Source organism: Paraburkholderia sp. UCT31, assembly GCF_014397655.1.
Lineage (GTDB): Bacteria > Pseudomonadota > Gammaproteobacteria > Burkholderiales > Burkholderiaceae > Paraburkholderia > Paraburkholderia tuberum.
Map to the genome: position 1 here is coordinate 1 of NZ_VZQP01000003.1, position 57,671 is coordinate 57,671.

At 64.0% G+C, this 57,671-nt stretch carries 44 protein-coding genes and 2 pseudogenes (1 of these 46 running past the window's edge); 30 read left to right on the top strand and 16 right to left on the bottom strand.

The genetic code is table 11. From position 1 onward, the window contains the following. The coding region (locus F6X40_RS02435; protein ID WP_187626705.1) for a phage integrase N-terminal SAM-like domain-containing protein at nt 1-201 on the bottom strand (201 nt) is incomplete at its 3' end. A 311-nt stretch (nt 202-512) separates the two neighbouring features. Continuing rightward, nucleotides 513-956 (bottom strand): globin domain-containing protein, encoded by a 444-nt coding sequence (locus F6X40_RS02440; protein WP_184070017.1) that lies wholly within the window; start codon nt 954-956, stop codon nt 513-515. A gap of 935 nt (nt 957-1,891) precedes the next feature. On the opposite strand from F6X40_RS02440, the gene F6X40_RS02445 reads away from it, so the two are divergent. After that, on the top strand, nt 1,892-2,221 hold the full coding sequence (locus tag F6X40_RS02445) for a hypothetical protein (RefSeq protein WP_187626706.1): 330 nt from the start codon (nt 1,892-1,894) through the stop codon (nt 2,219-2,221). A 266-nt stretch (nt 2,222-2,487) separates the two neighbouring features. Here the strand turns inward: F6X40_RS02445 and F6X40_RS02450 are convergent, their stop codons facing one another. Then, complete coding sequence (locus tag F6X40_RS02450) at nt 2,488-2,814, bottom strand: HdeA/HdeB family chaperone (protein WP_187626707.1); 327 nt, start codon at nt 2,812-2,814, stop codon at nt 2,488-2,490. A 316-nt stretch (nt 2,815-3,130) separates the two neighbouring features. On the opposite strand from F6X40_RS02450, the pseudogene F6X40_RS42090 reads away from it, so the two are divergent. Together F6X40_RS42090 and F6X40_RS02460 are read left to right on the top strand one after the other, a co-directional pair. Further along, nucleotides 3,131-3,776 (top strand): annotated as a pseudogene (locus tag F6X40_RS42090) (hypothetical protein). 536 nt (nt 3,777-4,312) lie between these two features. Further along, nucleotides 4,313-6,571 carry a filamentous hemagglutinin N-terminal domain-containing protein gene (locus tag F6X40_RS02460; protein WP_187626708.1) on the top strand — a complete coding sequence of 753 codons (2,259 nt, stop codon included), beginning with the start codon at nt 4,313-4,315 and terminating at the stop codon, nt 6,569-6,571. A gap of 277 nt (nt 6,572-6,848) precedes the next feature. On the opposite strand, the gene F6X40_RS02465 is transcribed toward F6X40_RS02460, so the two are convergent. Then, nucleotides 6,849-7,049 carry a hypothetical protein gene (locus tag F6X40_RS02465; RefSeq protein ID WP_184044241.1) on the bottom strand — a complete coding sequence of 67 codons (201 nt, stop codon included), beginning with the start codon at nt 7,047-7,049 and terminating at the stop codon, nt 6,849-6,851. Between the two features lie 495 nt (nt 7,050-7,544). Here F6X40_RS02465 and F6X40_RS02470 point away from each other — a divergent pair, with 495 nt between their 5' ends. Beyond that, the gene (locus F6X40_RS02470) at nt 7,545-8,336 is read left to right on the top strand and encodes an SDR family NAD(P)-dependent oxidoreductase (RefSeq protein ID WP_184070003.1); all 792 of its coding nucleotides are present in this window, start codon (nt 7,545-7,547) and stop codon (nt 8,334-8,336) included. Nucleotides 8,337-8,462: 126 nt separating this feature from the next. Here F6X40_RS02470 and F6X40_RS02475 read toward each other — a convergent pair whose 3' ends face one another. Beyond that, nucleotides 8,463-9,458: an LLM class flavin-dependent oxidoreductase gene (locus F6X40_RS02475; protein ID WP_184032906.1), complete on the bottom strand. Its 996-nt coding sequence runs from the start codon at nt 9,456-9,458 to the stop codon at nt 8,463-8,465. A 325-nt stretch (nt 9,459-9,783) separates the two neighbouring features. Between F6X40_RS02475 and F6X40_RS02480 the strand changes: the two genes are divergently transcribed. From F6X40_RS02480 to F6X40_RS02550, 15 genes are all read left to right on the top strand, one after another. Next, nucleotides 9,784-11,385, top strand: a complete 1,602-nt coding sequence (locus F6X40_RS02480; RefSeq protein WP_187626709.1) for a rhodanese-related sulfurtransferase — start codon at nt 9,784-9,786, stop codon at nt 11,383-11,385. Nucleotides 11,386-11,976: 591 nt separating this feature from the next. Beyond that, complete coding sequence (gene bamE / locus F6X40_RS02485; RefSeq protein WP_090803993.1) at nt 11,977-12,528, top strand: outer membrane protein assembly factor BamE; 552 nt, start codon at nt 11,977-11,979, stop codon at nt 12,526-12,528. Between the two features lie 59 nt (nt 12,529-12,587). After that, a complete protein-coding gene (locus F6X40_RS02490; RefSeq protein ID WP_184069999.1) occupies nt 12,588-13,541 on the top strand; it encodes a patatin-like phospholipase family protein in 954 nt (317 codons plus the stop codon). Nucleotides 13,542-13,896: 355 nt separating this feature from the next. After that, complete coding sequence (locus F6X40_RS02495; protein WP_187626833.1) at nt 13,897-14,586, top strand: ABC transporter permease; 690 nt, start codon at nt 13,897-13,899, stop codon at nt 14,584-14,586. 5 nt (nt 14,587-14,591) lie between these two features. After that, nucleotides 14,592-15,305, top strand: coding sequence for an ABC transporter permease (locus F6X40_RS02500; RefSeq protein ID WP_184044231.1), 714 nt, complete (start codon nt 14,592-14,594; stop codon nt 15,303-15,305). Nucleotides 15,306-15,396: 91 nt separating this feature from the next. After that, entirely contained in the window at nt 15,397-16,188 is a 792-nt protein-coding gene (locus F6X40_RS02505) for an ABC transporter ATP-binding protein (RefSeq protein WP_184044229.1), read from the top strand. 28 nt (nt 16,189-16,216) lie between these two features. Continuing rightward, the gene (locus F6X40_RS02510) at nt 16,217-17,260 is read left to right on the top strand and encodes a GlxA family transcriptional regulator (protein WP_187626710.1); all 1,044 of its coding nucleotides are present in this window, start codon (nt 16,217-16,219) and stop codon (nt 17,258-17,260) included. Nucleotides 17,261-17,417: 157 nt separating this feature from the next. Beyond that, complete coding sequence (locus F6X40_RS02515) at nt 17,418-18,653, top strand: aspartate aminotransferase family protein (protein WP_187626711.1); 1,236 nt, start codon at nt 17,418-17,420, stop codon at nt 18,651-18,653. 67 nt (nt 18,654-18,720) lie between these two features. Further along, entirely contained in the window at nt 18,721-19,773 is a 1,053-nt protein-coding gene (aruF, locus tag F6X40_RS02520) for an arginine/ornithine succinyltransferase subunit alpha (RefSeq protein WP_187626834.1), read from the top strand. Beyond that, nucleotides 19,770-20,807 carry an arginine N-succinyltransferase gene (astA, locus tag F6X40_RS02525; protein WP_187626712.1) on the top strand — a complete coding sequence of 346 codons (1,038 nt, stop codon included), beginning with the start codon at nt 19,770-19,772 and terminating at the stop codon, nt 20,805-20,807. Before aruF ends, astA begins: the two co-directional genes overlap by 4 nt. Nucleotides 20,808-20,809: 2 nt before the next feature. Continuing rightward, nucleotides 20,810-22,273 (top strand): succinylglutamate-semialdehyde dehydrogenase, encoded by a 1,464-nt coding sequence (gene astD / locus F6X40_RS02530; RefSeq protein WP_187626713.1) that lies wholly within the window; start codon nt 20,810-20,812, stop codon nt 22,271-22,273. A 12-nt stretch (nt 22,274-22,285) separates the two neighbouring features. Then, the gene (astB, locus tag F6X40_RS02535; RefSeq protein WP_090805678.1) at nt 22,286-23,626 is read left to right on the top strand and encodes an N-succinylarginine dihydrolase; all 1,341 of its coding nucleotides are present in this window, start codon (nt 22,286-22,288) and stop codon (nt 23,624-23,626) included. Continuing rightward, the gene (astE, locus tag F6X40_RS02540) at nt 23,610-24,668 is read left to right on the top strand and encodes a succinylglutamate desuccinylase (RefSeq protein WP_187626714.1); all 1,059 of its coding nucleotides are present in this window, start codon (nt 23,610-23,612) and stop codon (nt 24,666-24,668) included. Before astB ends, astE begins: the two co-directional genes overlap by 17 nt. A 146-nt stretch (nt 24,669-24,814) precedes the next feature. After that, the gene (locus F6X40_RS02545) at nt 24,815-25,609 is read left to right on the top strand and encodes an ABC transporter substrate-binding protein (protein WP_176365738.1); all 795 of its coding nucleotides are present in this window, start codon (nt 24,815-24,817) and stop codon (nt 25,607-25,609) included. 250 nt (nt 25,610-25,859) lie between these two features. Then, a complete protein-coding gene (locus tag F6X40_RS02550) occupies nt 25,860-27,236 on the top strand; it encodes an EAL and HDOD domain-containing protein (RefSeq protein WP_187626715.1) in 1,377 nt (458 codons plus the stop codon). 100 nt (nt 27,237-27,336) lie between these two features. Here the strand turns inward: F6X40_RS02550 and F6X40_RS02555 are convergent, their stop codons facing one another. Both F6X40_RS02555 and F6X40_RS02560 read right to left on the bottom strand, forming a co-directional pair. Next, a complete protein-coding gene (locus tag F6X40_RS02555) occupies nt 27,337-28,794 on the bottom strand; it encodes an HDOD domain-containing protein (RefSeq protein WP_187626716.1) in 1,458 nt (485 codons plus the stop codon). A gap of 95 nt (nt 28,795-28,889) precedes the next feature. Continuing rightward, on the bottom strand, nt 28,890-30,704 hold the full coding sequence (locus F6X40_RS02560; protein WP_187626717.1) for a putative bifunctional diguanylate cyclase/phosphodiesterase: 1,815 nt from the start codon (nt 30,702-30,704) through the stop codon (nt 28,890-28,892). A gap of 353 nt (nt 30,705-31,057) precedes the next feature. Here F6X40_RS02560 and F6X40_RS02565 point away from each other — a divergent pair, with 353 nt between their 5' ends. From F6X40_RS02565 to F6X40_RS02575, 3 genes are all read left to right on the top strand, one after another. Then, on the top strand, nt 31,058-32,359 hold the full coding sequence (locus tag F6X40_RS02565) for an EAL and HDOD domain-containing protein (protein WP_187626718.1): 1,302 nt from the start codon (nt 31,058-31,060) through the stop codon (nt 32,357-32,359). 171 nt (nt 32,360-32,530) lie between these two features. Further along, complete coding sequence (locus F6X40_RS02570; protein ID WP_187626719.1) at nt 32,531-33,094, top strand: peroxiredoxin; 564 nt, start codon at nt 32,531-32,533, stop codon at nt 33,092-33,094. A 77-nt stretch (nt 33,095-33,171) separates the two neighbouring features. Continuing rightward, nucleotides 33,172-33,636, top strand: a complete 465-nt coding sequence (locus F6X40_RS02575; RefSeq protein WP_090804017.1) for a hypothetical protein — start codon at nt 33,172-33,174, stop codon at nt 33,634-33,636. A gap of 17 nt (nt 33,637-33,653) precedes the next feature. Here the strand turns inward: F6X40_RS02575 and F6X40_RS02580 are convergent, their stop codons facing one another. From F6X40_RS02580 to otsA, 9 genes are all read right to left on the bottom strand, one after another. Then, entirely contained in the window at nt 33,654-36,980 is a 3,327-nt protein-coding gene (locus tag F6X40_RS02580; RefSeq protein ID WP_187626720.1) for an efflux RND transporter permease subunit, read from the bottom strand. Nucleotides 36,981-36,983: 3 nt separating this feature from the next. After that, entirely contained in the window at nt 36,984-40,118 is a 3,135-nt protein-coding gene (locus tag F6X40_RS02585; protein WP_187626721.1) for an MdtB/MuxB family multidrug efflux RND transporter permease subunit, read from the bottom strand. A gap of 23 nt (nt 40,119-40,141) precedes the next feature. Then, complete coding sequence (locus F6X40_RS02590; protein ID WP_187626722.1) at nt 40,142-41,521, bottom strand: MdtA/MuxA family multidrug efflux RND transporter periplasmic adaptor subunit; 1,380 nt, start codon at nt 41,519-41,521, stop codon at nt 40,142-40,144. 433 nt (nt 41,522-41,954) lie between these two features. Next, a complete protein-coding gene (locus F6X40_RS02595; RefSeq protein ID WP_184062044.1) occupies nt 41,955-42,800 on the bottom strand; it encodes an IclR family transcriptional regulator in 846 nt (281 codons plus the stop codon). Nucleotides 42,801-43,641: 841 nt separating this feature from the next. Then, complete coding sequence (locus tag F6X40_RS02600; RefSeq protein ID WP_187626723.1) at nt 43,642-43,956, bottom strand: hypothetical protein; 315 nt, start codon at nt 43,954-43,956, stop codon at nt 43,642-43,644. Nucleotides 43,957-44,001: 45 nt separating this feature from the next. Further along, complete coding sequence (locus F6X40_RS02605) at nt 44,002-45,246, bottom strand: cation:proton antiporter (protein WP_187626724.1); 1,245 nt, start codon at nt 45,244-45,246, stop codon at nt 44,002-44,004. A 256-nt stretch (nt 45,247-45,502) separates the two neighbouring features. Continuing rightward, the gene (locus F6X40_RS02610) at nt 45,503-46,627 is read right to left on the bottom strand and encodes a mechanosensitive ion channel family protein (protein WP_187626725.1); all 1,125 of its coding nucleotides are present in this window, start codon (nt 46,625-46,627) and stop codon (nt 45,503-45,505) included. Between the two features lie 335 nt (nt 46,628-46,962). Beyond that, the gene (locus F6X40_RS02615) at nt 46,963-47,184 is read right to left on the bottom strand and encodes a hypothetical protein (RefSeq protein WP_187626726.1); all 222 of its coding nucleotides are present in this window, start codon (nt 47,182-47,184) and stop codon (nt 46,963-46,965) included. A gap of 149 nt (nt 47,185-47,333) precedes the next feature. After that, the gene (gene otsA, locus F6X40_RS02620) at nt 47,334-48,767 is read right to left on the bottom strand and encodes an alpha,alpha-trehalose-phosphate synthase (UDP-forming) (protein WP_187626727.1); all 1,434 of its coding nucleotides are present in this window, start codon (nt 48,765-48,767) and stop codon (nt 47,334-47,336) included. Nucleotides 48,768-49,264: 497 nt separating this feature from the next. Here otsA and F6X40_RS02625 point away from each other — a divergent pair. From F6X40_RS02625 to F6X40_RS02660, 8 genes and pseudogenes are all read left to right on the top strand, one after another. Next, a pseudogene (locus F6X40_RS02625) lies at nt 49,265-49,745 on the top strand (diguanylate cyclase domain-containing protein); the annotation flags it as partial. 625 nt (nt 49,746-50,370) lie between these two features. Beyond that, nucleotides 50,371-51,117, top strand: coding sequence for a GntR family transcriptional regulator (locus F6X40_RS02630; RefSeq protein WP_187626835.1), 747 nt, complete (start codon nt 50,371-50,373; stop codon nt 51,115-51,117). Nucleotides 51,118-51,285: 168 nt separating this feature from the next. Further along, nucleotides 51,286-52,854: a gamma-glutamyltransferase family protein gene (locus tag F6X40_RS02635; RefSeq protein ID WP_316251782.1), complete on the top strand. Its 1,569-nt coding sequence runs from the start codon at nt 51,286-51,288 to the stop codon at nt 52,852-52,854. A gap of 112 nt (nt 52,855-52,966) precedes the next feature. Continuing rightward, nucleotides 52,967-54,277, top strand: coding sequence for an oxalate/formate MFS antiporter (gene oxlT, locus F6X40_RS02640; protein WP_187626729.1), 1,311 nt, complete (start codon nt 52,967-52,969; stop codon nt 54,275-54,277). A gap of 52 nt (nt 54,278-54,329) precedes the next feature. Continuing rightward, nucleotides 54,330-55,106 carry an ABC transporter ATP-binding protein gene (locus tag F6X40_RS02645; protein ID WP_184044181.1) on the top strand — a complete coding sequence of 259 codons (777 nt, stop codon included), beginning with the start codon at nt 54,330-54,332 and terminating at the stop codon, nt 55,104-55,106. Further along, nucleotides 55,103-55,957, top strand: a complete 855-nt coding sequence (locus F6X40_RS02650; protein WP_184039818.1) for an ABC transporter permease — start codon at nt 55,103-55,105, stop codon at nt 55,955-55,957. The genes F6X40_RS02645 and F6X40_RS02650 overlap by 4 nt, the downstream gene beginning before the upstream one ends. Before the next feature lie 41 nt (nt 55,958-55,998). Then, the gene (locus F6X40_RS02655) at nt 55,999-56,979 is read left to right on the top strand and encodes an ABC transporter substrate-binding protein (protein ID WP_187626730.1); all 981 of its coding nucleotides are present in this window, start codon (nt 55,999-56,001) and stop codon (nt 56,977-56,979) included. Nucleotides 56,980-56,999: 20 nt separating this feature from the next. Further along, on the top strand, nt 57,000-57,671 hold the 5' portion of the coding sequence (locus F6X40_RS02660; RefSeq protein ID WP_187626731.1) for an amidase. It continues 681 nt past the right edge of the window; 672 of the gene's 1,353 nt are visible here — the first part of the coding sequence; the start codon lies at nt 57,000-57,002; its stop codon lies beyond the right edge, outside the window.

Here is a 57,671-nt window from a genome sequence, read left to right on the forward strand (position 1 = left end):
CGTGCCATGATCGACCAGATGCAGCTGGTAGGTTCGCAGGTCCTCGACGGTGGCGGTATCAGGCGAGCGCCCGATGTATCGGGCGAACTCGCGTACGATGCGCACATAGTTGGCTTGCGTCTTCGGGGCAAGCTGGCGCATACGCATGTCGTCGATCATGCGCTGGCGCAGCGGGCTGACGGTCGGTTGGGCGGAGGTCATGATTCGGCTCCTGCTGGAGAACGAGGCGGATTGCCTCATTCGCCAACATAAAACCGCGTGACCGGCCTCGCCCTGACCTCCCGCGTCGGACCGGAGCCCTCTACCGCGCGAGCGGTTTCGTTCGTCGGCCAACTCCTGCCGTTCGTCCGAGGGCGCGACGGGACATTCAAATGTCTGCTCCGGCTCGCGAATAGACATGTGCGCGCCGATCCTGTCCGTCGCATCGTTGGCCAACCACTCTGACGTTCACATCTTTTTGTCTCGCGAGACTTTTGCAATCTAGCTGTGGTCGCTGACGAAGCCGAATTGCATCATTCACTATGCGTATAGAGCCTGTTCTCGCGGCTCTTCAAGACTTCTGCCAGAAACCAGTACGCCTCGCCCCAAGCGTTCAGGACGCGCTCCTCCGCGGCGTCGCCGAGCACATCCTTGATGGCGGGAAGCAACGCGTTAGCGACCGCAGGATAGTGCTCAGGCTTAACACGCATCGCTACGTGGCGTGCGGCGATGTGCTCTATCGCCGCTGTCAAAATGTCGAGGTTGTCCGCGTTACTCGCAAACGCGAGTAACGCGGCAGCCAGTCGCTTCGGTTGCTCCCCCGACCTTTGGGCCGCCTCATCGAAAAGCTCTCTCATTTCCGGATCGACGAAAAGTCGCTCGTACATCCGGGTCGTGATCGCCACGCCATACTGTTGTATGACGGGAGCAGTAGATTTAACGATGGCAATCGTTTCTGGCGAAAGAGGAGCGCTCATGCTTTTCTCCGAAAGGAAGCTAATGAAAGAGCGAGAGCAGCCAAGTCTGGCTGGCTCGCCTGTGTCTGACGAATGTACTTACCCGGGCAAGGTGCCTCTGGCCGCCAAAAATCTGCCGAAGCGTGTCAATAGAGTGGTAGAGGTTCCTATTGCGAAGTCAAGCCTCGTTTGCGACACCGTAGAGATGCTTGGTGCGGTGGCCACCACGCCGTTGTCGACAGCCCTCTGTTCGACTGCCGCATAGCCCGCTGCCCCCCTGAACTCCTACCAAAACTACGAATTGCGGGTAAACGGCCAGGCAAGATAACCGCGGCATGAATCGCACAAGAGAGCGCGCCAATGCGCTCCGGAATCGAGCGCACAAGTCAGGCGCGGCATGAGCACCACTTCGACGATTGCTAAGTGCGGGCCTCGTTACATTTCCGGTGATCGCAACGAGAATCTGCCTTGGGCAATCGCTGGTGACCTGCGGGCAGTGCTCGGTAGGGTCAATTCGCGGCCCTCGATAGCCGACATTGCAGATTGCCCGCAACCGAGATGGCGTGAATGGCGGCTGTACCTTGAACGCGGCCGCTTACCCTGCGGAAGACCGAACGACGGCATCGGTCGAACTGGGACGTTCAAAGTTGCTTTGCCCCTTCACGTGGGCGATAGTTCAGAGGGTGGAATGACAAACCCAAGGCCCGCCAGATATAGCCGCTCACTCCAGCTGTTAGCAATTCTGTAGCAAACCAAAATTCACCCCGCGGTACCGCGCCCATAGCCCCCCGCGGCAACAATCGACCGATATCCGAACGTTGCGATATGACAGCGCCTCTTCATCCAAAAAAACCGTCTTATTTTCGCTCGAAATCTGTCACCATTTCATGCGACACCGACCGTGAGCGTAGCGTTGGTCCTGCATTGCGGAAGCGTGTCCTAACGGGAGAGTCCTGATGAGCAAGAAGTCCGAAACGAGCGGTAAGAGCGGCGCGAATGAGTCGACCGCTGCGACGCTGGCCGCGCTGGCGAATTACATCAGTGAGTTCGTCATCAATGGGACGCTCGACACCAGATGCGCCGCGAAACTAGTTAAGCGCCTGAGAAAGGAAGCCGAAACCATTTTGGAAAATGGAAGCGCGACAAAGCTGGCACAAAAGGATCTGAAGAAAGCGTTCGACACGGTTGACGCTGCAGTCCAAGACCACGATGCGAAACTGCTGGTCACAGCTCACGCAGCACTACGTACAGCAGACGAGGGGAAAAAGGCGGAAAGGTCGCACTGAAGACTCGCACGCCTTGACGCTGTAGTAGCTGCGTCCTTCAGATAATGTTTTCAACGGCGAGATACGCCGCAGAATCACCTGTAGAACGGTCAGTACCGCCCAGGAAGCGCCGGTCGCCTGTATCGCCAGGCAGACTTTCGGGTGAGCATTTTGCACCAGCAAGCGGCCGTTCGCGCGCCGACCTCGTCCACGCAACCGCGGGCATCCGCAGTCCGCGCGGCCGCCTCGTCCTCTCACGTGCACTGACATGGACCCGACCGGCCCGCTCAGTGATGGTCGAAGATCGCGAGTTGACCGCTCTTGTACATCTGCCGGACCTTCGTACGAAACGACGCCTTCGGCGACTTCTGGCACTCGGCAATAAGCGCGTCGATTGGTGTCGCAGTATCCGCCACCATCGTGTCAGTTTCCGTTACGCCGAGCTTGTCCACTCCCGCCACGTAGTAGACGACAGCGGGTCGGTAAGCTTCATCTACCGCCACGAAGTCCTCGCATTTCATTTTCAGCGGATTCATTTTTGTCGGGGCTTGCGCCCATGCCGGCATCACGATAACGGCTCCCAGAAGACAGGTGGCAGTCACAAAGCGCTTCATGTAACACTCCCAGACTCATGCGGGGGACGGCAAAAAAGGCCACCCGCTATTGATGACCCTCGGAAAGAACAAGGGAACTGACCGATTCGGCGATTCCGCAAGGTCTGCGTGCAGCGTGCGGAATTTCCTTCAAGCAGTATCGGCGCCGTCGGGAGTGAAGGCAATTGGACTTTGGTATATATCGCGCCAACTTGACTCAGAACCTGGGCGGCGTCGGTTCGGCGTGGCCTCCCCCGAAATTGCCCGCCTCTTGTAACGAACGCGAAGAGCGATAACGCCGCCCACGTCCCAGCAGTCGGCGTCAGACGCGCGCCAAATGTTTCTTTTCCCTGGCCTTGGCAGTTTGGTCTACTTCTTTGTCATTTACTTGCCCACTCTGCGGCAGTCGCGTGGTGCGAGGGCGGCAACGAGGGCCCTCTCGCAGCTTGTCGATCCCAACCGAGCGGTGCGCGAGGCGCGCACGGAATTCGATCGCGCGCCGACCGTCGCGCATCGCATGCGGCTGGGTGCCGCGCTGCTCGATGCCGGAAATGCCGCCGAAGCCCTGGAGCATTTCCGATCGGCGGCCAATGGGCCGTTCTCATCCAATCCGGCTGTACTCCAAGGGCTGGCGCGCGCGCAGTTTGCCAACGGCAATGCTTGGGCCACGCAGACACGCTGGAAAAACCGTTCGCCGTTCATCCCCTCGCCCGCCAGCAACCCGAGCCTGCCTTGCTGTATCCACGGCTTTGGCCACGAATTGCGCACCAGGCACGCGCGCCGCGGTCGAGACGGCGCTCACCAGCGCAAGCGATGCTGCACCCCGTTGCCTGTACGCCGATTGGCTAACGGCGCAGCCCGACGATGCCGACCGCCAGCGTGCGCGCGAACTTTTCGTGCACGATGCCAAGCATTGGCCACGCCACGCCCGTGATCATAATAGCGAGTGGCTGCAACGGGCCCAGGCCGCCCTAAGCCGATAATCCACGGGCGCTCGCGGCAGAGCGGCAGACTTTGAAAGGCGCCAGGCGTCAACGAATGGCGGCTGGACTTTTAGAACGGGACGTTGGGGGCACGAAGACCCGAAGGTCTGCAAGGGGTCGGCATGAGCCAAAACGCATCGGGCAGCAGGCGGCCATCAAGCGTCATTCGCCCCCGTTAGACAGACGTTCAGACGTCGGCTCCGCATTGCAAACGGTCCCTGGCCTTTGGGACACGAGCGCCGGTATCGTCCATCGCCATAGGCTGTCCACAGCACGTGTCACAGGCGACTGGCAGAACCCAGTCGCGTCGTGGCGCAGTTTCGCGTTGATTTCGTAAAAGCATCCGCAGATGCCGGTACACGCCAGGCGGCCACAAGCGCACAGAATAAAAGCGCGAAGAAGGCGCAAAACGCAGAGATATCGGCATGCATCCGCCACTCCAGCGGCTATTCTTCAGACGCTACGACTAACGCGGTTCAGGCCGGCTCTGCGGGTCGTCGTCGGCCATTCCGCGCCCCACGCGGAAAGGGGGGTGTATGTCACGTCCAGAACTACCTCGGCCCGCGCGACGCGCACTGCATCGTCGGCAGCCAGCCGGACGCCGGTGGCTCGTCATCGGCAGCGCACTCACCGGACTGTCCTTTGCCCATGCGACGCTCGCGGCGGGCAAACTTCCACAAGGCGGCACTTACGTGGCCGGCGCCGGCGCGATAGCAAGCCAGGGCAACGGCCTCGTGGTCACGCAACCGGGTTCGACGCGCGGCGTGATCGAGTGGAACAGTTTTTCGATCGGCAGGAACAACAGCGTGACGTTCGACAACGGCTCGGGCGCGACGCTGAACCGTGTGACGGGCGGTTCGCCGTCCGCCATCTTCGGCCGGCTCAGTGCGACGGGCAGCCTGTATGTGATCAATCCGCAAGGCATCGTCGTGGGGCCATCGGGCGTGATCAGCACCGGTGGCCGTTTCGTCGCGTCAACGCTCGATGTCTGCAACGACGCGTTCATGCAGGGCGGTGGTTCCCTCACGTTGTCGGGCGACCCGAACGCAAGCGTGATCAACCTCGGCAAGATCAGTTCGAGCAGCGGCGATGTGTTCCTGATCGCGCGCGGCGCCGTCATCAACGCGGGCACTATCGCAGCGCCCAACGGCACGGCCGAACTGGCTGCAGGCAAACAGGTGTTGCTACAGGACTCGGGCAGCAGCAGACAGGTGTTCGTGCAGATGGGCAGTCAGGGCACCGTGGTCAATAGAGGGCACATAAAGGCCGCGCAGGTCAGCCTGCAAGCCGCCGACGGCAATGTCTACGCGCTCGCTGGCGGCGGCACGCGCATCCGCGCGACGGGCACGGCGAATCGTGATGGCCACGTGTGGCTCGTCGCCGATGGCGGCCGTGTCAGTCAACTCGGCAAGATCGCCGCAAGCAACGCCGACGGCAGCGGCGGAACCGTCGATACGCAAGCGGCACAACTGGCCTTTGGCAAGCATGCAGCCGTTCACGCGGGCCAATGGAACCTTTTGACGCCGGCTTTCACGATCGATGATGCCGCCGCGCGCGCGTTGCAGCGCAGCCTGAACGCGGGCACGTCGATCGATGTCACGACCACAGGCGCGAACGGCGCAACGGGCGACCTGGGCATTGCTTCGAGCCTGAACTGGAGCGGTCCGGCTTCGCTCACGCTTGCCGCGTACCACAACGTCTCCGTGACGACGGGCACGACGATAGCGAACAATGGTGCGGGCAATCTGGCCTTGCGCTCCGACGCTTCGGGCATCGATAACGGCGGCAGCGTCATCAACAATGGCACCATCGACTGGTCGAAAAGTACGGGCATCGTCAGCACGCTCTACGATATGAACGGCAGTTACAGCCCCGGCACGCTTGTCGGCAATGCGGCCTGGAGCGCGCCGCTTTATAGCGGCCTCGTGACGCAGATCACCGGCTATCAACTCGTCAATTCGGTCACGGACCTGCAGAGCATCGAGAACAATCTTGCCGGCAACTACGCACTCGGCAAGGACATTGATGGGAGCAATGTCGCGTTCACAACATTCGCGTTCGATTTCACGGGCCAGTTCGACGGTATGTGGCATACGATTTCCAACGTCTTGCCGAGCGATTTCGCGATTTTTGGTGAGATTGGCGCAACCGGTGTCGTGCGCGACGTGAACGTCAAGTCGAACGTCAGCACAACGGCTAACAATCTTTCCTACGCCGGGATACTCGCCGTTTACAACTACGGAATGATCGCCAACGTCTTTACATCCGGGGCCATTGTTTCAGAGACCAGCGGTTCAACCGACTGGTTCGCCGGACTTGTCTTTGAGAACGACGGGCTGATCGCGCGCTCGGGCAGCAGCGCAACCGTCCGGGCTGGTGTTGCCGGCGGGCTGGTCATCAATAACGGAGGCACGATCACTGAGTCATACACAACCGGATCAGTCACCGCAGATAACGTTTTCGGGTACGCAGGAGGACTCGCGGTGACCAACGCCGACCACGGAACGATCACACAGTCTTTCGCGACGGGTCCCGTGAGTTCGGCCTCGATCTTCGTCGGCGGCATCTGCGGCTACCCCGGCTGCGTTGGCATTGGGAGCGACGTCTACTGGAACGTACAGACAACGGGACAGTCGTCGGGCGGCGGCAACCTGCCAGCGTCGAACGGGCTCACTACCGCCCAGATGAGCGCCCCGGCGAGTTTCGTCGGCTGGGACTTCGGTCCGAGTGGCGCCTGGACGATGCCGCCCGGGGCCACGCACCCCGTCCTGACCTGGCAAGTCACCGGGCAGTGAGCCATACCACCGCACCGACGCTTGCATGAGCGTCAGACGCGTCTCGCGACGCGGCAGACGAGTTTTTCGCGAGTTTCGCCTTGCCAAACACAACGCGAAATAGCCCGATCCTGATATGGTCGCAAGGTCGTGCGGGGTCCCGGGCGTTGGCCTAGGATTGCAGTTAGGGATGTCATGTGCCAAAGCGTGGCTCGATTCGAACTTCCAGGGTGCCGTCACGCACGCACTGGCCACACCGACGGCATCAGGCGCGCAGGGCTGCGCGCCTCCTTTGCTGTCAGCCGTGGTAGAAGCCGTCGGTGACCGAGTTTTGCAGCACGCCGTCGACATAGACGCCGACAGGGTCGCCATCAGCGGACGTGAGGATCGAGCCGATGTGCTGGCCGGGTAGTTTCATCCGGCCACCTTGGATTTTGGTCATCTCCTGGTGATCAAGTTCTGCAGCGTTCTGGATGTCGTCGATGGTCAGCGTATTCATGATGTGTCTCCTTGAACAAGAGGGTTGTAGAAACATTTAAGCGGCCGGCTGCTTGCAGCACACAACGCACACGTCATGCCATCCGGGCGTGATCTGCGCGGAGCGCGCATCCCCAGTGAATCGCGATGATGCGAGTTTGGGCGCCACCATCACTTAGCCAAACGAAGTTGGAAAATCGCTGACATGGCCTTGTTTTCCTTCTCTTACACGTACTTCAGGTCTGCCTGCTTCGCTGTGCGCCCGCCACTCATGTGCGTTCCCCCACACATACACACCGAGGAAGCCGCCGCGCCAAGGTGTTCGTTACGCCCCGGATTACCGTGCACAGGGCATCTGTGCTCGTGCCACTTTTCGCCGCAGACGGGAGACAGAGACGATGCAGACGCGTGAACACTGGCACCAACTCGCGTTTGCCGGCACTGCGGCCTACGCGGCATCCGACGTTCAAGACCCGAAGTCGCCATTTTTAATTCATCCATTGAAAGGAAATCACCCATGGACCTGAACCTGACAGGCAAGCTCGCACTGGTGAGCGGCAGCACAGCCGGCATCGGTCTCGCGATCGCCAGCACGTTGGCGCAGGAGGGCGCTCGTGTGATCGTGAACGGCCGCGCCCAGTCATCTGTGGACGACGTGGTCGCGCAGCTGAAAGCGCAGACGGGCAGCGACGTGCAGGGATTTGCGGGCGATCTCAGTACCGCCGCTTCAGCAGAAGAGCTCGCGCGACGCTATCCGGACGTGGAAATTCTGGTCAACAACCTGGGCATCTTCGAGCCCAAGCCGTTTGAAGAGATTCCCGATGCGGACTGGCAGCGGTTCTTCGACGTCAATGTCTTGAGTGGGGTACGCCTCGCTCGCCTGTTTTTGCCTGCGATGAGGCAGGCCAACTGGGGGCGCATCATTTTCATTTCGAGCGAAAGCGCGGTGCAGATTCCCGCTGAAATGATCCACTACGGGATGACGAAAACCGCGCAGCTGGCGGTCTCGCGGGGGCTCGCCGAAGCCGTTGCCGGCACGGGCATTACAGTCAATAGCGTGCTGCCGGGGCCGACGAAATCGCGGGGAGTCGGTGAATTCGTGGAGACCCTTGCCAAGGCCGACGGCAAATCGTTTGAAGCGTTCGAAACAGAGTTCTTCGAGAAGGTCCGTCCCACCTCGCTCATCAAGCGATTTGGTTCGCCGCAGGAAATCGCGTCGCTCGTGGCCTATATCGCCAGTCCGCTTTCGTCGGCCACGACGGGAGCCGCGTTGCGGGCCGACGGGGGCGTTATAAAAAGCGCCTTCTAGACCCCGAAGGCATTGGGCCGGCTTCTCACACGACCGGCCCCAACTCAGTGCAAAGACAAGCGCGGCTTGCCATGAGTCGCCCTTTTTTCGTGCGTCGCCGTGTCCGCCGATCGGTTCGCGAACCGCTTATCTGGCCGCCATCATTTCATCGCGCACCTCGGCGCCGATCTCGAACGAGCGCAGCCGCGCGGCGTGATCGTAAATCTGCGCGGTCAGCATCAACTCGTTCGCGCCGGTCTGCCCGATGATCGATTGCAGACCTTCGCGGATTGCGTCGCGATCGCCGAGCACCGTGCAGGCGAGCGCACGCGCGACGTTGTTCAACTCCATCTCCGACGCGTCGAGCCGCTCGACCGGCGGCTGCAATTGTCCCGGCGTGCCGCGCCGCAGATTGATGAACTGCTGCTGCAGCGACGTGAACAGCCGTGCGGCTTCGTCGTTCGTGTCGGCGGCGAACAGATTGACGCCGACCATCGCATAGGGCTTCGCCAGCGTCGCGGACGGCCGGAACTGCGTGCGATACACCTGCAACGCGGTCATCATGTAATCGGGCGCGAAGTGCGACGCGAACGCGAACGGCAGCCCGAGCGCCGCGGCCAGTTGCGCGCTGTACAGCGACGAACCGAGCAGCCACAGCGGCACGTTCAGGCCCGCGCCCGGCACCGCGCGAATGCGCTGGCCCGCGACCGGCTCGGCGAAATACCGTTGCAATTCGACGACGTCGTCGGGGAAGGTTTCGGCGCTCGCCTGGAGATCGCGGCGCAGCGCGCGAGCGGTGGTCTGATCGGTGCCGGGCGCGCGGCCGAGGCCGAGATCGATCCGCCCCGGATACAGCGACGCGAGCGTGCCGAACTGCTCGGCGATCACGAGCGGCGCATGGTTCGGCAGCATGATGCCGCCGGAGCCGACGCGAATCGTCTTCGTGCCGCCGGCCACGTAGCCGATCACGACCGAGGTCGCCGCGCTCGCGATACCGGTCATGTTGTGATGCTCGGCGAGCCAGTAACGCTTGTAGTTCAGCTTTTCCGCGTGCTGCGCGAGTGACAGTGTGTTCCTGAACGCGTCAGCCGGCGTGGCACCCGCGGTGACCGGCGAAAGATCGAGAACCGAGAAGGGGATCATTGTCTGTTGATTGCGATGGGCGGCGCTTTCGCGCGATGGGGCATTGTGGCAAAGCGGCGCCTTTTCTGCTGGCGGCGCGGCGATGCCCCTGTCGACGGAAGGGTCGGCAGGACCGATGAGGCGCGCTGAGGCGCGACCCATGGCGCGGAAATTGCGCATGCGTAGCGTGTTCGTGCGGCGGTGCTTCGCATTCGCAGTGCGCCCGAATCAGCAATCCAGCGAGTGACCGTGCGCCGATCGGAATTCGAGTGTACGGTTAAGTATCGGTGCGGTGACGCGACCCGTTGCCGGACATCCGGAATGTAGCGAAGGAGTTCCCGATCCCATGAATGTCGTCAAAGAGTTTCGTACCCGGTCATTCCAAGACGTGTCCCATGCATTGCTCGACCGCGAGGAGATCGCGCTTGTCGACGTGCGTGAGGAAGATCCGCACGCGCGCAGTCATCCGTTGTTCGCCGCCAATCTGCCGCTGTCGCGGCTCGAACTCGACGCGCCGCTGCGGCTGCCGCGCCCGGCCGTGCCGATCGTCGTGTTCGATGCCGGCGAAGGCCTCGCGAGGCGTGCGGCCGAGCGCTTCGCCGAACTCGGCTATACCAACGTCGCCTTGCTGGAAGGCGGCCTGCAAGGCTGGCGCGAAGCGGGCGGCGAGTTGTTCAAGGATGTCAACGTGCCGAGCAAGGCGTTCGGCGAACTGGTCGAAAGCGTGCGTCATACGCCGTCGCTGTCCGCGCAGCAGGTGCAGGCGCTGCTCGATCGCGAGGCCGATGTCGTGGTGCTCGACGCGCGCCGCTTCGACGAGTTTCAGATCATGAACATCCCCGGCAGCATCAGCGTGCCGGGCGCGGAGCTGGTGCTGCGCGCGCGGCAGCTCGCGCCGGATCCGGCCACGCGCATCATCGTCAATTGCGCGGGGCGCACGCGCAGCATCATCGGCGCGCAGTCGCTGATCAACGCGGGCGTGCCGAATCCGGTGGCCGCGCTGCGCAACGGCACGATGGGCTGGACGCTCGCCGGTCAACCGCTCGCGCATGGCAGCGCTCGGCGTGTCGAAGGCGCGGTCGACGACGCTTCCCGTCTCGCCGCGGCAGACGGCGCGCGCGCGCTTGCCGACCGGGCGCGCGTGCGCCGCACGTCGCGCGACGAAGCGCGCCGCTGGGCCGACGAAGCGATGCGTACCGTCTATCGCTTCGACGTTCGCAACCCCGAGGAATACGAGGCGGGCCACGTTCCCGGTTTTCGCAGCGCGCCGGGCGGCCAGCTCGTGCAGGAAACCGACCTGTTCGTGACGGTGCGCGGCGCGCGCGTGATCCTCGCGGACAGCGACGGTGTGCGCGCGAACATGACCGCATCGTGGCTGGCGCAGATGAACATAGAGGTGTACGTGGTCGATGGCCTGACGGCGGCCGATTTCGCCGAGAAGGGCATGGCGCCGTTGGCGCGCAACGCGGTCACGCCGCCCGACGTCGACGACATCGCGCCGGCCGAGCTCGCCGCGCTGCTGCAGTCGACGGGAACCGTCGTGCTCGACTTCACGAGCAGCACGCACTATCTGAGGCGGCATATTCCGGGCGCGTGGTTCGTGATCCGCAGTCAGCTCGCCGACGCGCTGCGCACACTGCCCGACGCGAAGCGCTACGTGCTCACGTGCGGCTGCGACGTGCTCGCGCGCTTCGTCGCGCCGGAGCTCGCCGCGGCGACCGGGCGGCCGGTGCAGGTGCTGCGCGGCGGCACGATCGCGTGGATCGACGCGGGCTTGCCCGTGGAGTCGGGCGGCACGCGGATGGCGTCGCCGCGGATCGATCGTTATCAGCGGCCGTATGAGGGCACCGAGAACGCGCTCGAAGCGATGAGCGCGTATCTGGAGTGGGAGCATGGGCTCGTCGCGCAACTCGCGCGCGACGGCACGCACGGCTTTCGTGTGATTTGATCGGCCGGCGATCCGGGGGCCGGCCATCCGGCGGCCGGCGATCCGGGGGCCGGCCATCCGGGGGCCGGCCATCCGGGGGCCGGCCATCCGGCACCCCTCTTGCGCCGCGCGAATCTTCTGCCGATTCGGTGTAAACGCGCTCTCGTCGAAACTCTCCGATGCGTTTAGATTAGCGGCATCTGGAAGGCTTTTCGAGGGACCAGGGCGGCCATAAAAGGCAGCGGTTTGTCATTCGGCGATGGCGCAAGGTGAGTAGCCAAGGTTGCTCATCGCTTCGTCTGGAGCAAACCGCTGCGCGTCGTCCGCGGTGCCTCGCGCAAGGCGGCTAATGAGCCGCCGTCACTTCCGGTTGATCCTATCGACCGACATGGCGACGCTGTACACAGCGTCGCCTTTTTGCTTCTGGCGTGCCCATCTCGACGGACCTCAGCCGATCCATTAGTGCTGCGCGCAACACGTTGCGTGCGTAGCCGCACCCGTCGCGCCCGCGTTGCTCGCGGTTTTCTCCGTGCGCGGTTATCCTTGTAGTACACACTACAGACCGGCCAGGCGCCGCGACGACAGATCCCACACATCCGGACAGGAACCGAAGTGAGCCTCAAACCACTGGGCGTCACGCTACTGATAGCGTGCTTTGCGCTGACCGGCTGCGACCAACAGCAGAGCGATCAAGCCGTGCAAAAACTCAAGGACTTTTTCAATGCCGTCAAACCGGACGCGTTGCTGCTCAAGAACATGACGCCGGGCGTCACGACCGAAGCGCAAATCCTCGCGCAGATGGGCAAGCCCGAGACCACGCGCACCTTCACCGACGGCTCGAAGCGCTTCGAATATCCGCGCGGCCCGCAAGGCCTGAACACCTACATGGTCGACATCGATCGCGACGGCAAGCTGCAGGCGATCACGCAGGTGCTGACCGCGGACAACTTCGCGCAGGTTCGCTCGGGCATGACCGAGGACGAGGTGCGGCGCTTGCTTGGCAAGCCTGGACAGGTGGCGGTCTTTCCGCTGAAGCCGGAAACCGTGTGGAGCTGGAAATGGCGCGAGGGCGGCGTGACCGAAGAAGGCATCTTCAACGTTCACTTCGACCGGAACCAGAGGGTGTACACCACGTCACGCTCGGACGTGATCCGCGGGCGATAGGCGGGGGCAATGTCGAATAGAAGACGGCCGGATAAGCGGGCCGAAAAAGCGGGGCAGGCATGATACGTCGACGTCGATACAGCCGGATCGGGCTGGTGTTGGGGGGCGGCGCCGCGCGCGGCTGGGCGCATATCGGCGCGATTCGCGCGCTGCAAGACGCGGGCATCAGGCCCGACGTCGTGTGCGGCACGTCGATCGGCGCGCTGGTCGGCGCGGTCTATGCGAACGGCGATCTCGACTGGCTCGAGGAGTGGGTGTCGCGTCTCACGTGGCAGACCGTGGTGCGGCTGCTCGATCTGCGCATCTCGGGCGGCCTGCTTGGCGGGCGCAAGGTGATCCAGCTATTCGCCGACAAATTCGCCGGCCGGTCGATTGCGCAATTGCACATGCCGTTCGCGGCGGTCGCGACCGAACTCGACACGGGCCGCGAAATCTGGCTGCAGGACGGCAGCACGATCGACTCGGTGCGCGCGTCGATTGCGATTCCGGGCATCTTCACGCCGGTATGGCACAACGGCGTGTGGCTCGTCGACGGCGGGCTCAGCAATCCGGTGCCGGTGTCGGTCGCGCGTGGCATGCGCGCGGACTGCGTGATCGCGATCGATCTGAACAACGACATCCTGAACGGCCGCGACTTCGGCGGCGCGGTCATCGAAACGCCCGCGCTCGATCCCACCGCGCCGCCGCCCGTCGCGCTGCGCCGCAACGGCAAGCCGTGGCCGCGCTGGCTCGCGCCAGCCGAGGCGAGCGCCACCGACGACGTGCGCGTGCCGCCGAAGCCAAGCGCGCAGGTGCCGTCGATGCTGAGCTCGATCGCGCAAAGCATCGACATCATGCAGGTGCGCATCACGCGCAGCCGGCTCGCTGGCGAACCGGCCGATATCCTGATCCAGCCGCGTCTCGGCGGCATGGGCATCTTCGATTTTCATCGCGCGGCGCCAGCCATCGAGGAAGGGCGCGAGGCGGTCGAGCAGATGCTGCCGGCGATTCGCGCGCGGCTCGGGCTCGACTGAGCGCGGGCTGTCAGGCGTCGGAGCCGGCGTGGACGCGCCGATGCAACAGCGCGACGCGTTCGGGCGGTGCCACCGCCGTCGGCGCGGCCTATCGAAAAAGCGACCCAAAACTTGCGAAATCGCCGCACGGCCAGGCGCGCGCCGCGCGTGCGACAAGACGATAACCCCTGTGAAACCAAGCGCTACGAGCGTTCCCTCGTGCGTCGAAGCGCCATGTTGCGTCGCAGCAAACCACCCGCCCGGTATTTGAGAAATTGATTTCAGCTTGCGAGACTCCGCGCCATGCCGGAGCAGCGAGCAGCCCATGAAGCCGCCGCCATCCGCGCCAATTCTACGAACCTGGATGGAGACACGCGTGTGCCTATACGGCTTTGGTCCCGTGCTGCTCGCCGGCACGCTTCAGACGATCGAGCTGTCCGTTCTGTCGCTGGCGGCCGCTGTGTTACTCGGCCTCGCGGGCGCGGCGGCGAAACTCTCGTTCAACCGGCCCTTGCGGGTCATCGCGACCGGCTACACGACGCTGATCCGCTCGGTGCCCGACCTCGTGCTGATGCTGCTGCTGTTCTACAGCATCCAGATCTGGCTCAATGATCTGACCGACATGTTCAGCATCGAGCAGATCGACATCGATCCGTTCGTGGCCGGCGTGCTGACGCTCGGTTTCATCTACGGCGCGTATTTCACCGAGACTTTTCGCGGCGCCTTTCTCGCGGTGCCGCGCGGCCAGCTCGAAGCGGGCAGCGCGTACGGCATGAGCGGCGTGCGCGTGTTCACGCGCATCCTGTTCCCGCAGATGATGCGCTTCGCGCTGCCCGGCATCGGCAACAACTGGCAGGTGCTCGTGAAGGCCACCGCGCTCGTGTCGATCATCGGTCTCGCCGACGTCGTCAAGGCCGCGCAGGACGCGGGCAAGAGTACCTTCAACATGTTCTTCTTCATCCTCGTCGCCGCGCTGATCTATCTGGCGATCACCACCGTATCGAACCTCGTGCTGATCTGGCTGAACCGCCGCTATTCGATCGGCGTGCGACACGCGGAGCTCTGAGCGTCATGATCGACATCCTCAATCAATTCTGGAAGGCGTATCTGTTCTGGGACGGGCAACGCCTGTCGGGTCTCGCGGTCACGCTGTGGCTGCTGGTCGCGTCGATCGCGATCGGCTTCGTGTGCGCCGTGCCGCTCGCGGTTGCGCGCGTGTCGAAGAAGCGCTGGCTGTCGACGCCGGTACGTCTGTACACCTACGTATTTCGCGGCACGCCGCTCTACGTCCAGCTGCTGTTGATCTACACCGGCGTGTACAGTCTCGCGTTCGTGCGTTCGCACAGTCTGCTCGACGCGTTCTTTCGCAGCGGCTTTCACTGTGCGATCCTCGCGTTCGCCTTGAACACCTGCGCGTACACGACCGAGATTTTCGCGGGCGCGATCCGCTCGACCTCGCACGGCGAAGTCGAGGCGGCGCGTGCCTACGGCATGAGCGCGTTCACGATGTACCGGCGCATTGTGATACCGTCCGCGCTGCGCCGCGCGTTGCCGTTGTACAGTAACGAAGTGATCCTGATGCTGCACGCGACGACGGTCGCGTTCACGGCCACGGTGCCCGACATCCTGAAGGTCGCGCGCGACGCGAATTCGGCGACCTACCAGTCGTTCAACGCGTTCGGGCTCGCGGCGCTGATTTATCTCGTGGTGTCGTTCGCGCTCGTCGCGCTGTTCCGGCGCGCCGAGCGTCGCTGGCTCGCGCATCTCGCGGTGCGCACGCACTGAGCGCGCGTTGACGACATAGCATCGGGCGCCTCGAGCTTCGGCAGGGCGGCGTCCGCACCAGACCGATCCGTATTCTCACTGGGAGAGCATCTTGCTCCATACCACTCAAACCGAAGCTTGCAAGCTCGCCGTACAGGACATCCACAAGCGCTACGGCGACAACGAAGTGCTCAAGGGCGTGTCGCTCAACGCGAACAAGGGCGACGTGATCAGCATCATCGGCGCGAGCGGCTCGGGCAAGAGCACTTTCCTGCGTTGCATCAATTTTCTCGAGCGGCCGAACGCCGGGCAGATCATCGTCGACGGCGAAGCGGTCAAGACGAAGACCGATCGCGCCGGCAATCTCGAAGTCGCCGATCACAAGCAGCTGCAGCGCATCCGCACGAAGCTCGCGATGGTGTTCCAGCACTTCAACCTGTGGGCGCACATGAACGTGCTCGAGAACGTGATCGAAGCGCCGATTCATGTGCTCGGTCTGAAGCGCAAGGAGGCCGAGGACCGGGCGCGCGAGTATCTGGAGAAGGTCGGGCTCGCGCCGCGTCTCGAGAAGCAGTATCCGTCGCATCTGTCGGGCGGCCAGCAGCAGCGTGTCGCGATCGCGCGCGCGCTCGCGATGGACCCGGATGTGATGCTGTTCGACGAACCGACCTCCGCGCTCGACCCCGAACTCGTCGGCGAAGTGCTGAAGGTGATGCAGAAGCTCGCCGAGGAAGGCCGCACGATGATCGTCGTCACGCACGAAATGGGCTTCGCGCGCAATGTGTCGAACCATGTGATGTTCCTGCACCAGGGCCGTACCGAGGAGGAGGGCAATCCCGCCGAGGTGCTGAGCGCGCCGCGCAGCGAGCGCCTGAAGCAGTTCCTGTCCGGCAGCCTGAAGTAACGCGCGGCTCGTTTTTCACGGACACCCGATGGCCCGCACGTCCACCCCGGCTCGCACGACCCAGGTCGCGATCGTGGCACTGCCGCCCGTGTCGATGTCGGGCGTCGGGCCGATCGTCGACGCGCTCAGTCTCGCCAATGAAATCGACGGCCGTGCGCTGTATCGCGTGCAGGTATGTTCGTGGGACGGCCGCGCGGTGCCGCTCGCGGGCGGCGCGCAATGGCCGGCCGATGCCGCGTTCGGCGACGCGATCGCATGTGACTGGCTGATCATCATCAGCGAGCGGTTCCAGCAGTTCGCCGACTACCGGCTGTTTCTCGCGAGCCTCGCGCGCGTCGGTCAGCGCACGCCGCTCGTCACCGGTATCCACCACGGCGTGTGGTGGCTCGCGATGGCGGGGCAGCTGTCCGGCTATCGCGTCAGCGTGAACTGGGAAACCTATCAGCAGTTCTCTGAACAGTTCGAACGCTCGATCGTCACGCAGCAGATCTTCGAAATCGATCGCGATCGCGCGACCTGCGCGGGCGGCCAGGCGACCGTCGACTTCATGCTCGCGATGATCGGCCGCGAGCACGGGCCCGAACTCGCGGAGCGCATCGCCGATACGCTGGGCGTAGGCGTGCTGCGCGCGGGCGAGGAGCGTCAGCGCATTCCGTTCGTGACCGCGCCGGGCGAGCGCCATCCGCGCCTGAACGACGCGCTGCTGCTGATGGAAGCCAATATCGAGGACCCGTTGACCACCGATGAAATCGCCGGCCTCGTCGGCGTCTCGCGGCGGCAGCTCGAGCGCCTCTTTCGCCAGTATCTCGGCTCGATGCCGTCCAAATACTATCTGGGGCTGCGGCTGTCGAAGGCGCGCACGCAATTGCAGCGCACCAGCAAATCCGTCGTGCAGATCAGCCTCGCATGCGGGTTTGCGTCGGCGGCGCACTTTTCGAATGCGTATCGGGAGCGCTTCGGCGTCACGCCGCGCGAGGATCGCCGCAACTGGATCGACCGCCAGACCGGCGCGCACGGCGGCGCGAGCGAGCCGCGGCCGGCCGCGCTGATCGAGCGGCCCGAGCTCGATTGACGCAAGCCATCTGAAAGCGAAACCGCGGCGAGTTCAGCGCAAAGCTCGACAGCCGCGGCGCGCGGAACCTCATAGAAAGCGTCGCGTATGCGCAAGACGTGCCGCGCGCGGTTTCCTACACTAGCTGTATTACCTGTCACCCGTAAAAGGAATTGCCATGAACGACCTGACTGTGACACGCCAGACCTTCGACGAAGTCATGGTGCCGGTGTTTGCCCCCGCCGCCTTCGTACCGGATCGCGGTCTCGGCTCGCGCGTGTGGGACACGCAAGGCCGCGACTATATCGACTTCGCCGGCGGCATCGCCGTCACCGCGCTCGGTCATGCGCATCCCGAGCTGCTGAAGGTATTGCATGAGCAGGGCAGCAAGCTGTGGCACATCGGCAATGGCTACACGAACGAGCCGGTGCTGCGCCTCGCGAAGCGCCTCGAAAGCCTCACGTTCGCCGACCGCGCGTTCTTTGCGAATTCGGGCGCCGAGGCGAACGAGGCCGCGCTGAAGCTCGCGCGCCGCGTCGCGTTCGACCGTCACGGCGCGCAGAAAGATGAAATCATTTCGTTCGCGCAGTCGTTCCACGGCCGCACGCTGTTTACCGTCAGCGTCGGTGGCCAGCCGAAGTACTCGGAAGGCTTCGGCCCGGTGCCGGCCGGCATCACGCATCTGCCGTACAACGACATCGAAGCGGCGAAGAAGGCGATCGGCGCCCAGACCTGCGCGGTGATCGTCGAGCCGATCCAGGGCGAGGGCGGCGTGATCCCGGCCGATCCGGCGTTCCTGAAGGCGCTGCGCGAAGCGTGCGACCAGCACAACGCGCTGCTGATTTTCGATGAAGTGCAAACCGGCGTGGGCCGCAGCGGCTTCTTCTACGCGTACCAGGACACCGGCGTGACGCCGGACATCCTGACCACCGCGAAGGCGCTCGGCAACGGCTTCCCGATCGGCGCGATGCTGACCACCAAAGAGCTCGCCGCGCACTTCAAGGTCGGCGTGCACGGCACGACTTACGGCGGCAATCCGCTCGGCTCGGCGATCGCGGAAAAAGTGGTCGAACTCGTCAGCGACCCGAAGCTGCTCGAAGGCGTACGCTCGCGCGGCGAAGTGCTGAGGGGTCATCTCGCGAAACTGAACGAGCGCTTCGGGCTTTTTACCGAAGTGCGCGGCAAGGGTCTCCTGATCGGCGCCGAACTGAACGACACGTTCCGGGGCCGCGCGAAGGACTTCGTCACCGCGGCCGGCCAGCACGGCGTGATCATGCTGATGGCGGGTCCGGACGTGCTGCGCTTCGTGCCGTCGCTGATCATGCCGCTCGACGACATGGCCGCAGGCTTCGCGCGTCTCGAGACGGCGTTCGGCGAACTCGTCGGCGCGAACGCGCAGGCGGCGTCGCATTGATGTTCAGGCAGTCCCGCACGCCCACGCTGATGCAGCGGATCATGCGTCACATTCAACAGGAACGATGATGCTCTTCGTACGTCCAGGCCGCCTTGCCGATCTCGATGCGCTCGAGCATATGGCGCGCACCGCGCAGCCGGTGCTGCATTCCCTGCCGCACGACCGGCGCGCGCTCGAAGCGCGGGTCGCGTTGTCGGAAGACTCGTTTCGCGCGGAGGTCGATTTTCCGGGCGAGGAGTTTTATCTGTTCGTGCTCGAAGACTCGGAGACCGGCAAGCTGATGGGCACCGCGAGCATCGTCGCGGCGGCCGGTTACGCGGACCCGTTCTACGTGTTTCGCAACGACGCGCTGATTCATGCGTCGCGCGAACTGCATGTGAATCGCAAGATTCACGCGCTGACGATGTCGCACGAGCTGACCGGCAAGAGCCGGCTCGCGGGCTACTACATCGACCCGTCGCTGCGCGGCGACGCGGCCGCGCAACTGATGTCGCGCGCGCGGATGATGTACATCGCCGCGAATCGCAAGCGCTTCACGCCCGAGGTGTTCTCGCTGCTGCTCGGCGTGACGGACGAAAACGGTGTATCGCCGTTCTGGGAAGCGGTGGGGCGCAAGTTTTTCGGCCGCGATTTCGCTGACATCGAAGTCGAATCGGGCGGCCGCAGCCGCACCTTCATCGCCGAAGTGATGCCGACCTATCCCGTGTATGTGCCGCTGTTGCCCGAAGCGGCGCAGCGCGTGCTCGGCGAGCCGGACGCGAACGCGCTGCTCGCCTACGAGATTCATCTCGAGGAAGGCTTCGAGACCGACCGCTACGTCGATATCTTCGACGCGGGTCCGGTACTGACCGCGCAGGTGGATCGCAGTGTCAGCGTGAAGCACAACGAAACGCGCGTCGTGCGCGAGGCATCTGCGACGCACGGCGCAACGTACCTGATCGCGCACAACGGCGCCGCCGGCGAGTTCCGTTGCGTGCTCGGCGATCTCGCGCCCGGCAAGGAGTCGGGCGCCGGGTTGTCACAGGCGGCGCGCGCCGCGCTCGGCGTACGGGACGGCGATGCGGTGCGCTGCGTACCGCTGCATCAGCCGCGGGATGAACAATCGGGAGACGCGCAATGATCGTCGTTCGCGTAGTGCAACGAGGCGATGTGGATGCACTGATGCGGCTCGCGCAGGAAACCGGGCCGGGCCTGACCACCTTCAAACCGGATCGCGATGCGCTCGCGGCGCGTGTCGAGCGCGCGCGCCGCACGATGGAAGATCAGGCCGCGCCGCACGAGGCCGGTTATTTCTTCGTGATGGAAGACACCGCGACCGGCGACGTGGCCGGCGTCTGCGGTATCGAAACGGCGGTGGGTCTGCAGCAGCCGTTCTACAACTATCGCGTGAGCACGGTCGTGCACGCGAGCCAGGATCTCGGCATCTGGACGCGCATGCACGCGCTGAACATCTCGCACGACCTCACCGGTTATGCGGAAGTGTGCTCGCTGTTCCTGAGCCCGCGTTATCGCACGAGCGGCGTCGGCGGCTTGCTGTCGCGCTCGCGCTTCATGTTTCTCGCGCAGTTTCGCGAGCGTTTTCCGCAGCGTCTGTGCGCGGAGTTGCGCGGCCATTTCGACGAGCAGGGCACGTCGCCGTTCTGGCACGCGGTCGGCTCGCATTTTTACCAGATCGATTTCAACGCGGCCGACTATCTGAGCTCGCACGGCCGCAAGGCGTTTCTCGCCGAGCTGATGCCGCGCTATCCGGTGTACGTCGAACTGTTGCCGGAAGAAGCGCAGCGCTGCGTCGGCCTCACGCATAACGACACGATTCCCGCGCGCCGCATGCTCGAAGCCGAAGGGCTGCGCTATGAGAATCACGTCGATATTTTCGACGCGGGTCCGGTGCTCGAATGCCATATCGCCGATTTGCGCACGGTGCGCGAAAGCGTGCTGGTGGCGGCTGAAATTGGCGAGGCAGCGGAGCAAGCCGCGCAGGACGGGCCGAAGTCGATGGTATCGAATACGTCGCTCGGCGATTTTCGCGTTGGCGTCGTGGCGGGCGTGCCGCGCAACGGTGTGTGCCGCCTGAGCGCGGCCGAGGCCGACGCGCTTCGCGTGCAGGCGGGCGATCCGCTGCGGGTGCTGCCGTTGAAACACAAACAGGGATGATCATGAGCGAGCTTTTCATCGACGGCGAATGGGCCGCCGGCACAGGACCCGTATTCGCATCGCGCAATCCCGGCACGGGCGCGGTGGTGTGGCAAGGCAACAGCGCGTCGGCGGACGACGTCGATCGCGCGGTACGTAGCGCGCGCCGCGCGTTCGCCGCATGGTCGGCGCTGACGCTCGACGAGCGCTGCGCGGTGGTGCGCCGCTTCGCCGCGCTCGTGACAGAGCGCAAGGAAGCGCTCGCCGAAGCGATCGGCCGCGAGACCGGCAAGCCGCTGTGGGAAGCGCGCACCGAAGCGGCCTCGATGGCCGCGAAGGTCGAGATCTCGATTCAGTCCTACAACGAACGCACCGGCGAAAAGCGCTCGGCGATGGCCGACGGCACCGCGGTGCTGCGGCATCGTCCGCATGGCGTGGTGGCGGTGTTCGGGCCGTACAACTTCCCGGGCCATCTGCCGAACGGGCATATCGTGCCCGCGCTGATCGCCGGTAACGCGGTCGTGTTCAAGCCGTCCGAACTTGCGCCCGGCGTCGCGGCGCTGACCGTGCAGATCTGGCGCGACGCGGGGCTGCCTGCCGGCGTGCTGAATCTCGTACAGGGTGAGAAGGACACCGGCATCGCGCTCGCGAATCACCGGCAGATCGACGGACTGTTCTTCACCGGTAGTTCGGATACGGGAACATTGCTGCACAAACAGTTCGGCGGACGGCCGGAGATCGTGCTCGCGCTCGAAATGGGCGGCAACAATCCGCTCGTGATCGGCCCGGTCGCGGACCTCGACGCCGCCGTGCACCACACGATTCAATCGGCGTTTCTGTCGGCGGGGCAGCGCTGCACGTGCGCGCGCCGCATCTTCGTGCCCGACGATGCGTTCGGCGAGCGTTTCCTCGCGCGCCTGACGGAAGTGAGCGCGCGCATCGGCGTCGGTGAATACAACGCCAAGCCGCAGCCGTTCATGGGCGCCGTGGTGTCGGCGCGCGCGGCCTCGCGTTTGATCGGCGCGCAGGAGCGTCTGCTCGCGAGCGGCGCGAAGGCTCTGCTGAAAATGGAGCAGCGCGATCCGCAACTCGGCTTCGTCACGCCCGCGATTCTCGACGTGACCGACGTAAAGGACCTGCCCGACGAGGAGCACTTCGGTCCGCTCGCGCAGATCATCCGCTACCGCAATTTCGACGACGCGCTCGAACGGGCGAACGATACGGAGTTCGGTCTCTCGGCGGGCCTGCTCGCCGACGACGAAGCGCTGTGGGCGCATTTCCAGCGCACGATTCGCGCGGGCATCGTCAACTGGAACCGACCGACCAATGGCGCTTCTTCAGGAGCGCCGTTCGGCGGGCCGGGCCGCTCCGGCAATCATCGGCCGAGCGCGTACTATGCGGCCGACTACTGCGCATACCCAATGGCCTCAGTCGAGAGCGCGCAACTGAACATGCCCGCGAGCGTCTCGCCGGGCCTTCAATTCTAAGGATCGACGATGCTGCAAGCCACTGAAGCCAATTTCGACGGCCTGGTCGGCCCGACTCACAACTACGCGGGCTTGTCGTTCGGCAACGTCGCGTCGCAGAACAACGAGAAGTCGGTCGCGAATCCGAAGGCCGCCGCGCGCCAGGGTCTGCGCAAGATGAAGCAGCTGGCGGACCTCGGCTTTCATCAGGGCGTGCTGCCGCCGCAGGAGCGTCCGTCGATGCGTCTGTTGCGCGAGCTCGGTTTTTCCGGCGACGATGCTTCGGTGATCGCGCGCGTCGCGAACAACGCGCCCGAACTGCTCGCGGCGGCGAGTTCGGCCTCGGCGATGTGGACCGCGAACGCGGCGACGGTGAGCCCGTCCGCGGATACGCACGACGGCCGCGTGCATTTCACGCCGGCCAATCTGTGCAGCAAGCTGCATCGCGCGATCGAACATGAGTCGACACGCCGCACGCTGCGCGCGATGTTCAGCGACACCGACCGCTTCGTCGTGCACGAGGCGCTGCCCGGCACGCCCGCGCTCGGCGACGAGGGCGCGGCGAATCACACGCGCTTTTGCGAGCAATACAAGGCGCGCGGTGTCGAATTCTTCGTGTATGGCCGCAGCGAGTATCGTCGCGGGCCGGAACCGAAGCGCTATCCGGCGCGCCAGACGTTCGAGGCGAGCCGCGCGGTCGCGCATCGTCATGGCTTGCAGGAAGCGGCGACCGTGTACGCGCAGCAGAACCCTGAAGTGATCGACGCGGGCGTGTTCCATAACGACGTGATCGCGGTCGGCAATCGCAACACGCTGTTCTGCCATCAGCTCGCGTTCGTCGAGCAGCAGGCGGTGTACGACGAACTGCGCGCGAAGCTCGCGAGCCTGCACGCAGGGTTCAACGTAATCGAAGTGCCCGACGCCCAGGTCAGCGTCGCCGATGCGGTGACGTCGTATCTGTTCAACAGCCAGCTGCTGACTCGGCCCGATGGCAAGCAGGTGCTGGTCGTGCCGCAGGAGTGCCGCGAAAATCCGCGCGTGGCCGCGTATCTGGATGAGCTGACTGCGCACAGCGGTCCGATCGACGAAGTGCTCGTGTTCGATCTGCGCGAGAGCATGAAGAACGGTGGCGGCCCCGCATGTCTGCGGCTGCGCGTCGTACTCGACGACACCGAACGCGCGGCGGTCGCGCCGGGTGTGTGGCTCGACGACACGCTGTTCGGCCGTCTCGATGCGTGGATCGAAAAACACTACCGCGATCGTCTCGCACCCGCCGATCTCACCGATCCGAAGCTGCTCGTCGAGTCGCGCACCGCGCTCGATGAGCTGACGCAAATCCTCGCTCTGGGCTCGCTGTATGACTTCCAGCGCTGAGCACGCGATGGCGGCCCCGAGCGCGATGCTCGACGATTTTCTCGCGTGGACGCTCGCGGGTTCCCGGCCTGCCGAAAATCAAGCGCAAGGCACGGGTGCGAACGGCGTGCGCTGGACGTGGCAGGGCGACGGTGTCCTCGTCATCGAGCCCGCGGAGCAGCACGCGGACATCCGTAGCGTGCTCGTGTCGGCCGGCGTGCATGGCGACGAAACCGCGCCGATCGAACTGCTGTCGCGCATCGTCGCCGATATCGCGCAGGGCCGCGCCGTGCTTGCATGCCGGTTGCTCGTGATTCTCGGCAACATCGAGGCGATGCGCGACGGCGGCCGCTATCGCGACGACGATCTGAACCGGCTGTTCAGCGGCCGTCATCTGCAACTGCCGCACAGTCATGAGGCGCCGCGCGCGGCCGCGCTCGAACAGGCCGCGACGCGCTTTTTCGCCGACGCGTCCGCCGCGCCCGGCGCGCGCTGGCATATCGACATGCATACGGCGATCCGCGCGTCGGTGTTCGAGCGCTTCGCGCTGTTGCCGCATACCGGCAAGCCGTTTTCGCGCGCGATGTTCGAATGGCTCGGCGACGCGCGTATCAGCGCGGTGCTGCTGCACACGACGAAGGGCAACACCTATTCGCACTTCACCGCGCAAGCGTGTGGCGCTGCTGCGTGCACGCTCGAACTCGGCAAGGTGCGGCCGTTCGGCGAGAACGACCTGACACGCTTCGAGGGCGCGGATCTCGCGGTGCGCGCGCTGCTGGCCGGCACGCAAGCCGACGCGCAAGCCGCTCTGCCGCGTGTGTTCACCGTCGTCGATCAGCTGACCAAGCAAAGCGACGCATTCGAGCTGCTGCTCGCGCCGGACGTGCCGAACTTCACGCCGCTCATAAAGGGCAGCTTGCTGGCGCGCGACGGCGACTATCAATACACGGTGCAGCGCGACGAAGAGCGCATCGTGTTTCCGAACCCGACGGTCAAGCCCGGCCTGCGCGCCGGTCTGCTCGTCGTCGACACCACCGCCGACACACTGTCCAGGCTTGTCTAGACAGGTTCCATGTACAATCGCGGGCTTCGCGGCTGTCGCATCTACGGGTCACGCCGGCCGCGCGAGTCCGAAGCGCGGCGGGCGTAATCCGGCTGTGCGCGCCGAATCGGCTCCGTTTCAGTCCACACCGTAAAGGAACATCCGTAATGAAGAAGAATTGGCCCAACCTGGCCGCGCTCGCGCTGTTCGCGACGGCGGTGTTGACGGCAGGCACCGCGTCGGCGGCTGAGATCAAGGAAGTGCGCTTCGGCGTCGAGGCGTCGTATGCGCCGTTCGAATCGAAGTCGCCCGCTGGCGAGTTGCAGGGCTTCGACATCGACGTCGGCAATGCCGTGTGCGCGAAGCTGAAGGCCAAATGCGTGTGGGTCGAGAACTCGTTCGACGGCCTGATCCCGGCGCTCGAAGCGCGCAAGTTCAGCGCGATCAACTCGGACATGACGATCACCGACCAGCGTCGCCAGGCGATCGACTTCACCGATCCGATCTACACGATCCCGAACCAGATGATCGCGAAGAAGGGCAGCGCTCTGCAGCCGACGCCCGCATCGCTGAAGGGCAAGCACGTCGGCGTGCTGCAGGGCACGATCCAGGAAACCTATGCGAAGGCGCGCTGGGCGCCGGCCGGGGTCGACGTCGTGCCCTATCAGACGCAGGACCAGATCTACGCGGACCTCGCGTCGGGCCGTCTCGATGCGTCGTTCCAGGACGCCGAAGCGGCATCGAAGGGCTTTCTGAAGAAGCCGCAGGGCGCGGGCTTCGAGTTCGCCGGTCCGGCCGTCAGCGACGACAAGCTGCTCGGCGCGGGTGTCGGCTACGGCGTGCGCAAGAACGACAAGGCACTGAAGGATGCGCTGAACGGCGCGTTGAAGGAGCTGAAGGCGGATGGCACGATCGACCGCCTCGCCGCCAAATACTTCGACGTGAAAGTCGTGCTGAAGTAACGATGCCTCGAAGTGTGCAAAACGGCCGCGCGTTGCGGCCGTTTTGCTTTCTGCACGCGTGTCGCAAACGTTCAACAAATATTTCGAGATATTGCCTCGTAAGCCTGTTCGTGCCCAATGACGCTGCGATAAAATTGCGACGCACAGTGCCGCGCGCGACGGAGCTTGCAACGTCACAGAAACGCGCCAACGTGCAGCGAAAAACAGAACATAGCGGCCAGGCGCCAGCGGCGCCGAGCGGGGGACTGGAATGACCACCATCGCAATCGAGACTCTGAGCCACAGCGGCACGACCGACGACGCGTCGCTCACCGCCAGCTACGCAAGGCAGCCCATTCTGAATCGGGACGGCATGCTGTGCGGCTATGAGATCAAGGTGCGTGCGCCCGAGCTGCCGCTCGCCGACGCGGACCTCACCGCCCCGCAAGCCAATACCGATCTCCCGCCCGAAACCGACGCGTTGCCGGGTCGCGCGCCCACGCCGGTGCAACGCGTCGCGCGCGCGATCGTGCGCGGGCTCGTGCAGGGCGACGTGCGCGGCGCGCTGACCGGCCATCCGGCCTACGTCGACGTGAGCCGCGAGCTGCTGCTCGACGACGCGATCCTGAGACTGCCCGCCGAGCGCTTCATGCTCGAGCTGCCTTCATCGCTCGAAGTCGACGACGCGTTGATCGCGCGTATCGTGTATCTGCATGGCCGCCGCTACCGCTTCGCGCTCGACGACGTCACGCAGCCCAACGAGACTTTCGCGAAGCTGCTGCCGTACGCCGAAGTCGTCAAGATCGACGTCCCGCGCACACCGCGCGCGCTGCTGCCGAAGCTCGCGAGCGTGCTGAAGTCGGCTGGCAAGCTGCTGCTCGCATCAGGTGTCGATGCGCAGGCCGACTTCGAAACGATGCACGAGCTCGGCTTCGACCGCTTCCAGGGTTATTACTTCGCGCGCGCGCAAAGCTCGGCGACGCGCCGCGTCAGCGCGCCGCGCCACGCGCTGCTCAATCTGCTGCAACTGCTCGCGGGCGACCCGACGGTCGCGCAGCTCGAAGCCGAGCTGAAGCTGAACCCGGTGCTCGTCATGCATCTGATGAAGCTCGCGAATTCGAGCGGCCTCGCGGTCGGTCACAAGGTGACGACGCTGCGCGACGCGATCAACGCGACCGGCACCGACCGCATCGCGCGCTGGACGCAGCTGCTGCTCTACGCAGACGGCCGCAAGGTCGCGCTGGAGGACGATCCGCTGCTGCAACTCGCGGCCACGCGCGCGCGCTTCATGGAACTCGCGATCGAGCGCATGCCTGAGGCGGGCCGCGACGAAGCCGATGCGGCCTTCCTGACCGGTGTGTTTTCGTTCGTCGATGCGGTGTTCGGCGGCTCGCTCGAAAATACGCTGAACATCCTTACGCTGTCGCGACCGATCCAGGCCGCGATCCTGCATCGCGAGGGCAGGCTGGGTCTGCTGTTGAGCGCGGTCGAAGCGCTCGAAGGCGGCGCATGGGAGCGCGTCGCCACGCTATGCGAGCGTCTTGCTCCGTTGACCGTGGAAGAGGTCGCGCAGATGGGTCTCGCGGCCGGCGCATGGGCCGGCGTCGCGGATCGCGGCGCGGAAGGGCTCGAGCGGATCGAGGATTGAGTGGGGTAAAAGCCCCACACGGTGCCCGGATGAAATCGTTTGCGGGCAAACACGGAACGGATCGAAGTGAAGCGGCGTGGTCAACGATCACGCCAGGTCTTCACATCGTCTCCATTTCCCGCATCTGCCCCTGGCCGAAAAAACGTCCTAACTCCCGTGCCAGTTCGTTGAGCACGCTCATCTCCTTCTGCGAGATGCGGCGCGCCTCCTGCGTATGCGACCAGTCGCCGTAGAGCAGCGCGACCGTCTGATTGGTTTCGTCGACGATCGGCAGCAGCACGAACGCGCGCGCGTCGTCGAACGAGCGCCGGAACCACTCGGGCAGCCGCGCGACCATTTTCGGATCGCGCGCATTTTCGATGAAGATGCCCACCGAGTTCGCGATCGCGAGATGAAATACATCGGGTTCGAACGCGGTGCTGAACGAGAGCCGCGGCAGCGCCGCATCGATCTTCGGCCCGAAGCCGAGACGCGCCTTGAACGCGCCGCTGCTGTGCTTGACGTACACCACGGTGCGCGAGAAGCCGAGCGCCGCGAGCACGGTCTCGGCGGCCATCGCGAGCGTCGGTGCGAGCGGGCTGCCCTCGGGCAGGCCGCGCAGATCCTTCACCCCGATCTCGATGCGCGCCTCGGGTGTGAGCGCCTCGCGCGCGATCGCATCGGCATTCGCGCGCAACTCGACGATCTCGCGCATCACGCTGTCGCCGCCATCCTCACGCGATAGCGCGACGCTCATCTGCAGCAGCACCTCGGGGTCGGTGTTCAGCGCGCTGCTGTAGTCGTGCGCAAGCTCGCCGATGCGTGCCTCGCGCTCCCCCTCGGGCATGTTCTGCTGGGTGAGCACGTCGGCGACCGCGGTCGAGTAATTGGTGATCGCGCGCAGCCACTGTACCTGGCGCGGTTGCGTCACATCCTCCGGATCGAACTCACCCATGCCCGAGCGGATCGTGTCAGGCAGGCGCCAGCGCACCGCGGCTTCGGCGCCGATTTCATCGAACGTCACGCCGAGCACGAGCACGCACGCATCGGTTTCGAGTGCGCCGCCGTCGATATGGCGGCGAATCTGGTCCCATTCGGCGTCGAGATAGAACACGACCAGCAGCTTGCCGATCTGCCGCATCAGCGTGCAGACCACCGCTTCCTCACCGGCGCGCAGGTCGCCGCGCTCGGTCAGCTTGCGCGCGACGCAGCCCGACAGCAGCGTGCGGTTCAGTTCGAGTTTCGCGTCGATGCGGCGCGGCGCGCTTTGATGAAAGTGATCGACGATCTTCAGACCGACGACCAGATGGCCGACCGCATCCATGCCGAGCACCATCAGCGCGCGCGACACGGTCGTGATGTTGCCGCCGAACGCCATGTACATCGCCGAGTTCGCGAGCCGCAGCACCTTCTGCGTGAGCGCGAAGTCCGACAGCACCACTTGCACGAGGCCGGTGAAGTCGAGGTCGTCGTTGGTCACTGCCGCCATGGTGGTGCGCAGCGATTGCGACAGCATAGGGAAATCGCCGCGCTCGCTCATTCGCGTCCAGAGCCGGTCGAGCACCGCCGCCTTTACCATGTGAGTCCCGCAAAAGCCATACGTGTTCCAGTGAATGCCATGCCGGTCGTGAGCCGGCTTGTTGCGCTGCCTGGGCGTCGTGTCTGCATCGCCCGTTACGCGCCGTGCAACTGAAGCTCGCGCGATTCGAACCGCTGCGCGAGTTCCTCGGACGGCAGCGCCTTGCAAACGAGCCAGCCCTGAATGTGATCGCAGCCCATCTCGGTGAGCAACGCGCGTTGCGCTTCCGTTTCGACGCCCTCGGCTACCAGTTCGAGGTCGAGCGTCTGCGCAAGGCCGACGACAGCGCTAACGATTGCCTGATCGTTTCGCGAGGTTAGCAGATTCTCGACGAAACTCCGGTCGATCTTCAGCTTCGCGAGCGGAAAACGCTGCAGGTACGCGAGGCTCGAATAGCCGGTGCCGAAGTCGTCGACGGCGAAGCGGATGCCCATCGCGGTCAGCTCTTCGAGCAAGCCTTTCGCGTGCGCCGGATCGTGCATCAGCAGACTTTCGGTGATCTCGAAAACGAGGCGGCGCGGATCGATGCCGGTCAGCTCGATCGCCTCGCGCACCGAGTCCTTGAAGCGCGGATCGCGAAACTGCTGCGGCGACACGTTGACGGCCACGTACTGCAGCACAATGCCCTTCGCGTCCCACTGGATCAGTTGCATGCACGCGACCTTCAGCACCCAGTTGCCGAGAAAGTTGATGAGCCCGATCGACTCCGCGAGCGGAATGAACATCGACGGCGGCACGAGGCCATGCACCGGATGCGTCCAGCGAATCAACGCCTCGACACCGACCACGCCCCGCGTGCGGCTGCTCGTGATCGGCTGGAAGTGTAGCGAAAACTCGCCGTTGCGTACGCCGTCGTAGAGGTCGGCCTCGAGCTTGAGGCGCTCGGCGTCGGCCGGGTTGTCGTCGGGTACGTAGAACGCGAGCGTGTTGCCGCCCGCGGCCTTCGCCTGCAACAGCGCGTGGTCGGCCCAGCGCAGCAGGTGCGTGTCGTGGCCGCCGGTGTCGTTGGCGTGGCGCACGTCCGGGTACAGCGCGATGCCGATGCTGGCCGACAGGTGCACCTGCTGACCCTTGAACACGTACGGCTGCTGGATCGCGGTCAACAGACGCCGCGCCAGCGCTTCGGCGGCCGCCGAAGCGTCGGTGCGGCTCGCGGCAGGCTTCACGAGGATCGCGAACTCGTCGCTGGCGACGCGCGCGATCGTTTCGTTCGGGCTCGTCATGTTCAACAGGCGCCGCGACGTGTCGCGCAGCATCTCGTCGCCGGCGTCGTAGCCGAGTGCGCGATTCACGCGCTGATAGTCGTCGAGATCGAGCAGCAAGAGCGCGACCGGCGTGCCGTGCGCGTCGGCCTTCTGTTGCGCGTCGAGCAACGCGTGCAGCAAGCCCGACTGATTCGGCAGGCTGGTCAGCCGGTCCAGATGCAGCGCCTGGGTCAGGCGCTCTTCGGTGGCGCGCCACGACGACACGTCGAAGCCGGCGATCGCGTAGCCGTCGACGCCGTCGTGGCTGCTGCGCACGACCCGCAGCTCGACCGTGATCGGATAGGTCAGCGACTTGACGAGCCCGAGCGTCGCTTTCTCGACGTTGCCCGAGGCCGCCGCGAGCTTGAGCAGCGCGTCGAGGCGCGGCACGTCGGCGGGCGCGACCAGATCGTGCAGCGTCGCGGTTTTCAGGTATTCGCGGTGATAGCCGATGAAGCGCAGGCTCGCGTCGGACACGTAGATGAAGCGCAGCGCATCGTCGACGTGCGCGAGCAGATCGACCGCGCCGACCACCTGTTCCAGTGGGGGCGGGCGGATCGCGCTGCTCGGCTGGTCGTCGTCCTCGCGCCGGCCGAACGCCCGCAGCCGGTCGATGACCGTGCGCAAGGAGCCCCGGCGGGGCGCGGTGATCGTGTTCGCTTCCATGTTTGTCGCTGGCAACCTCGGTTCGTCCGCGGGCGGGGCTGCTTGTCCGCCGGTCCGGGCGGCCAGGAGATAGCAGGCCGCCCCATCAGAACGAGATAACGACGCATGCGGGGAAATCTTTAGCGGCCCGTGGAGAAAAACATCTGGTAAGGAGAAGCCCGGCGCCGTCGCCGGGACGATTCGGTTAAAGTGACGTCGCCTCGCGGCCGTTAATACGGCGAATCCCCTTTATTTGGCGACGCTGATGACGTCGCGCTGCATCGACTTTCCGAACCTTGCACTGATGATCCATGTCCGAACGCCCCGTCGTCAGGTCCGCCAGAGCCCCACGGCCCTTCCCGCGGGACGTCGAGGTGCGTGATGTCCTCGCCGGCGCGTCGGCCGGCTCTCGTGAGCACGGGGAGCTGGACGCTGCCCCGCAGTACGTCTATGTCGGCCGCCAGCCGATTCTCGATCGCGATGGCGCGCTTCACGCCTACGAGCTGCTGTTCCGTGCCGGAACGTACAACTACGCCGAAATCAGCGACGACACGCAGGCCACCGCGCAGGTGGTCGCGCGCACGATCGGCGGAATCGGCGTACCCGCCGTGCTCGGCCAGCATCGCGGCTTCGTCAATATCGACCGCGCGCTGCTCTTTAGCGACATCGTCCATCTGATGCCGCCCGAGCGCTTCGTGCTCGAAATCCTCGAAACCGTGCGCTACGACGCCTCGCTCGCGCGTCGTCTCGGCGAGTTGCGCGGCGCCGGCTTCCAGGTCGCGCTCGACGACGTGCACGATCTGTCCGACGAGCTGAGCGCGATGCTGCCGTACGCCGACATCGTCAAGATCGATTTCGTGCAGACGCCGCGCCGCACCGTCGCGAAGCTCGCGTCGACGCTGCGCGGCCACGGCAAGACGCTGCTCGCCGAGAAGGTCGAGACGCACGAGGACTTCGCGCTCGCCCACGAGCTCGGTTTCGATCTGTTCCAGGGCTACTTCTTCGCGCGGCCGCAGGTGCTGGCCGCGCCGCGCAACCGCTCGCTGCGTCCGGGCCTGCTGCGGCTGCTCGCGCTGCTGTCGCGCGACGCCGGCATCGTCGAGCTCGAGGCGGAGCTGAAGGTCAACCCGGGCGTGGTCGTGCAACTGCTGCGGCTCGTCAATTCGAGTGCATTCGGCCTCGGGCGCAACATCGCGTCGCTGCGCGAGGCGATCATCGCGACCGGCACGCGGCAGATCGCACGCTGGGCGCAACTGCTGCTGTACTCGGACACCGGCGAGTTGCCGTGGCGCGCCGATCCGCTCGTGCAACTGGCGGCGACGCGCTCGCGCTTCATGGAACTCGCCGCGAACTGGCTGCGTCCGGCCGACGGCGAATTCGCCGACGCCGCGTTCATGACCGGGATTTTTTCGCTCGTGCACATCGTGCTCGACAGCACGCCGGACACGGTGCTCGAGAAACTCGGCCTCGCGCCGCAGATTCGCGACGCGATCGTCGCGCGCAAGGGCGAACTGGGCGCGCTGCTGCTGATCGCCGAGGTCGCAGGCGAGGGCGGCGACGCGGCGCCGGTCGCGACGGCGGCGGGCTTCCACGCGCTGACGCCCGACGTGCTGTCGGAGCTGAACCTGTCGGCGGCGGCGTGGTTCGGCGCGCACGTGGCGGAATTGGGCGTTTGAGGCGTCGAGCTCGCGCGCCGCACCCTTTCGATTCGCTTGTGCTCCGGGCGACGACCCGCGCCGCGTGCGCATCCGTGGTCCAATAGGAAGTTCAGCGAGGGCCTGTGACGTCGGCCGAAGCTGTCTCCGATGGACCCGATCAATTGCGTGCGCTCACGCGTGGAGGAGCAGATGAAGACAAAACACATACCGGCGGTACTGGCCGCCGTCATGGCGTTCGGATTCGCAATGCATTCGCCGCTCGCCTCGGCAACCCTGAAGCCCGGCGATACGGCGCCGATGTTTACCGCCGAGGCCTCGCTCGGCGGCAAGACCTACGCGTATTCGCTCGCCGACGAACTGAAGAAGGGCCCGGTCGTGCTGTACTTCTATCCGGCCGCGTTCACGAAGGGCTGCACGATCGAGGCGCACGATTTCGCCGATGCGGTCGACCAATACAAGAAGTACGGCGCGACGGTGATCGGCGTGTCGCACGACAACATCGATACGCTGACGAAGTTTTCGGTCAGCGAATGCCGCAGCAAATTCCCGGTCGCGGCCGACGCCGACGCGAAGGTGACCAATGCGTACGACGCGGCCATGCCGTTGAAGGCCGGCATGGCGAATCGCGTGTCGTACGTGATCTCGCCCGACGGCAAGATCATCTACGAGTACACGAGCCTGTCGCCCGACAAGCATGTCGAGAACACGCTGAACGCGCTCAAGGAGTGGTCGGCTGCGCATAAGGGACAGTGAGGGGCAGTGAGGAGCCGAACGCGCCGTCGCGTTTGCCCGCGCTAGCCGACTAAAACCATTTGCCGGATGAGCTTGCGATGCCGATTGTCGTTGCGTTGATTGCGCTGATCGCGCTGGGGTACGGCGCGGTGCGTGCCTTTTATGCGCTGCAGGCCGCTTTCGGGCTGGCGGTGGCGGAGGGTGTGGCTGTGCTGGTTGCGTTGCTGATCGCCGGTGCGCTCGCGTACTGGCGGCAGCGGCGCCGCGAAGTCGCGCCGAACGTGCGCGACGGCGACTGGACGCACGAATTGAAGGGCAGTTGGGGCTCGGTGCGGCTTGCGGCGGCCAAGCGGCTCTGCGAGATTCGCGTCGGCGACCAGCAGGGCGCGTATATCTTCGCCGATCTGCTCGGCGCCGAAGCACAGGGCCGCGACGCACAGGCGCGGCTCGCGCTGAAGGTCAAGGACTCACGGCACGGCGAGTGGCTCGTGCCGATGTCGAACGAGCGGGCGGCGCGCCGATGGCAGCGGATTTTCTCGCTGGCCATCGAGCAGAAGCTGTGAGCGCCACCTTCACTACGTCATGACGACGTCGGCGCCGCGCCACCCGCGCGGCGTGCCTTTCTCGCCTCCCAGCGCACGCGGATGCGATCCATGTACAGATAGACGACCGGCGTCGTATAGAGCGTCAGCATCTGGCTGACGATCAGCCCGCCGACGATCGAAATACCGAGCGGCGCGCGCATCTCCGCGCCTTCGCCGCTGCCGAACGCGAGCGGCAACGCGCCGAGCAGCGCGGCGAAGGTGGTCATCATGATCGGTCGGAAGCGCAGCAGACAGGCCTGGTAGATCGCGTCGCGCGACGACATTCCCTTGCGCGACGCGTCGATCGCGAAGTCCACCATCATGATCGCGTTCTTCTTCACGATGCCGATCAGCAGGATCACACCGATCAGCGCGATGATGCTGAACTCGGTCTTGAACAGCAGCAGCGCGAGCAACGCGCCGACGCCCGCGGACGGCAGCGTCGACAGGATCGTCAGCGGGTGGATGTAGCTCTCGTACAGGATGCCGAGCACGATATACACCGCCGCGAGCGCGGCGAGGATCAGGATCGGCTGGTCGGACATCGACTGCTGGAACGCCTGCGCGGTGCCCTGGAAGCTGCCGTGAATCGTGGCGGGCATGCCGATCTCGGCCATCGTGTCGTAGATCGCCTGCGTGGCGGTGGACAGCGACACGCCCGGCGGCAGGTTGAACGAGATCGTCGAGGCGACGAACTGGCTCTGGTGATTGACCGATAGCGGCGTGGTGCCCGGCCCGAAGCTCGCGATCGCCGACAGCGGCACCATCGTCTCCTTCGCGGTCGACACCGCCGAGCCCGACGACGCGCTCGACTTGCCGCTCGCCGCGATGGAGTTGATGGCCTGATTGCGCGCGGAGTCGGCTGCGATGCTGGCCGCGCTCGTCGCGGTGGTGGCGGCCGTGCCGCCGGTTGCCGCGCTCGTCGTGGTCGACGTGCTGGTCGCTCTGGACGTCACGGTGCCGGCCGGCGCGTTGGTAGTCTGCGCGCCGCTCGCGCTGCCGCCCGACGTGCTGACGAAAATCTGCTTCAGCATCTCCGGGCTCTGCCAGTATTGCGGCGCGACTTCCATCACGACGTGATACTGGTTCAGCGGGTTGTAGATCGTCGACACCTGGCGCTGGCCGAACGCGTCATACAGCGTGTTGTCGATCTGCGCGGGCTTGATGCCGAGGCGCGATGCCGTGGCGCGGTCGATCGTCACCATCGCTTCGAGACCGCCTTGCTGCTGGTCGGAGTTCACGTCCGCGAGCTCCTTGCGTGCCTGCAGCGCCTCGGTGAGCTTCGGCCCCCACTTGTACAGATCGGGCGTCGAGTCGGCGAGCAGCGTGAACTGAAACTGCGCGTTCGATTGCCGGCCGCCGACACGGATGTCCTGCACCGCCTGCAGGAACGTGCGCGCGCCGGCCACGTCGCCGAGCGGCGCACGCAGTTGCTGGATCACCTGGTCGGCGGACAGCTTGCGTTCGCTCTTCGGCTTCAGCGACACGAACATGAAGCCCGAGTTGGTCTGCCGGCCGCCGGTGAAGCCGACCACGCTGTCGACCGCCGGGTTCTTGCCGACGATTTCCATCATCTGCGAGAACTTGCCCTTCATTGCCTGGAACGACGTGCTCTGGTCGGCCTGGATGCCGCCGATCAGGCGCCCCGTGTCCTGCTGCGGGAAGAAGCCCTTTGGCACGATGATGTAGAGCGCGATGTTCAGCGCAATGGTCAGCAGCAGGACGAGGACGATCAGCAGCGGATGCCGCAGCGCCCAGCCGAGCGTGCGCTCGTAGCCGCGCTGCATCGACGTGAAGCCGCGTTCGAGCCAGCGGCCGAAGCGATTTTCCTCATGCTTTTCGTACGGTTCGCGCAGCAGGCGCGAGCACATCATCGGCGTGAGCGTCAGCGATACGACCAGCGACACCGCGATCGCGAGCGACAGCGTCAGCGCGAACTCGCGGAACAGTCGCCCGACGATGCCGCCCATCAGCAGGATCGGCAGGAACACGGCGACCAGCGAGATGCTGATCGACATCACCGTGAAGCCGACCTCGCGCGCGCCGATGAACGCGGCCTTCATGCGCGGCACGCCGTCTTCGATGTGGCGCGAGATGTTTTCGAGCACGACGATCGCGTCGTCGACGACGAAGCCGGTCGCGATGGTCAACGCCATCAGCGACAGATTGTCGATCGAGAAGCCCATCAGGTACATCGCGCCGAAGGTGCCGATGATCGAGATCGGCACGGCCACGCTCGGAATCAGCGTCGCGCGCCAGTTGCGCAGGAACAGGAACACGACCATCACGACGAGCGTGACCGCGATCACGAGGGTGCGTTCGGTGTCGCGCAGCGACGCGCGGATAGTAATGGAACGGTCCGAGGTCGGTGAAATGTCGACGTCGGCGGGCAGCGACGCGTGCAGTTGCGGCAGCATCGCCTTCACGCGGTCGACGGTCTCGATGATGTTCGCGCCCGGCTGCCGGTACAGGATCACGAGCACCGAGCGCTTGCCATTGAAGAGACCGAGATTGCGCAGATCTTCGACCGAATCGACGACTTCGCCCATGTCGGAGAGTTTGACCGGCGCGCCGTTGCGATAGGCAATGACGAGGTCCTTGTATTGCGACGCCTTGCTCGCCTGGTCGTTGGTGTACAGCTGTACGCGGTTCTCGCCGAACTCGATCGAGCCCTTCGGGCTGTTGGCATTGGCCGCGGCGAGTGCCGCGCGCACGTCCTCGAGGCCGATGCCGTAATGCGACAGCGCATGCGGCAGCAACTCGACGCGCACGGCCGGATTCGCCGAACCGCTGACATCCACTTCGCCAACCCCCTGCACCTGCGACAACGACTGCTGCAGCACCGTCGCGGCCGAATCGTAGAGCTGGCCCGCCGTCAGCGTGCTCGATGTCAGCGCGAGAATCAGGATCGGCGCGTCGGCCGGGTTGACCTTGTGGTAGGTCGGGTTGCTGCGCAGGCTCGCGGGCAGGTCGGCGCGCGCCGCGTTGATCGCCGCCTGCACGTCGCGCGCGGCGCCGTCGATGTTGCGGTTCAGGCCGAACTGCAGCGTGATGCGCGTCGAGCCGACCGAACTCTGCGACGTCATCTCGGTGACGTCGGCGATCGAGCCGAGATGCCGCTCGAGCGGACTCGCGACGCTCGTCGCGACGGTCTCCGGGCTCGCGCCCGGCAGCGACGCCTGCACCGAGATGGTCGGGAAGTCGACCTGCGGCAGCGGCGCGACCGGCAGCTTCGTGAACGCGAATACCCCCGACAACGCGATGCCGATCGCCAGCAGCGTGGTGGCGACCGGACGGGAGATAAACGGACGCGACAGGTTCATCGCTCAGTTCCCTGCATCGGTGGCGGGCGGCGTGGCGCTACCGGACGAATCGCCGCGGTTAAAGCGCTCGCGCAGCCGGCGGCCGAGCGAATCGAACGCGAGGTAGATCACCGGCGTCGTGAACAGGGTCAGCAGCTGGCTCACGATCAGGCCGCCGGCGATCGCGATACCGAGCGGCCGGCGCAGCTCCGAGCCCGCGCCGGTGCCGAGCATCAGCGGCAGCGCGCCGAGCAGCGCGGCGAGCGTGGTCATCAGGATCGGCCGGAAGCGCAGCAGACACGCCTGGTAGATCGCCTCGCGCGGCGGCTTGCCTTCCTCGCGCTCGGCGTAGAGCGCGAAGTCGATCATCATGATCGCGTTCTTCTTCACGATACCGATCAGGAGCACGATGCCGATGATGCCGATGATGTCGAGATCGTGGCCGGTGATCAGCAGCGCGAGCAGCGCGCCGACGCCGGCCGACGGCAGCGTCGACAGAATCGTGATCGGATGGATGAAGCTCTCGTACAGCACGCCGAGCACGATGTACATCGTGACGATCGCCGCGAGGATCAGGAACAGCTCGTTGGCGAGCGACGCCTGGAACGCGAGCGCCGCGCCCTGGAAGCGCGTCTGGAACGACGCGGGCAGACCGACGTCCTTCTCGGCCTGCTGGATCGCCTTGACCGCCGCGCCGAGCGACGAACCCGGCGCGAGGTTGAACGACACCGTGGTGGCCGGGAACTGGCTCAGGTGCGTGACCAGCAGCGGCGCGGGTTGCTCGATGAACTTCGCGATCGACGACAGCGGCACCTGGCCGCCCGTCGACGTGGAAGAGGGCAGGTAGATCGAGTTCAGCGACGTGGTGTAGTGCTGCATCGTCGGCTGCGCTTCGAGAATCACGCGGTACTGGTTCGACTGCGTGAAGATCGTCGAAATGATGCGCTGGCCGAACGCGTCGTACAACGCGTTGTCGATCGTGGCCGGTGTGATGCCGAAGCGCGCGGCGGTCGCGCGGTCGATCTCGATGAACACCGAGCGGCCGTTGTCCTGCAGATCGGTCGCGACGTCCGCGAGCTCGGGCGACTGCTTCAACCGGTCGACCAGCTTCGGCACCCACGTGGTGAATTCGCTGATGTTCGGATCGGTCAGCATGAACTGATACTGCGTCGGGCTGACCGTCGAGTCGATCGTCAGGTCCTGCACCGGCTGCATGTACAGCGACGCGCCCGGAATATGCGCGACGTCTTTCTGCAACTGGCGGATCACCTCGCTCGCGGTATTGCTGCGGTCGTCGCGCGGCTTCAGGTTGATCAGCATGCGGCCGCTGTTCAGCGTGATGTTGCTGCCGTCCACGCCGATGAACGAGGTCAGGCTTTCGACGTCCGGGTTCTTCAGGATCTGGTCGGCGAGCGCCTGCTGACGCTCGGCCATCGATGCGAACGACACCGACTGCGGCATCTGCGTGATCGCCTGGATCACGCCGGTGTCCTGCACCGGGAAGAAGCCCTTCGGCACGAACACGTACAGCAGGCCGGTCAGCACCAGCGTGAGCACCGCGACGACCAGCGTGGAGCGCTGACGGTTCAGCACCCACGTGAGCGCGACCGCGTAGCGCGCGATCACCCAGTCGATGAAGCGGTGCGCCTTCGCCTCGAAACGGTGACTGTCGTGCGGCGGCGTGTGGCGCAACAGCTTCGCGCACATCATCGGCACGAGCGTCAGCGACACGACCGCGGAGATGATGATCGTCACCGCGAGCGTGATCGCGAATTCGTGGAACAGGCGCCCGACCACGTCGCCCATGAAGAGCAGCGGAATCAGCACCGCGATCAGCGAGACCGTCAGCGAAATGATCGTGAAGCCGATCTGCTTCGAGCCCTTCAGCGCGGCTTCGAGCGCCGTGTCGCCTTCCTCGACGTAGCGCGCGATGTTCTCGATCATCACGATCGCGTCGTCGACGACGAAGCCGGTGGCGATGGTCAGCGCCATCAGCGACAGGTTGTCGAGCGAGAAGCCGCACAGGTACATCACCGCGAGCGTGCCGATCAGCGACAGCGGCACCGACAGGCTCGGAATGATCGTCGCGTAGATGTTGGCGAGGAACAGGTACATCACCAGCACGACCAGCACGACCGACATCGCCAGTTCGAACTGCACGTCGCGCACCGACGCGCGGATCGTCGTGGTGCGGTCGGTGACGACCTCGACGTCGAGCGCGGCGGGCAGCGACTGCTGCAACTGCGGCAGCAGCGCCTTGATGCTGTCGACCACCTGGATCACGTTCGCGCCCGGCTGGCGCTGCACGTTCAGAATGATCGCGGGCGTGTTGTCGACCCACGCGCCGAGCTTCGTATTCTCCGGTCCCGCCACGATGCTCGCGACGTCGGTCAGCATCACCGGACGGCCGCTCTTGTACGCGACCACGGCGCTCTTGTATTCGTCGGCGTCGGTCAACTGGTCGTTCGAGTTGATCGTGTAGTTGCGCGTCGGACCGTCGAAATTGCCCTTCGGCGTGTTGACGTTCAGGTTCGAGATCGTGGTGCGCAGGTCGTCGAGATTCAGGCCGTACGCGGCGAGCGCGCGCGGGTTCGCCTGAATGCGGATCGCCGGGCGCTGGCCGCCCGACAGGCTGACGAGACCCACCCCGGCGACCTGCGAAATCTTCTGCGCGAGACGCGTGTCGGCAAGATCCTGCACCTGCGTGAGCGGCAGTGTCTTCGACGTGATCGCGAGCGTGATGATCGGCGCGTCGGCCGGGTTGACCTTCGCGTAGATCGGCGGCGCGGGCAGGTCGGACGGCAGCAGGTTGCCCGCCGCGTTGATCGCCGCCTGGACCTCCTGCTCGGCGATGTCGAGCGGCAGGTCGAGGCTGAACTGCAGCGTGATGATCGACGAGCCGGCCGAGCTTTGCGACGACATCTGGTTCAGCGACGGCATCTGCCCGAACTGCCTTTCGAGCGGCGCCGTCACGGACGACGTCATCACGTCGGGGCTCGCGCCCGGATAGAAGGTCTGCACCTGGATCGTCGGATAGTCGACCTCGGGCAGCGCGGACAGCGGCAGAAAGCGCAGCGCGACGAGGCCGACCAGCATGATCGCCGCCATCAGCAGCGCGGTGCCGACAGGACGCAGAATAAAAGCGCGAGATGGATTCATGCGGTAAGTGCCGGGCCTTTACTTTATTGCGATGCTTGCGCCGCGTGCCGGCCGCGATGCGCGTGCGCGCCCGAGGCGCTCGCTGGAGCGCTCGCGCCGTGCGCGCCGGATGCGCCACGCGGCCGCTCGGCCGGAATCGTGATCTTCGCGCCTTCGCGCAGCCGGTCCGAACCGTCGATCACGACGCGCTCGCCGACCGCGAGGCCCGACTGGATGCTGGTGCGCTCGCCGTCGACCGGGCCGACCTTGACCTGGCGCACGGTGACCGTGTTGTCGGGCTTCACGACGTACACGAAGGTACCCATCGAGCCGTTGAGCACCGCCGAGGTCGGCACGATCACCGCGTTCCTGATCGTATCGACGAGCAGGCGAGTGTTGACGAACTGGTTCGGGAACAGGCCGTTGTCCTTGTTCTTGAAGATCGCGCGCAGTTTGATCGTGCCGGTGGTCGTGTCGATCTGATTGTCCATCGTCTTTAGCGAGCCGACTTCGAGCGGATGCGTGTTGCTGCGGTCGTACGCGGTGGCCGACAGCGACTCGCCGTTCTGCGTGTGCTGGATGATCTGCTGCAGATTGTCTTCGGAGGTCGTGAACAGCACGCTGATCGGATCGAGCTGCGTAATCACGACGATGCCGTTGGTGAGGCCCGAGGTCACGTAGTTGCCCGGGTCGACCTGACGCAGACCGACGCGTCCCGACACCGGCGCGGTGATGCGCGCGTACACGAGGTCGAGCTTGAAGCTGTCGACGTTCGCCTGATCGGACTTCACCGTGCCTTCGTATTGCCGCACCAGCGACGCCTGCGTGTCGACCTGCTGACTCGCGATCGAGTCCTGCGCGAGCAGCGTCTGATAGCGCTTCAAATCGAGACGCGCGGTGGCGAGCAGCGCCTCGTCGCGCACCAGCGTGCCCTCGGCGTTGCGCAGTGAAATTTCGTACGGGCGCGGGTCGATCTGGGCCAGTACGTCGCCCTTCTTGACCATCTGGCCTTCCTTGAAATAGACGTCCTGCAGCACGCCGCTCAGCTGCGGCAGCACGGTGACGGTGGCGAGCGGCGTGACCGTGCCGAGCGCGGTCAGCACGACCGGCATCTCGCCCTGCGTCGCGGCGGCGACGTGCACCGGCTGCGCCATGTTGGCCATCGCGTTCGGACCGCCGCGGCCGAAGCGGCCGCTGCGCGCGCCGCTCGCCGCCCCCGGCGCGCTCGCGCCGCTGCCGGGCCCGCCCCACGGATGCCAGCGCCACAGCACGACGCCGAGCACGACCAGCGCCGCGACGATCAGCGCGACGGTGCGGCCGCGGTGGCGTTTCACCGCGCCGGGCGCGCTCGATTGCGCGCCGTTCGCGGACGGCTGGGGAGCGGCAGGGTGTTGGGTTTCCGGGTGCTTTTGTTGTTCGTCCATCGGTTCGGTCGGGTGGCTGGCTTGATGATGTGAGCCGCCGATGCGGTCGCCGCCATTCGAAGGGCGGTGGGCCGGCACATGGGCGGCATGTCAGGCGGTCGTGGCGGCGGGCGCCGCGCAATGTTCAGCGCGATGCTACCCGAGGCGCGGGACAGGGATGTTAACGCAATGCGGAATCATCACGGCTGGACGCGGCCGTTTCGACGACGCTCACGGCTCGCGGCGCGCGGTCCCGCGACGGGATGCGTGATCGTACGTTGCGGCGTCTGTAACAGTCCAGCCGCGTATTTTTCGGTTGATTACGAAGGTTACAGCATGTCGGCGAATGGTCGGGCGAGGGCGGGCCGCCGTCGCCACTCCCGCAGATCGAGGGCGGCTGGCGCCGCGTTCGATCCGCGCGGGGCGCCGTTTGGCGCCCGTTGCCGCCGCCGGCTTATTCGTCGAGCCGGCGCCCCGGCGTGCCGCCGATCTCCAGGACGATCTTGTCGATGCATTCGAGCAGCGCGGGCGCGGCGCGCGCGATCAGCCAGTCGCGCGGACATTGGTCGGCCGAGCCGCCGCAATTGACCGCGTAGCGCTCGCCCGACGGCCCGACGAAGCCGAGCGCGATCGCGTTCAGCCCGTTGTACCACTCGCCGGTGGCGATTGCGAAGCCGCGCTCGAGGGTGTCCTGGATCGCGCTTGCGAGACGGCTGCCGATATAGCCCCAATCGTCACCTTCGGCCGTCTGCAGGCCGACCAGCAGACGGTCGCGGTCCGGTTGCGCGAGCGCCGCGAGGTACGCCCGGCCGACGGCGGTGCGCGTCAAGCTCATGCGCGAGCCGATTTCGAGTCGCGACACGAGCACCGCCGAACGCGGCCGGATCGCGTCGATGACGACCATGTCGTAGCGGTCGCGCACCGCCAGATGCACCGACAACGCGGTGCGTTCCGCGAGTTCGATCAGAAACGGCCGCGCGCGCGAGCGGATGTCGAAGTTGCGCAGAAAGCCGTTGCTCAGTTCGAGCACCGACGAGGTCAGCACGAAGCGCTCGCTGTCGGGTAGTCGCAGCAGAAAACCGGTGCCGACGAGCGTCGCGGTGATGCGTGACACGGTGGGCTTCGGGATGCCGGTCAACTCGGCGAGTTCGCGATTGCTGAGTGGTGCGTGCGCGGCGGCGACGGCGCGCAGTACGGTCAGGCCGCGCGCGAGCGCGGTGACTTCATCGCCTGGGCCGTCTCGGTCTTTGCTGGCGGGGACCTTGGCGGCGACGGGTTGGTTGGGAGTGGATCGGTTCATGCGCTTTTATGGAACAGCATTTCAAATTGTTCGTGCGACAACCTGTTGACGGCCGCTCACAGAGGCAGGGACATCTCCAAACCGGGGCACCCATTCATACATTTTTAAGAAAAGTCATTGTATCGGAAGAATTTGCCGATCGATGGTCGACTACATCTTTTTGCTTGACTTAGTCAGCATAACCATAAAAAATGGAACCTCATTTCGAAAGTCGCTTGTCTTCGCTGCATTGTGGTGCGCGCGAGCGGAAAAATCCCAAAATCCAGGATCGATTGCCCGTCCAATGCGCTTGCGCGTTTCGAATTACCTTCTCTCAGGTTCTAGCACGGCCCTCGGAATGGCTAGAACTTTTTAAGGCGTCACGGCAACGTGACGCTTTTTTTTTGGTTGTTACGGGTGCACAACAAAGTCTGCAGGAACGTAAGCTTCGTCTTTCGGGTACTGCAAAGTCTGCAGCACCGGGAAAATTCACTGTGCGATGCACAATTCTGACTGAGCTTTGGCTACCGTGAACGCGCTCCCGATAGGCGGGTGAGTGCTCGTCGACGAACTTCGGTGGCATTCAAAGTGCCACTTGTTGACAAGCGTCGCTCGACAGGTGGCCGCTCCAGCGCGCCGAACACGTATTCGTTCGGCCATTCGATTGTCCGCATTTTCATTGAGCCACGCAGCATCTCGCCGAAGTTCTGTCGTGCGGCGCTCCCCGGCGAATTTGCAAGCCACTCCCTAACGGCGCTCATTCTGTCTCGCGCCCGGCACAGACGCAGAAAGCTGTCATCGGACAGCCCACGGTCATTGGAGGCGTACCGCATCGTTCGCGAACGCGATCACCTTCGATACCCTATTTATCTACTTGCTCCAGCGCTTCGCTCTTTTGGATGAATTGCCGCCAGGTTGTTGAGGAGGATGCAGCGGCGGTGTCCGGCTGAGAATCTGATGCAGTTGATCCAATCCAACTCTCTTGATCATCGCGCGATCGCGGTCCCTTACGACAATGCTTATATTTTCCTTGCCGCCCTGAACCTGATACACCCAATCCACGTAGCGGCGGAGCGTCTCGTAATTCACCCCTCTGGTGCTTACCTGCATTTACCACAACACATCTGATCGACAAAGATCTTTCATAGCTGATTTTGCCGAACGCGATGGTCGCCACCTGGCAATCCTTTTGTCGTAACTGGTCACCGCATACGGACCGTTTTCATTCTTCCTTGACGCCTGCTGCCCGACGGATAATCCAGCCAACCGTGAGCCCCTGACCCAGGATCGACGAAACGACCACACAGTACGTCAACGCGAGGACGATGTCGCGCCCCGGTCCAGGATGAATCGATAGTGCCAGTGCAACGGAAATGCCACCACGCAGCCCGCCCCATGTAAGCACACTCCACGCTCCTTTCGGTAGCCGGGACGCCCGCCCAAGAAGCATGACAGGCAGTCCCACCGACACGAGTCGCGCGAGCAGTGCGACCAGTGCCGCACCGGCGCCAGCGAGTAGTATCCTGCCGGGGAACTCGACGAGCAGAACCTCCATGCCGATCAATACAAAAAGAACGGCATTCAGAATCTCATCGATCAACTCCCAGAACATGTCCACGTATCGCCGGGTCGTCTCGGACATCGCGTCGGCGCGGCCGCGGTTGCCGATCATCACGCCCGCAACCACCATGGCGAGTGGCCCGGAGACATGCAGATGATTAGCGAGCGCGTAGCCGCCGATCACCGATGCGAGCGTCATCAGGACTTCGACCTGGTAATGGTCGACGCTTTTGAGCAGCCGATATGTCAGATAGCCTACGACGCCGCCGAATAGCAGGCCGCCGCCGGCTTCCAGGATAAATGCAGCCAACCCCGTCTGGAAGGATGGAGTGACGCCCGTGCTGGCCATCGTGAGCAGCAGAGAGAAAAGCACGACCCCGACGCCGTCGTTGAAGAGCGACTCTCCAGTAATGACCACCTTCAGGCCTTCGGGCGCGCCTGCGGACTTCAGGATGCCGATTACCGCGACGGGGTCCGTCGGCGAAATCAGGGCGCCGAACAGCAGGCAGAAGGGCAGCGCGAGTTCGACTCCGCAAAGGGGGAGCAGTTTCCACATCGCGAATCCGATCAGCAGCGTGGAGGTCGCCGTACTGAGCACAGCCAGACTGATGATCTGGGTCCGGAAAGCCTTCAGCTTGCGTAAATCCACATGCATCGCGCCGGCGAACAGCAAAAGCGACAGCATGCCTTGCAGAAGCACCTCACTGAAATTGATCGAGTTGACGAGATGCTCTTCTGCAACGCGCAAACCGTGCGCGACGCCAAGCTTGTCCAGTCCAACGATCGCAAGGGAGAGTCCGAGCGCCGTTACCATGACGCCGATCGTCGTCGGAAGCCTCAGAAAGCGGTGATTCACATACGCCAGTAGCGCGGTGACGACCAGACAGATGGCAATGATGTCGAGCATGCGGCGTGGTGGGGGATGAAGGTTCTGGGCTGGATTGAGCGGACCAGCGGCGCTGGATCATGTGATCGGATTCGCACGGGAAATCTAGGTTGAATTTTCTGCATCCGGACTCCAGCCGTGCCTTGGGAAACGGGAGTATACGCGGTTGCCAAACGGGTCATCCGGCAGACGCGTGGGGCAGCCAGGCGCCTGAAATCCTGTCCCGGGCATTAACCCGAACACGCTCAGGAACGGCCCGAGCGGTATTCGGAAGCGTTTATTGTGCCTCTCGAGTAGCCAATTCCGCGTGCGGTGCGAACGATGACCTCTTTGCACCGTCCTCCGCCTGTTGCCTGTTCACGACGTGGAGCGTGCGCGTCGGGAAAGCGAATTCAATACCCCGTCTACCAAATTGCGTCATCAACTCGAGATTGATTCCCTGCTGTATGTCCATGTACAGGTTGTAGGCGGGATCGGTGACGTAATACACGACTTCGAAATCGAGCGAGCTGTCGCCGAACCCCTTGAAGTGCGCACGATCAAAGCGGGTCTTTCCGGCGGATTCGACTGCCTTCTGTACGATGGCAGGAACGGCGCGCAATTGCTCGGGACTCGCATCGTATGTCACCCCGAAATTAAACAGAATGCGCCGCTCGGCCATTCGCTTGTAGTTGTGAATCGTGTTTTTCAGCAGTTCGGTATTGCTGCAAACGATCTGTTCTCCACTCAGACTCCGGATGCGCGTGGTCTTGAGTCCGATGTGCTCGATGCTCCCGGCAATCTCACCGAAGACGATGAAGTCGCCAATCTCGAATGGCTTGTCGAGTCCGATGGCCAGCGATGCGAAAAGATCACTCAGAATGCTTTGTACCGCGAGTGCGACGGCAACACCACCCACACCCAGGCTCGCGACAAACGCGGTGATGTTCACGCCCATGTTGGCGAGCACCGCCAGCATAAGAACGGACCACAGCAGCGCGCGCAACGTCCACGACAGCATGGTCGTGATGACCGGATTGTGGGCGAGCCTCTCTGTCGCTTGCAGCCGCCTCTCGGTCCATAGCGTCACGCCACGGTTTATCCACAGGGCCAGCTGAAAACCGATGACGAGAAACCAGAGATGGCCAAGACGGCCGTCCCACCTGTCCGGCAATGTCAGAAACTTCGTGCCGACCAGCGCTGCTGCCGCGAGTAGCGTAAGCCGGTGCGTGCCTTCAATGACCTGAACCAGCATATCGTCGAGACGGGTTGACGTTCGTTGGGACAGCATCGAAAGGCGCGTGATGGCGAACTTCAGCAGATAGATCAACGCCAGGTAGCTGACGATGGTCGCGATCGCCGCATAGACCCACTCGCTGGCAGGGATACCCAGAAACACGTTCAGGTCGAGCCACTTTTTCATCGATTTTCCTCCCCAATTGATTCCGAGTGACGGAACTCATAGACGTGAGCGGTGTAAGCGCTCGTAGCGGTCTGTCAGGCCTCCAGGAAGATAGTTCCCCCAATCAGTTCGAGTCGGTGGCGTGGATGCGCATTCCCCTTTGACTCGATCTGGCGCGGCCCGGGCGCTCGTCCGGCTCACCTCTTCAGAAATCCAGTGTCGTGCATTTCCTGAGAAACTCGATGCATTCAGGCTGGTTTGGCCAGCACGACGAAGCCGTTGTACTCGTCAAGCTGCTCTCGCCGCTCAGCCATGTCGGTCTCCATCGTCAAGTATGCGGAACCGCCGTGCGCGGCTCAGTCCCGGTTTTCGTCGCACCATTTGATAGCCCACGCTTTCGCGCAAGATATGGCATCGGCCTCGTCGGCGAACGAATCGATATCACCTGAATCATGCGTTTCGACGCGGTCTTCCGCGTCGCCCGGTCCGCGACTGATTCTGGCTCTCGCAACGTAACGACCATCGTTAGCGCGGTGCGCCCGGCAATCGATGTGAAATGTTCCGTAGTCGTACAGCATCGCGGCACCTCAACATTCGTTTGTTACATCAGTTGTCACGCAATCAGTCTGCATGTGCTCTTCAGCGGGGCTGCAACGCGCTGTCGCGTGGGTACTCGAGCCGATTGCGTCGTCGGCGTAGGGCGGCACGATGCGCCAATCGCCGTCGGTTAGCTCGCGCGATCGGCTGAATGTCCCAGCACCGGTTCACGGTCGTCACTGCGCTCAGCAGCCGAGAGATCCCTCAGAAAACTCGAACTCCACCAGTGCACATCGAACTGGCGGATCCGCCCCATCAATGCTGCGTGACGACTGATCCGTTCTTCGATTGACATCGTCAGCGCGCGCTGAATGACGTGCGCTGTCCCGTGCGTATCGTACGGATTCACAAGAAGAGCTTCTTTCAATTGTTCCGCTGCGCCGGCAAATCGGGAGAGAACCAGCACGCCGGGATCGCCCGGGTCCTGCGCGGCGATAAACTCCTTGGCGACCAGGTTCATCCCATCGCGCAGTGGCGTGACAAGCGCGACGCGGCTTGCGCGATATAGTCCCGGTAGCCGCTTACGGGCGACGTTGCGATGAATATAACGAACCGGCATCCAGTCAAGTTCGCCGAAGTCACCGTTTATCGCGCCGCAGAGGCTGTCCATCTCGCGGCGCAGATCGTCATAGGCACCCACGTCTTCCCGGCTCGGGGACGCGATCTGGATGAGTGTTGCACTGTTGCGGTTCTCGGGGTAGTTCGCGAGAAGCTCACGAAACGCGTGCACGCGCTGCGGTAGACCCTTTGAGTAATCCAGCCTGTCGACGCCGAGAAGCAGGCGGCGTCGGGAGTACTCCTGTCGCATACGATCGAACATTTCGACACCCTCCCGGTCCTGCGCGAGAGCGGCGAACTCATCGACGTCGATTCCTATCGGATACGCCCCGACCCGCAACGTGCGATTGAAGGCCCGAAGCTGTGCGCCGGGTAGCGCGTCAGCGCTGGCTTCGGACTCTACGTAGCGCGTAAAATGCGTTACATCCGCTTCGCTCTGGAAGCCGGCCAGATCGTAGGCGAATAGTGAACGCATGAGCCATTCGTGCTCTGGAATGGCCGCCATGATGAGAGGCGGTGGCATCGGGACATGCAGAAAGAATCCGATCCGGTTGCCGCACCCCATCGCTCTGAGTTCGGCAGCAAGGGGGATCAGGTGATAGTCATGGACCCAGATGATGTCGTCGGGCCTGAGCAACGGTAGCAGCTTTCGCGCGAACAGCTGGTTGACCCGCCGGTACCCTGCTGCGAATCGTACATCAAAATTCGCAAGGTCCAGCCGGTAGTGGAATACCGGCCATAAGACATCGTTCGCGTATCCCAGATAGTAGCTATCGTAATCCTGCTGGTTCAGGTCAAGCGTCACCAGTTGTATGTTCCCGACTGTTTGCAGTCTGACGCTGGTCTCGCTGTCAGATTCGGGTGCCGCGTCGCGAATCTTGCCGCTCCAGCCAAACCACATCCCACCTGTCTGTTGCAGACTCTCTTTTACCGCTACAGCGAGACCTCCCGCTGCGGCCTTCCGGAGGTCAGCAGTGCGATTCGAAACAACAACAAGACGGCTCACTCAATCCCCCGGTTGGATACCGCAGCGCAAGGCAAGGGCGTGAGCGTGTTATCAGCAGGTCCGATTTGCCCAGCGCTACCGCTTGTCGCGAGGACAAAACCGCCTTTACCAAGCGTCCGTTCTTTACTACAGTGTGTAAGCAATCGTAACACAGTAGTGTTAGCGCTATTCAAAGCCGCGAAGTTCACTACGAATGGGCTGGAAAAAGGCTCAAGGCCAGGGCCGGTGAGTGGGTGGGACAGGAATTGAGCAAGAAAAACACTTTCCATTCCTATCGAGGCGCCACGGCGAAGTACATCCTGCAGGCGTTGCTGCAGCCTGTAGCTGGCTGCGGGATGTTGGTGGCAATCGTCATGATTGCGCTATCCGCTTTCGTGCTGTATCAGAGCCGTCGCGATGCCGCAGAATATACTCGAATCAACCTTCGCAATATCGCCCTGATTGCAGAGCGGTGGAATCGTCGTCCTGGTCATCAGTCTCGACTACTTTCGCGCCTTGCTGTTTCGCTAATCGGGAAGGAGGGCGTCACGATCATGCGTCAACCTCTCGGTAATAGGATCCTTGGGAAGGACATCAGCCAGTCCCATACATTTCGGCGATTCATCTCGGCACCCGAGGGAAGCTTTAGTGAAATCGCATCGATTGACGGTGTGCGCCGCCTTTATTGGTTCAAGAATTTTCCGGGGCTACCTCTGATCATAATGGTCGCCGCGGCCGAGCGTGATATGTACGCGCTTTGACGCACACGTGCAATCACAATCGGATCGCTCATGTGCATCTTTTGGGGCTGTGTTTATTGCGCTTTCGTTTTCACTTCCGGCTCAGCTTCGTCGCCGGATACAGGCAGAGGATGAAATGCGTTTGATTGCACGTACGGATGTGCTGACTGGCTTGAACAACCGACGCACTCTTGACGAAATCCTGGCGAAGGAATGGAGCACGGTGAAGCGAAATGGCTCGGAGTTCTCCTTGCTGTTTCATCGACGTCGCCGAAGGGCTTTGACGGGTTGAGCTGTTCGTACCAGGCGACCATCGCGGGATCTTCCCATTGTGAACGCGCCATCTCTGTCTTGAAGGTGCCGGGTGCGATGCCGTTCGCACGAACCCCCTTTGATTAGCGGGCAACAGGCGGTCGGGTATGGACTAGCGGAATCGCGCAGTTGCCTCCGGACAGTTGATGGACGAGGCCCTGAAACTCGCTGACAAGCTGCTCGCCCAGCCACACAACGCCCTTCGGGAGACCAGGAAGATCATGAATACGGTTCTGCGTCAGAGTGCATCGCACGTGCTCGACACGACGCTAGCAGCGCAGCTTTCCGCCACGCTAAGCGATGAGCATCATCAGCTTGCAGGAGCATTTCTCGCTGGCCAGAAGCGCGCCCGGCGCGCCCCGGACTGCGGAGTACTCCATGCGCCCTCAGCTTTTCAGCATCCGTATTACCCAGCTTCTCGACATACGGCACCTGTCCGATTCAAGTTTGTTACTGACGCCTACAATGGCGGCGTCCGCCCGAGCCGCCGGCAGATTAAATTTCTGTTGACGGATGTTTTGAGGCTAGCCGATAGTCACTGCCGAAAAGACCCGTCAATTCCAGGCTCATGTGTGAAAGACACAACCCAATCTCCCTCGTCGCGCGCTGACCATGTTTATTTCAGCGTGCGCGACGATATCTTCGACATGCGCCTGCTGCCCGGCGATCGTATGACCGAAGGCAGTATCGCGGATCGCTTCGGCGTTTCCCGCACACCGGCGCGCGAGGCGCTGCAGCGCCTCCAAAGCGACGGGTTGATGCGCGGCTATGTGCGCGGCGGCTGGGAAGTCGTGCCGATCGATTTCAAGCGCTTCGAAGATCTATACGAAATGCGCAAGCTGATCGAGACGTTTTCGGTCAGCCGGTTCTTTGGGGTCGACGGCGCCTTATCCGCGACCGCCTTGCAGATGCTCGAGCGGCTCGAGCGCATCTGGAACGTTCCTCGCGCACAGCGCGTTCGCGATGGCCGCGAGATGGTGGCACTCGACGAAGCCTTTCACGAGGCGTTGGTCGTCGCCGCCGGCAACGCCGAGTTGAGCGCGGCCATGCAGCGCGTGACCGACCGCATCCGCGTGGTGCGGCGGCTCGATCTCGTCTATGGTGACTGCATCGATGACACTTACGACGAACACATTGCAATTCTCGCGGCCATCCGCAATCTTGCGGCGGACAGTGCCGTCGAGTTGCTGGGACGGCACATAGAAGGGAGCAGGGCGGAGGTGCGCACGCTGACGACCGAGCGCCTGCAACGCGCCCGCACCGCATTGGAGCCCCACAGCGCTCCCTATGCACCACCAAGGTTGCGCGGCACCATCTAGCAACATACGTTGGAGCGGCTCGAGCTTTTAAGCTCCTTCTGCAGTCAGCCTCTGCGGGAATTCTGGCTGATGGCACGGTTTTCGCATAGAGATGGGTATGTATACAAGCAAACCTCTATTGCTCCCATGGCATCCAAATTCCTGAATCCGGGCCGCGGAACCCGCGGCATGGCGGTTGCGCCTCACGCGCTCGCCGCGCAGAGCGCTCTCGCCATCCTGCGTGAAGGCGGCAACGCCGTCGAAGCGATGATTTCCGCCGCCGCGACCATCGCGGTCGTCTATCCGCACATGAACAGCATAGGCGGGGACGGCTTCTGGCTGATCTCCCGTCCCGGCGCCGAGCCGGTCGGCATCGAAGCATGTGGCGCGGCGGCGCTGGCCGCAACAATCGACGAATACCGCGCGCGCGGACTGGCGGCGATTCCCGTGCGCGGCCCGCTCGCAGCCAATACCGTGGCCGGCACGGTGTCGGGCTGGCAGCGCGCGCAGCGCTGGTCGGCTGAAACGCTCGGGGGCAGGCTGCCGGTCAAACGCCTGCTGGAAGACGCGATCCACTACGCGAAGCACGGCGTGCCGGTCACGTGCAGCCACGCGCAGTGTGTGGAGAGCCGCCTTGCCGAATTGCGCCCGATCGCGGGTTTCACCGAAACCTTTCTACCCGGCGGTTCCGCGCCCGTTACCGGCGAGCGCTTCGTCGCACCGCGTCTTGCCGCTACGCTCGAACGTCTGGCCGACGCGGGCTTCGACGACTTCTATCGGGGCGACCTCGCACGCAGCATTGCCGGCGATCTGCAGTCAGCGGGCTCCCTGCTGAGCCTTGCGGATCTCGAACGGCACGAGGCGCGCCTGCGAACGCCGCTCGCGCTCAAGCACTCGCTGGGCACGATCTATAACATGCCCCCGCCGACCCAGGGGCTGGTGTCGCTGCTGATTCTGGGCATCCTCGATCGGGTGCTGACGAAGGACATGGACCCGCTTGGTCCCGAGTTCGTGCATGCGTGCGTCGAAGCGACCAAACTGGCGTTCGCCGTGCGCGACGCCGAGATTACCGACCCGGATTACATGCGCGTCGATCCGCGTGAGTTGCTGCAGCCGGCCGCGCTTGACGCGATGGCCGCGCAAGTCTCGATCACCCAGGCCGCGCCGTGGGGCGCCGGTCGCGGGCCGGGCGATACGGTGTGGCTTGGCGTGACAGACAGCAACGGCGTCGCGGTGAGCTTCATCCAGAGCATCTATCACGAGTTCGGCAGCGGCATCGTGCTGGCGGGGTCGGGCATCAACTGGCAGAACCGCGGCTGCAGTTTTTCGCTCGACGAGCGCGCACGCAATCCGCTGATGCCGCTGCGCCGGCCTTTTCATACGCTGAACCCGGCGCTCGCACGTTTTGCCGACGGCCGTACGATGGTCTACGGCAACATGGGCGGCGACGGCCAGCCGCAATCGCAGAGCGCGGTTTTCTCACGCATCGCGAAATTCGGCTGGAATCCGCAAGCCGCGATCGATGCGCCGCGTTGGCTGCTGGGCCGGACCTGGGGCCAGTCGACCGACACGCTCAAGCTCGAAGCGCGCTTCGCGCCCGGCACAGTGGCCCGGCTCGAAGCGCTCGGCCACCAGGTCGAGACGATGCAGGCCTACGACGAGGCAATGGGACACGCCGGCGCAATCGTTCGGTATCCAGATGGATTGATTGAAGCGGGCTACGATCCGCGCAGTGACGGGGCAGCCGCGGGCTGGTAGACGCACACGCGCGCTTTTTTTCAATCGGATTGCAGGTCCGGCCTTTGAGGCCCGGAGGACGCTGCACGTCTGCCGGGCGCCGGCAGGCATTTGCTCAGTAAATGGAGTTACGATGACCACACCCACACGCTCGCAATCCATAGCGTCGGCGGACCTCCGCAGCACTTCGACCACCGTGACAGACAACCGTTGGCTTCAGCTGGGGCTGGGTCTCGTCTGCATGATGGCGATCTCGAGTCCGCAATATGTATGGACGCTGATGACCAAACCGCTCGCCGCGAAACTCGGCGTAGCGCTACCTGAACTGCAAGTCACGTTCTCGCTGCTGATCATATTGCAGACGTTTTTCTCGGCGTTTCAGGGCAAGCTGATCGACCGCTTCGGACCGCGCATGCCGATCTCGATCGGCACCGCGATGGCGGGCCTGAGCTGGATTCTGGCCTCGCAGGTGCATAGCGCGCCGATGCTCTATCTGACCTACGGTGTGATCGGCGGGCTGGGCACGGGCATTGTGTATGTCGGCGTGGTGGGGCTGATGGTGCGCTGGTTCCCGACCAGGCGCGGCTTCGCGGCGGGCGCGGTGGCTGCCGGCTATGGCATGGGCGCGATCGTCACGACGTTCCCGATCGCCACGTCGCTGCAGACACGCGGCATCGAAGCCACGCTGTGGATGTTCGGCATTGCGTTCGCAGTGGTCGGTCTGCTGGCTTCGCAGGGTTTGCGCGTGCCGCCTTCGCACGACGATGCCGCCGGTTCCGCGGGTTCCGCGGGTTCCATTTCCGCGCCGACGGTCGCGAGTTTTCGCCCGTCGCAGACACTGAAGACGCCGCTCTTCTGGCTGATGTTCGCGATGATGACCATGATGTCCACGTCGGGTCTGATGGTCACCTCGCAGATGGCCACCTTCGCCGCCGACTTCGGCGTGACCAGGGTGCTCGTGTTCGGCATGGCTGCGCTACCGCTGGCGTTGACAATCGACCGCTTCACGAACGGACTCACGCGGCCGCTGTTCGGCTGGGTGTCGGACAAGGTGGGGCGCGAGAACACGATGTTCTTCGCGTTCGCACTCGAAGGCATAGCAATGGCGTTGTGGCTGCTCACGCGCGATAACGCCGTGCTATTCGTGCTGCTGTCGGGCGTGGTGTTCTTCGGCTGGGGCGAAATCTTCTCATTGTTCCCGGCGACGCTGACGGACACCTTCGGCACGCGTCACGCCACCGAGAACTACGGCTGGCTCTACATCTCGCAAGGGATCGGCTCGATCTTCGGCGGCCCCCTCGCGGCATTGCTGCATCAGCACGCGGGCAGTTGGGAGCCGGTGTTCTCCACCGCGATCACGCTCGACATCGCCACCGCACTGCTGGCCATTGCCGTGCTTAAGCCGATGCGCCGCCGCTTTCTCGCCGCACAGCGGGGCGTTTGACTCCGCCCGCCGTCTGCCGCAATGCACACCGAACCGTCGTCGAGGAACAAACATGCCCGTTCAGCTTGCCTTACGCAATATCCGCAAATCGTTTTCGAACAAACTCGGCTCGGTCGACGTCCTCGGCGGTCTGACCTTCGATATTCACGAACGCGATTTCGTCAGCATCATCGGGCCTTCGGGCTGCGGGAAAACGACCGTGTTCAACGTGATCGCCGGCCTGCTCGAGGCGGATAGCGGCGATATCGTCTATCGCGGGCAAAGCGTCGACGGCTTACGCGGCAAGGTCGGCTACATGATGCAGCGCGACCTGCTGCTGCCGTGGCGTACCGTGCTGCAAAACGTGCTGATCGGACCGGAACTGTCGAATATGCCGGCCGCTCAGGCGCACGACATGGCGATGGAATACCTCAACACGTATGGCCTCGCGGGCTTCGAACATGCCTATCCCCGCATGCTGTCGGGCGGCATGCGTCAGCGCGTCGCGCTCATCCGCACGCTGATCAACGATCCCGACATCATCTTGCTGGACGAGCCGTTCTCGGCGCTCGACTATCAGACGCGCCTGTACCTGGAAGGCGTGTTGATGGAAGCTGTCGAAACGTTCCATAAGACAGTGGTGCTCGTCACACACGACATCGACGAAGCGGTCGCGTTGTCCAGGCGCGTGGTCGTGCTCGGCGGCCGGCCTTCGCAGGTGAAGAAGATCTATGACATCGACATCGCCGCGCGCTCGCCGATCGGTGCGCGCAGCGACCCCAACTTCGCGGGTTACTTTCATGCATTGTGCGGCGAGCTCGATATTCAGACGGAGGTAAAGGCAGCATGACACAGTCCATTTCCATCGATAAATCGGCACCGGCACGGCGTGCACCGAAGGCTCGCGTGCGGTACGCACTTGACAGCGGCTGGGGCCGCTCGCTGCTGCAACTGGCGGCCGTGATTGCGTTCTTCGCCATCTGGGAAGGGGCGGCGCGCCTGGGCTGGGTATCGAATTTCCTCGTCGGCTCGCCGTCGAAAATCCTCGCGGCGCTCGTGCGCGACATGCAATCGCATCAGCTTTTTATCGACACCGGCTATACGCTTTTCGAAGCCATTCTCGGTTTCGTGTTCGGCACGGCGGTCGGATCGGTGTGCGGGCTCGCGCTGTGGTATTCGCCGTTCGTCGCGCGGCTGATCGAGCCATTCATCGTCGCGATCAACAGTGTGCCGAAGATCGCTTTCGCACCGATCGTGATCTTGTGGTTCGGCACCGGGTTGATCTCGAAGGTCGCGCTGGCCATTTCGCTGACCGCGATCGTCGCGCTGATCGCCGCGTATGAAGCGGCCAAAGACGCCGATCCCGATTTGCAGGCGCTGCTTGTCACGCTCGGCGCGAACAAAAACGATGTCTTCATGAAAGTGGTGGTGCCGTTCACCCTACCCTATGTGATCTCCACCTTTCGCATCAACGTCGGCTTCGGTCTGGTTGGCGCGGTGGTGGGCGAATTCATCTCGTCAGAGAAGGGCCTCGGGCACATGATCTTCACAGCGTCGAGCCTGTATGACCTCAACACCGTGTGGGCGGGCCTGTTCGTACTGATGGCGATCGGCTTCGTTCTGTACTTTTTGATCGACCTGCTCGAGCGCAAGCTGCTGCCGTGGCGGCAGGCGTCGAATACCACCACGCTCAAGGTTTAACCCATTTCCGGCAGTCCAACCACTTCATCTCAGGACAGACGATGGCACTAACCGCAAGAAAGGCGCTGAGCGCGCTGAGCATCGCTTTAACAGTGAGCGTTGCAGCTGTTTCGACGCCGGCGCTTGCCGCAGGCAAGAAAGTGACTATTTCGCAGGCGTTCCAGTCGATGCTGTATTTGCCGCTCTATGTAGCGATCGACGGTGGCTTCTTCGAGAAGCAGGGACTCGATGTTAGCAAGCAGACGGCGGGTAGCCCGAGCGCGGCGCTCTCCGCCGTGCTGTCGGGCAGCGCCGATTTCTCGCTGCACGGGCCGGAGTGGACGGCCGTGGCCGCCGAGAAGGGCGCGGATGTCGACGTGATCGCCAACGTCGTGAACGGTGCGGCGGTGTGGATCGCGGTTGCGCCGGACGTGAAGTTCAGCGGCATCAAGGATGTGAAGGATCAGGTTGTCGTGTCGGGACAGATGCCGACTACGAGCACGTCGCTGTTCTTCAAGCTGTTGAAGGAGAACGGCATGTCCCAGAGTGACATCAAGCTGGTTCAGGTGCCGCTCGGCTCGGAGATCGGACCGCTGGTCGCCGGTCAGTCGAAGATCGCGGTGATGTATGAGCCGGGTCTCGATCAGGCCGTCGCGAAGGGCATGAAAGTCGTGCTCGGCTTTCCGAAGCTCTATGGCGAATACGCGTTCTCGTCGATCTCCGCCAAACGCAGCGTCGATCCTGATGCGGCCGCGAGGTTCGTGAAGGGGCTGCAAAACGCGCTGGTTTTCATGCAGGGCCATCCTGCGGAAACCGCGGCGATCGCTCGCAAGGAATTCCCGACGCTCGATCCCGTGGTGGTCGATGCAGCCGTCAAGCGCATGCTGGACGAAGGCGTGTATCCGAAGAACGTCGGCATCACGCCGAAAGCGCTGACCGTCGCGATGGACACGCAGATCGCGCTCGGCAACCTGAAGCAGCAACCCAGCTACGATAGGTTCATCGTTCAGAGTTACATTCAGCCGGCGCTTGCCGCGAAATGACACCGTTTGCCGACGCTTCCATGACCATGTTCCCTGCTTCTTCCACCGTCGCCCCGATTCCCACTATCGCCCGGATTCGCGCCGAGGTCGCCTCGGGCAATGCAGACGTCGCGCAGTACGTCGTGCGCGCCTACGATGCCGCGTGCGAATCGCAGGCGTCATTGCATGCGTTCTGCTATTTGCCGGAGATCGCGCCGGTCAATGCCGTCGATGCGACGGCGCCGTTGGCGGGCGTGCCTGTCGCGGTGAAGGACGTTCTGGATACCGCCGACATGCCGACCGAATTCAACTCACCCGCCTACAAGGGCCGACGCCCTGAGCACGATGCGTGGGTGGTGGCGCGTCTGCGTGCGGCGGGCGCGTCGATTATCGGCAAGACCGTGACCACCGAATTCGCCTGGCGTCAGCCGGGCGCGACCGTCAACCCGTGGAATGGCGGGTTCACACCGGGTGGTTCGTCGAGTGGCTCCGCGGCGGCGGTGGCGGCGGGCATCGTGCCGCTCGCACTCGGCACGCAGACCCAGGGCTCGGTGATCCGGCCTGCGGCGTACTGCGGCATCGTCGGGTTCAAGCCGACTTATGGCGCGATCGCGCGCACGGGCGTGTTGCCGCTGGCGTGGTCGCTCGATCACGTCGGCATGTTCGCGACGCGCGTCGCCGATGTAGCTTACACACTGGCGCTCGTCACTGGG

Coding starts and splice junctions, on each gene's coding strand:
- F6X40_RS02440 (WP_184070017.1), bottom strand. CDS start 956: ATGAGCGCTCCTCTTTCGCCAGAAACGATTGCCATCGTTAAATCTACT.
- F6X40_RS02445 (WP_187626706.1), top strand. CDS start 1,892: ATGAGCAAGAAGTCCGAAACGAGCGGTAAGAGCGGCGCGAATGAGTCG.
- F6X40_RS02450 (WP_187626707.1), bottom strand. CDS start 2,814: ATGAAGCGCTTTGTGACTGCCACCTGTCTTCTGGGAGCCGTTATCGTG.
- F6X40_RS02460 (WP_187626708.1), top strand. CDS start 4,313: ATGTCACGTCCAGAACTACCTCGGCCCGCGCGACGCGCACTGCATCGT.
- F6X40_RS02465 (WP_184044241.1), bottom strand. CDS start 7,049: ATGAATACGCTGACCATCGACGACATCCAGAACGCTGCAGAACTTGAT.
- F6X40_RS02470 (WP_184070003.1), top strand. CDS start 7,545: ATGGACCTGAACCTGACAGGCAAGCTCGCACTGGTGAGCGGCAGCACA.
- F6X40_RS02475 (WP_184032906.1), bottom strand. CDS start 9,458: ATGATCCCCTTCTCGGTTCTCGATCTTTCGCCGGTCACCGCGGGTGCC.
- F6X40_RS02480 (WP_187626709.1), top strand. CDS start 9,784: ATGAATGTCGTCAAAGAGTTTCGTACCCGGTCATTCCAAGACGTGTCC.
- F6X40_RS02490 (WP_184069999.1), top strand. CDS start 12,588: ATGATACGTCGACGTCGATACAGCCGGATCGGGCTGGTGTTGGGGGGC.
- F6X40_RS02500 (WP_184044231.1), top strand. CDS start 14,592: ATGATCGACATCCTCAATCAATTCTGGAAGGCGTATCTGTTCTGGGAC.
- F6X40_RS02510 (WP_187626710.1), top strand. CDS start 16,217: ATGGCCCGCACGTCCACCCCGGCTCGCACGACCCAGGTCGCGATCGTG.
- F6X40_RS02515 (WP_187626711.1), top strand. CDS start 17,418: ATGAACGACCTGACTGTGACACGCCAGACCTTCGACGAAGTCATGGTG.
- aruF (WP_187626834.1), top strand. CDS start 18,721: ATGCTCTTCGTACGTCCAGGCCGCCTTGCCGATCTCGATGCGCTCGAG.
- astA (WP_187626712.1), top strand. CDS start 19,770: ATGATCGTCGTTCGCGTAGTGCAACGAGGCGATGTGGATGCACTGATG.
- astD (WP_187626713.1), top strand. CDS start 20,810: ATGAGCGAGCTTTTCATCGACGGCGAATGGGCCGCCGGCACAGGACCC.
- astE (WP_187626714.1), top strand. CDS start 23,610: ATGACTTCCAGCGCTGAGCACGCGATGGCGGCCCCGAGCGCGATGCTC.
- F6X40_RS02545 (WP_176365738.1), top strand. CDS start 24,815: ATGAAGAAGAATTGGCCCAACCTGGCCGCGCTCGCGCTGTTCGCGACG.
- F6X40_RS02550 (WP_187626715.1), top strand. CDS start 25,860: ATGACCACCATCGCAATCGAGACTCTGAGCCACAGCGGCACGACCGAC.
- F6X40_RS02555 (WP_187626716.1), bottom strand. CDS start 28,794: ATGGTAAAGGCGGCGGTGCTCGACCGGCTCTGGACGCGAATGAGCGAG.
- F6X40_RS02560 (WP_187626717.1), bottom strand. CDS start 30,704: ATGGAAGCGAACACGATCACCGCGCCCCGCCGGGGCTCCTTGCGCACG.
- F6X40_RS02570 (WP_187626719.1), top strand. CDS start 32,531: ATGAAGACAAAACACATACCGGCGGTACTGGCCGCCGTCATGGCGTTC.
- F6X40_RS02575 (WP_090804017.1), top strand. CDS start 33,172: ATGCCGATTGTCGTTGCGTTGATTGCGCTGATCGCGCTGGGGTACGGC.
- F6X40_RS02580 (WP_187626720.1), bottom strand. CDS start 36,980: ATGAACCTGTCGCGTCCGTTTATCTCCCGTCCGGTCGCCACCACGCTG.
- F6X40_RS02585 (WP_187626721.1), bottom strand. CDS start 40,118: ATGAATCCATCTCGCGCTTTTATTCTGCGTCCTGTCGGCACCGCGCTG.
- F6X40_RS02590 (WP_187626722.1), bottom strand. CDS start 41,521: ATGGACGAACAACAAAAGCACCCGGAAACCCAACACCCTGCCGCTCCC.
- F6X40_RS02595 (WP_184062044.1), bottom strand. CDS start 42,800: ATGAACCGATCCACTCCCAACCAACCCGTCGCCGCCAAGGTCCCCGCC.
- F6X40_RS02605 (WP_187626724.1), bottom strand. CDS start 45,246: ATGCTCGACATCATTGCCATCTGTCTGGTCGTCACCGCGCTACTGGCG.
- F6X40_RS02610 (WP_187626725.1), bottom strand. CDS start 46,627: ATGAAAAAGTGGCTCGACCTGAACGTGTTTCTGGGTATCCCTGCCAGC.
- F6X40_RS02615 (WP_187626726.1), bottom strand. CDS start 47,184: ATGCTGTACGACTACGGAACATTTCACATCGATTGCCGGGCGCACCGC.
- F6X40_RS02635 (WP_316251782.1), top strand. CDS start 51,286: ATGGCGGTTGCGCCTCACGCGCTCGCCGCGCAGAGCGCTCTCGCCATC.
- oxlT (WP_187626729.1), top strand. CDS start 52,967: ATGACCACACCCACACGCTCGCAATCCATAGCGTCGGCGGACCTCCGC.
- F6X40_RS02645 (WP_184044181.1), top strand. CDS start 54,330: ATGCCCGTTCAGCTTGCCTTACGCAATATCCGCAAATCGTTTTCGAAC.
- F6X40_RS02650 (WP_184039818.1), top strand. CDS start 55,103: ATGACACAGTCCATTTCCATCGATAAATCGGCACCGGCACGGCGTGCA.
- F6X40_RS02655 (WP_187626730.1), top strand. CDS start 55,999: ATGGCACTAACCGCAAGAAAGGCGCTGAGCGCGCTGAGCATCGCTTTA.